Consider the following 53,688-nt stretch of genomic DNA (forward strand, 5'->3'; position numbering starts at 1 on the left):
GCCATCCAGAACACGTTCATCACACCGACGGCAAACATTACCAGCATCAGCGCCCAGCAGCATCCAAGGCACCACAGGCCCTGCTCTATACCGAGCCGGAAAATGCGAATGGGCCTGGCGCTCCAGTTGGCGAACAGGACCGAGAACGGATTTCTGCACTTCTCCAGACAGGCTTCCTTCAGCCAGCTGAACTGATAGAGACCAGCGATCGACAGCGCGGCTGCTCCGGCAATTCCAAGCAGCGGATCGAGCATCTGCCCGGATGACACGAATGCATGGACTGCGAGCGTCAGGGCAGCGAATATTGCCGAGGCGGCAAGCCAGACGCTCAAATATCCAGCGACAAGGATCAGCGGATGGGCAACGGGTTCCCCCTTGATCCGGGCGGTATCTGCGATCTCGCAATAAGTGCGGATCATCGGCGCCGCGGAGGGCAGCATGGTCGCGATGGCCATCAACAGCCACATCGCGGTGAGTGCCCCGCCTTGCGCGCCTACGCTTGCGCGAAGCGGCGCCGGCGCCAGGCAAAGGGCGAAGAAACGCGCAAGGAAATCCGGCAGCGGCAGTTGCGGCAGGTATTCCAGCGCGGCGTCGCCGGGTACATCGGCGCCCGGGAGCCGGCTCACCGCCCCCCGAACTGCCATTGCGCCGAGAAGGAGCCAGGCAACGGCGATGCCCATGCCGGCAATGACGCCCACCGTCAGTCGAGGGCTGCATGCAACGCTCGCCATCGCGCGGCCGGTGCCGTCGAGGTGGCTGAAATCGTCTTGTTGGCCGGTCATGGCAACCGAATGGGCCGAATCGCCGCGTTGATCAAGCCGCATCACCTGACCTATATGGACCAGCAGGTCGGACGGGCCTCACCTCGCAATCCGGAAGCCGAATTTGAACCATCGGGAAACAGCACGGATACTGGTCGCCGGCAGCGGCCCTGCGGGGCTGATCGCGGCGCTTGGCTTTGCCGAGGCGGGTTTTCCCGTGACGCTCGTCGGACCCGATGCAGCCGGCCCCGACGGCCGGACGACAGCCTTGATGAACCCTGCCCTGAAGATGTTCGAACGGCTAGGGATCTTCGACGGAATCAGGCCGCACGCAGCGCCGCTCAAGGTGATGCGTATCGTTGACGCAACCAACCGGCTGATCCGCAGCCCGACAGTGACCTTTCGCGCCAGCGAGATCAACGAAGAGCAATTCGGGCTGAACTTGCCCAACAGCGTTCTCAACCGCATGCTAGCCGAGGCTGTCGCGCATTCGGGCATCGAATGGCGAAAGTCGATGGTGGAGGCATGGCGCCTCGATGCCAACCATGCCCATGCCGTTCTCGCCGACGGCAGCGAGGTTGAGGCATCGTTGGCAGTTGCCGCCGATGGCCGTCAGTCGCCGGCCCGCGAGGCAGCCGGCATCCGCACCTCGATCCGATCCTATCCGCAGGCGGCGTTGGTGCTCAATTTCGGTCACCGCAGCGACCATGCCTTCACCTCGACCGAATTCCACACCGAGACCGGTCCGTTCACACAGGTTCCCCTGCCCGGCAACCGGTCCAGCCTTGTCTGGGTGCTCGAACCCGATATCGCCAAGGACCTTGCAGCACTCGACGACGCCGAGCTTTCGACGCGGGTCGAACAGCGAATGCAATCGATGTTGGGCCGCGTGTCGGTTGAGCCCGGCCGGCAGGTCTACCCACTTTCAGCGGTGAGCCCGTGGCGGTTTGCGCAGCGCCGCGTGGCACTTGTCGGTGAAGCCGCCCACGTGTTTCCCCCAATTGGCGCGCAAGGCCTCAATCTCGGCATCCGGGACATCGACGACCTGATTGGTGCCGCAAGCAGAAACCGCTCGGACCCGGGCGCCGCCAAGGCGCTTGCAGCCTATGATTTCAAGCGGCGGCCGGACATTCTGGCGCGCAGCAGCGCGGTCAACCTGCTCAACATGTCGCTGCTTTCCGACATGCTGCCGGCCCAGCTGGTGCGCAGCGCTGGCCTGGGCGCGCTTGAGGGGTTTGCGCCGTTACGGGCGTTTTTCATGCGCGAGGGTCTTCGACCCGGCAGCGGTTTTGCGGCGTTTTTTGGCGGATTGCGAAAACCGGCTGAGCGATAGCGATCTTGGCCACCGCCCTTGATCCGCATCTCGCGATGCTCAACCCGGCATCAAGGGGATCGGGATTGAATTGACGCCGCGTCTGCGCCAAATAATGACGATGTCGACCTTAAGGTCTGGGCCAATCTTTGCCGGACCGGTGCGTAAGAATCTAAAGTCTTGGAGCGTTCCTTGCGTGTTCCGAGATGCGTGGCGTTCAAGAAGTTCAAGTGGTGAGTGCGATGAAGACAGCCAAATTCTCGATCGGACAGGTGGTTCGGCACCGGCTGTTTCCGTTCCGCGGCGTCATTTTCGACGTCGATCCGCAATTCGCCAATACTGACGAATGGTACGAGGCGATCCCCGCTGACGTGCGGCCGCGCAAGGACCAGCCTTTCTATCATCTGCTCGCCGAGAATTCCGAAACGGAATACATCGCCTATGTGTCCGAGCAGAATTTACTCGAGGACCGGTCGGGCGAACCGGTCCGGCATCCGCAGATTGGTGAAATGTTCGACAAGAAGCCGGACGGGCGCTACGAGCCGAAGCACCAATTGAGACATTGACTTAGCCGGGATCTGGCTGGGCTGGGACTGGCTTGAGACTTGGCTGGACGCGACAAATGGCGGGTCCAAACGAAAAAAGCGGGGTATGAGCCCCCGCTTTTTTGTTGGTTCGAAAACCCGTCGATCAGTTGGCGGCCTTCGCCTTTTCCTGCTCTTCCTTGAGCTTCTTGGCAAAGTCCTGATTGTTCTTGGCGACGAACTCCTGGAGCTTCTTCTGCCGGTCCTCGATATCCGACTGCTGCAGCGGCGGGCCGTCGAAGGCGCCGCTGAAGCCGGTCAGCGCAATCTTGATCGGGTTCGGCTGGTTCTGGAAATTGACCGAGGTGAGCGTCAGCGCCGATCCCTTCTTGAAGGATGCGACAAGCTGATCGCTCAGCGGCACTTCCGCCACGCAGCGATCCGGAAAACAGATCACATAGTCGAGCTTCTGCGCCTTGCCGCCGTCGATCTGGAGGCCGATGCCGGGAGGAACGAGACGGCCGGTCGGAACCGTCACCTGGAACACCTTGCGGTTCACCTTGCCCTTCAATTCGATCAGGCTGACGCCGGTGATGAGCTGGCCGTTGCCGGCGGTGGTGATGTTCTGGACATTGCAGATGTCGACGTCTTCCTGTTTGGTGCAGGCCTTGAACCAGCCTTGCGGAATCTGCTGTTGCTGCTGCGCGGAAGCAGCGGGAATCCCGGCGCCCAGAATGCCGACCACGCCAGCGGCCATGACCGACAGGCGGTACGCGTTGCTGTTCAGGCTCGTCATGTCGTGCATTCCTCTCAAATGATCCCGGAACCGGCTTTTTTCATGCCGTGTGGTCCAGCTACCTGTTGCCGAAATGAGGCAACAGAATGACTTCGGACGGCGTGTTACACTGCAAGCGGTGCCGAATCCAGCCCGGGCCTCGCGAATCTTGGCCAAGGGATAGGCTCAAGGGGTTGGCCGGTGCACGACCGGCTCATGTATGCTGCGCATCGAATCGGGAAGGAGACGGTCATGGGCCGCGTTGTCGTTTGGCTGATCGCCGCAATCTTGTTTGTCGGCTTTTCCCTGCAGCCGGCCCTGTCGGAACCGGTGCACGCGCTTGCCATGCAGGGCGAGCCGGCGCTGCCGCCCGACTATGATCATTTCAACTACGTCAATCCCGACGCGCCGAAAGGCGGCAGCATTACCTATTGCGGCGTCGGCAGCTTCGACAATCTCAATCCGTTCATCCTGAGAAGCCTGCGCACCACCGCGCGCGGCATGATGGATCAAGCCTTTGGCAATCTTGTCTTCGAGCCGTTGATGCAGCGCAACTACGACGAGGCCTTCAGTCTCTACGGCCTGCTCGCCGATACCGCCGACATGGATCCCGAGCGCAAGAGCATCGAATTCCACCTCGATCCCAACGCCAAATGGTCGGACGGCGAGCCGGTGACGCCGGAAGACGTGTTGTTTACCTATGACGTCTTCACCGAGAAGGGCCGCCCACCTTACAGCCAGCGAATGAAAGCGATTGCCAAGCTCGAAAAGACCGGCGAGCGCAGTGTGCGCTTCACCTTCAACGAAAAGGCGGACCGCGAATTTCCCCTGATCACTGCGCTGACGCCGATCATCCCGAAACACGCCTTCAACAAGGACACCTTCGACAGGACGACGCTGAAGCCGGTGATCGGCAGCGGGCCTTATACCGTGGCGCAAGTCGTGCCCGGTCAGCGCATCGTGTTCAAGCGCAATCCGGACTATTGGGGCAAGGACGTGCCGTCCAAGCGCGGCTTCGACAATTACGACCAGATCACCATCGAATATTTCCTCAACGCCAACGCCAAGCAGGAAGCGTTCAAGAAAGGCATCTGCGCCATCGACGACGACAGCGACCCGGTCAAGCGCGAGCGCGATCTCGATTTTCCGGCCTTCCACAGGGGCGAGGTCATCGCCGAAAATTTCGATACCGGCATTCCGCCGGTGGTCAACGGGTTCCTGTTCAACACGCGGCTGCCGAAATTTTCCAATCCGGTCGTGCGGCGCGCGCTCGGCATGCTCTACGATTTCGAATGGGCCAACAAGAACCTGTTCGGCGGCAAATATACGCGCACGATGAGCTTTTGGCAGAATTCCGAACTGTCCGCGCTGGGCCACCCGGCCAGCGAAAAGGAAAAGGCCCTGCTGGCCCCCTACCCCGGCCGCGTGCCCGCAGATGTCATGGACGGCACCTACAGGCCGCCCGTTACCGACGGCTCCGGCCAGGATCGCAAGGTGCTGAAGGCGGCATTCGAGCTGCTGAAGAGCGCGGGCTATACGGTGCAGGACGGCGCAATGCTCGATCCCGAGGGAAAGCCGTTCGGTTTCGAGATCCTGACCGCCTCGCAGGACGAAGAGCGACTTGCCGCTATCTATCAGCGCACCCTTGAGAAGCTCGGCATCGATGTCGGCATCCGCAGCCTCGACGGTGATCAGATCCAGTCGCGCAAGCAGCGTTTCGATTTCGAGGTGCTGGTCGGCTCGACCGGTTTCAACAACTCGCTGTCGCCCGGTATCGAGCAAACCGGGCGCTGGGGATCCGCTGCCGCCAAGGCCGAAGGCTCGTTCAACCTGGCGGGTGTCGCCGACCCCGCAGTGGATGCGGCGATCGAGGCGATGCTGAGAGCTCGTTCGAAGGAGGACTATGTAGCGGCCGTCCGCGTTCTCGACCGGCTGCTGATCTCCGGCAATTACATGGTGCCGACGCAGCACAACAACCAGCAATGGCTCGCTTATTGGAACTATCTGGAACATCCGCAAAAGACGCCCATATACGGTTATCAGTTGCCGACCTGGTGGCGCAAACCGAAGTGACCTCTTCACAACAGGAGATCAAGGTGAACGACGAGAGCTCGATTACCGTCGATGTGGTCTCCGACGTCGTGTGTCCCTGGTGCTTTATCGGCCAGAAACGGCTCGACAAGGCGATTGCCGCCGTCGATATCGACGTTCACATACGCTGGCGGCCCTTCCAACTCGACCCAACAATCCCGCCCGAAGGCAAGAACCGCCGCGACTATATGGTGGCGAAATTCGGCAGCGAGCAACGCATCCGCGAAATCCATGCCCGGATCGAACCGCTGGGCGAGGCTGAAGGCATCTCCTTCGCATTCGACGCCATCAAGGTCGCGCCCAATACGCTGGATGCGCACCGTCTCATTCGCTGGGCCGGCACGGCCGGCGAGGCCATTCAGAACCGGCTGGTGCGCCGGCTGTTCCAGCTGAATTTCGAGGAAGGCGCCAATCTCGGCGATCATGCCGTGCTGATCGAAGCCGCCCGCGAGGCCGGCATGGATGCGTCCGTGGTCGAAACGCTTCTGCCGACCGACGCCGATGTAGAGGCCGTGCGCACCGAAATCGCCACCGCTTCGCGCATGGGCATATCGGGTGTGCCGTGCTTTCTGCTTGAAGGCAAATATGCGGTGATGGGTGCCCAGGACGCCGATACGCTCGCCGATGCACTCCGCCAGGTCGCCGCGGCCCACGCCCGCGGCGATCTGGTAACAGCGAACTGAGTCGGACTATTTCACGGTCACCTTGGCCTTGCTGACGAAAAAGCCATGGCCATGCTTGCCGGTGCAGGTCAATCCCTTGGTGGATGACTGGCAGGAAAATGGCCCCTTGCTCCAGCTGTTGCCGTAGGCCAGCCTGGTGACGCCGCCGCAGCAGCCTTGCTCGCCCGGATTCTTGATCAGCGTCGCCGGGCCTTTCGGGCCGAGGATGATCGTGACGTAGCTGGGCTCGACGCGCGAACAACTCAGTTCCGGTCCGCCATCCTGTGGCTCGTAGGTGCTGGTGCCGCCGTTCGGCGTGTAGATGCAGCCGATATTGCCGGACGGCGTGTTGAACTCGATCTGTCCCTCGGCATTTGCGGGAACGGTCTGGCTGCCGGCATATGTTTGCGGCAGCCAGAAAAATGTTGCGAGCGTCGCGACAAAAAATGTCCGTGCAAGCATGGCGAACTTCCCCCCGGTTCAAACCTGGATGCGTCCGGCAGGTTCAATCCGAAGCGCGTGTTTGTCAAACGCGGTTTGTGCGCGCTCTTAAAAAGGCACGGGCCAATTGATAGATCTTCATCCCGGACTGTGTCGGCAAAGTCATTGCTTGGCCGACTACGGGTCCTGACAAGGCGGCTTCAACCACGAATCATACGTCACGTTCTGGCCGCCGACGAGGCCGGACTGGCCGTGAAGGCGGTTCAGGCTGTGAAGATCGGCCGCTGGAAGGCGCTTCTATGTTCACAAAGCTGTGTGAAGACCTTCCCTTGGGGAAGATCTCTACTTGCTCGGGCGCAGGCAAGTAACTATTTGAAATTGCGTTGGTATTCCCCCCTCGAAACGTGACGGCACAGCGCCGTGATCATTCATTCTGTTGCTCCACTGCAACGGCCGGCAAGCTAAGCCACCTGCGACTGGTGAAAAGCTAATGGAAAATGATCAATTGGTGTTACTGTCCGTAACAAAAGAAAAATCGTTTGGGCGGGATAGTGATTCGGGTCGATAGACCAACGCGACATTCAATATCGGAAAAATGGCTCCGCGGTGCCGCAAGGCAGTCGCCCCTGACGCCCGTATCGTCGATGCGCAGCTTCTGGGGGCTGATGCGGGTCTACTGGTTCTCGGACCGCTGGAGGGAAGCCTGGACGCTGACGCTGGTGATCGCGCTGATCATCGCGCTGTCCAGCAAAGCCGACGTCTGGTTTACGGTAGCTGGGGCTGAGCTGGCGACTTCGATCGCTTTTTTCCACGATGCCGCGAACACGACGCCACTCAAGACAATACTGACCAACGCCGGTTGGCTGGTGCTGCTGGTCCTGCTCAAGGACTTGGTTATTGCCGGCATTCACAACCTGGTTTCCAAGACATTGCATCGCAAATGGCGTGGCTGGCTGGACAGCCGATTCAACGAGGCCCTGCTCGACTCTAACCATACGCATTTCCATGCCCAGCATGGCTCTTCCGGGAATGCAGCTCCCGACAATATCGACCAGCGCGTGCAGGAATCCATCAAGGCCATGACTGGCGGAGCCATCGGGCTTGCTTCGGGTGTGCTAAGCGTCTTCGCTTCGTTCTACTTTCTCGGTGGCGAATTGCTGAAAAACTCTGTCGAGGTGAAGGGCCTGGAGTTTCTCGGCAGCTACGGCAGCGCCGTCCTTGCTCTCCTGGCAATCGCTGTGTATGTGCCGTTCAACACCTGGATCGCATTGAAACTCGGCCGAATGCTGGAGTGGCTAAACGTCAGAATGCAGCAGGCCGAAGGCAGTTACCGCAGCGAGTTGATCACATTCCTGCGCCGCAGTTTTCATGTCGCCGCATCGCAGGGCGAGAATGTGCAGAAGACTGTAAACAGCCAGCGTTATGCCGACATTGACCGTACCTGGGCCAGACTGAACATCGTCAATACTGGCTACGCCTCGTTCGAGCTGATCTATAATTTCATCGGTGCCAAGATTGTCGCTTTCGGGCCAGGGCTCGTGCCCTTCATCCACAACGGCCTCGACCTCAAGGGTTATCTGACAGCTTCCGGCCAGGTCGATAAGCTGATCAGCAACTGTTCGTGGTTCATCCATGTGATGCCGGACATCGCCACCTTGCGCGCCAACAGCCAGCGCGTCATCGAATTGGCGCAGGCAATCGAGAACGTGCAGCAGCCACAGGAATTCTATCAGCAGACCGGCCGGTCCGACTTCCGCTACGACCACCAGAACCCGGTTTTCGGACTGACCATCCAGAAGCTCGAACTGGCGCATCAGGGCGAGGACGCAACGCCCTTCCTGAGTGCCGCGAACTTGCGCTTCCGGCGTGGCGAGTGGACTTTCCTCAAGGGCGAATCCGGTTGCGGCAAGACCTCGCTCGTCAAGGCGATCAACGGCCTGTGGCCTTATGGCCGCGGCACCATCGTCTTCCCGGAAGGGGTCAGGAGTTTCTACGCCGCCCAGGAGGTGAAGCTGCAGCAGGTTTCGTTGAAGCAACTGGTCTGCCTGCCTGGTTCCGAGCATGATTACGCCGACATGCAGGTCGCATCCGCCCTGCACAAGGCCGGCCTCGGCGATTTCATCGAGCATTTGGCCGATGAGAGCCGTGAAGGAAAGATCTGGGATCAGGTTCTCTCGGGTGGGCAGAAACAGAAGCTGGTTGTCGCCCGCATCGTGCTGCAGCAGCCGGGATTGCTGTTCCTCGATGAAGCCACCGGCGCGCTCGACCCCGATGGACGGATCGCCTTCCACCAGGCGATCAAGGACAATTGCCCTGATGCAACCGTGATCTCGATCATGCATGAGGCGACGCCGCCGAGATCGCTCGCGGGCACCGAATTCTACCACAGCGTGGTTGCGATCGCCGACGGCGTCGCTACCAAGAAGCCGCTGGTTCCGAGCTTGCCGGTAGAGCTCACCACCATCCTCACGCAGCCGACACGGCCGGCCGAGGACAAGTGGCTGCGCTTTCCCCGCCGGCTGAAGCAGAGATAGCCGCGGCACCACTGCCGGCATCCAGCCACTGCCACGTAGCCCGATCACAGTCTCGCGATCCGCCGGTTTGCCGCCGTTTTAACCCGCTCTCGCGATTGACTCGGCAAGGCGCGCTCCTATGTTGCGCCGGCTTGCAGAATCTCAACTCGAACCCGCGAGCAGAAAGGTCACCGCGCCATGCCTGGCGACAGTCACAGTCGAACGCAACCGCCGTCCGCTTGACGTGACCTGACAGGCTCACGTCCTGCCGGACGGCAAGGAGTGAGCCATGAACGAGTTTTCCCCTGTCGCGGGCGGCGATGCCATCGCCATCGCTCGCGTACTTGCCAACGAACACGTCGCCGACATCGTCGAGGCCTTGAACCAGGAGCCCCGCGAGACGGCATCGGAGCTGCTTTGCGAAGTGCCGTTCGGGCGGCTGGTGGAGATCTTCGACCAGCCTGAACTCGACGGCGCATCCGAACTGGTCGAGGCGCTGCCCCGCATCAAGGCAGGCAGACTGCTTGCCGCCATGTCGGTCGATCGCGCCGCCGACATACTGCGCGATCTGAACGAGCCGGCTCGTTCCGAACTGCTTGGTGGCCTGGCGCCACCGCTGCGCGCGACGCTGCTTGCCATTCTCGGCTATCCCGAAGGCAGCGCCGCCTCGCTCATGACGACCGAATATGTCAGCGTGCCGCCGGACTGGAGCGTGGCCCGCACGCTGGATTATATCCGCAAGGTGGAGCGGACGCGCGAAACCGTCTACGCGATCTACATCGTCGATCCGCAAACGCATGTCCTGTTGCGCTCGACCAGCCTGCGTCGACTGATCGCTGGCGGGCCCGACGAGCTGATCATGGCAATCGCGCCGGATCGTGCGCCTGTCACCGTTTCACCGCTGACCGACAGTGAAAAGGTTGCTCAGCTGATCTCGAAATATGATCTGCTCGCCGTTCCGGTCGTGGACAACGGCAAACTGCTCGGCATCGTTACCATCGACGATATTATCGACACGATGATCGAGGAAACGACGGAGGATGTGCATCGTTTCGGCGGCATGGAGGCTCTCGACGAGCCGTATATGAAGATGGGCTTTCTGGCGATGATCCAGAAACGCGCCGGCTGGCTGTGCGCGCTGTTTATCAGCGAGATGCTGACCGCCAACGCGATGCAAAGTTACGAGGGCGAGATGGAAAAGGCGATCGTGCTGACGCTATTTATTCCATTGATCATGAGCTCCGGCGGCAATTCCGGCTCGCAGGCGACCTCGCTCGTCATCCGGGCGCTGGCACTGCGCGAGATCGGCCTTGGCGACTGGTGGCGGGTGGCATTGCGCGAGCTGCCCACCGGCCTGGTGCTTGGCTCGATTCTTGGCGTGGTCGGCGTCTGCCGCATCGCGCTCTGGCAGTATCTCGGCTTCTACGACTACGGCCCGCACTGGCCGCTGATCGCAATGACGATCGGCGCCACGCTGGTTGGCATCGTCACCTTCGGCTCGCTGTCTGGATCGATGCTGCCGTTCGCCCTGAAGCGCATGGGCTTCGACCCGGCCAGCGCATCGGCCCCGTTCGTCGCCACGCTGGTCGACGTCACCGGGCTGGTGATCTATTTTTCTGTGGCGCTGGTGATCCTGGGCGGAACGTTGCTGTAAGAAAACTCACGCTCTTCCATCGCGGCAATTTCGTTGCCGCGATGGGTTGTCGTCGCGTCAGACGCGCTCACCATCTCTCACCCGGTAAGTCGGCTTGTACATGGTGACGAGTTCTTCCGCGGCGGTCGGATGCACCGCCATGGTGCGATCGAAATCATCCTTGGTCAGGCCGGCCTTCAGCGGTATGCCGAGAAGCTGCGCCATTTCGCCGGCATCCGGCCCGAGAATGTGGGCGCCGAGGACCTTTTTCGAGGCGCCGTCGACGACCAGCTTCATCAGCATCTTTTCGTCGCGGCCGGAAAGTGTGTGCCGCATCGGCCGGAAGGTGGCGCGGTAGATTTCAACATCCGGAAAGCGCTTTGCCGCCTCATCCTCCGACAGACCGACCGTACCGATCTCGGGCTGCGAAAAGACTGCGGTAGCGATCGTGTCATGGTCGGGCGCCGTCGGCTTGTCCTTGAAGGCGGTCTCGACGAAGCACATCGCCTCGTGGATTGCCACCGGCGTCAATTGCACGCGATGGGTGACGTCACCGATTGCCCAGACGTTGTCGATGTTGGTGCGGGAGTATTCGTCGACGTGGATTGCCCCGGTTTTGGTCATCTCGATGCCGACGCCTTCCAGGCCCATGTTCTCGGTATTGGGAATGCGGCCGATGGCGAGCATGACCTGGTCGACCGTCAGCACCGTGCCACCGGTGACAAGCGCGTCGAGCCGGCCGTCAGGCCGCTTCCTGACCCACTCGGACACGGCGTGGCAGAGGATTTTTATCCCTTTCTTTTCCATCGTGTCGTGCAGCATGCGTCTGAGGTCCATGTCGAAACGGCTGAGGATCTCCTTGCCGCGGTAGACCAGCGTCGTGTCGACGCCGAGGCCGTGAAAGATGTTGGCGAATTCGACGGCGATATAGCCGCCGCCCTCGATCATGATTGCCTTCGGCAGTTCCTTGAGGTCGAAGGCCTCGTTGGAAAAGATGCAGTGCTCATGGCCGGGCAATGCCGGATGCGGTGCCGGTCGCCCGCCGGTAGCGATCAGGATCTGGTCGGCGGTAACGGTGCGATCCTCACCGAGAAGATGCACCACATGCCGATCGACCAGGGTGGCGCGCGAATGAAAGACCTCGCCGCCGGCGCCCTGCACGTTCTTCTTGTAGATGGCCTCCAGCCGGCTGATTTCGCGGTCCTTGTTGGCGACCAGCGTCTGCCAGTCGAAACGCGCCTCAGGCACCGTCCAGCCATAGCCGGCGGCATCGGCGAAATGCTCGGGGAATTGCGAGGCGTAGACGTAGAGCTTCTTCGGCACGCAGCCACGGATCACGCATGTGCCGCCATAGCGGTATTCCTCGGCAATGCCGACACGCTTGCCGAGTGCGGCCGCGACGCGCGCCGCCCTCACCCCGCCGGAGCCGCCGCCGATGACGAAAAGATCGTAGTCGTAACCGGCCATGGCTGAACTCCTTGCCCCTCAAACCCCGAGACAGGTAGGCTGCCGACTATCAAAAGAAAAGCCCGGACTTGCCGGGCTTTTGGTCCAGTGGCGGTCAGGCGGCTCGGAAGTCCGCAATCAATTCGGTGTAGCGTCCGCGGGAGCTGCGCCATCGGCCGGAGCGGTACCGTCGGCAGGTGCAGCCGGCGCCTTGGCATTCGCCGCTGCACCCAGGGTCTCGCCGACCTGCTGGGCGAGATCGCGAGCCAGGCCGTTCTGCCAGATCTCGGCAGCCTTCACCAGTTCGCGCGTCACGATCGGGCCGTTGTCGAGCAGCTTCTTGCCGGAATCGGAATTGTAGAACGCGGCGATTTCATTGAGTTCCTTTTCCGAGAATACCTTTGCATAGGCGAGCGCCGCTTCCTTTTCCAGGTCGGCGCGGCGCGATGCCAAGGCCATCGCCTTCTCGTTGATGGTCTTGGCGATCAGTTCCTGCATGTCCGGGTTCTTCTGGATCAGTTGCTGCTCCAGTGCCGCGGCCGCTTGCGGCAGGATGCTGTCGAACGTATCCGTCGCATGGATTGCCGCGACGGCGGCGCGCGCCGCCTTCAAATGCGCGTCGGTGACGTCCTGCGAGAATGCCGGCGACGAAAACGCGAAAACGGCCGAGGCCGCCAGAATGGCAAAAAAGCGGCCAACCCGGTTATGCAACATCATGATCGGTAAAACTCCCTGATTTTCGGGCGGCATGGACGGTTTGGATGCCGTCGCCGCCGGCTATGATGGCCGTTGATGCCAGCCCGATGAAAAGACCATGCTCGACCACGCCCGGAATGGCGTGGAGAGCATTCGAAAGCGCTCTTGTATCCGGAATGCGGCCAAAAGATGCATCGAGGATAAAATGGCCGCCGTCTGTAACAAATGGCTGGCTCCCCGTCATCCTCAATGTAACAGGGCCGGAAAGGCCAAGGTTTGCAGCTGCCGCGCCGACCGCAATTTCGGTGGCGCGCAGGCCAAACCGGTTGACTTCGATGGGCAGCGGAAAACGGCCGATCATCTCGACCATCTTGGAGCTGTCGGCGATGACGATCATGCGGGCGGAGGCCGCCGCGACGATCTTTTCGCGCAGCAGCGCACCGCCGCCGCCCTTGACCAACGTCAGCGCCGGATCGATCTCGTCGGCGCCGTCGATGGTGAGGTCGAGCTCGGGGGTTTGCTCGAGGGTGGACAGCGGCACACCAAGCTCGGTGCAAAGGACGGCGGTGCGCTCCGAGGTCGGCACGCCGATGACAGTCAGGCCGGTGGCGACCTTGTCTGCGAGCAGCCGCACGAACTCGTCCGCCGTCGTGCCGGTGCCGATGCCGAGCCGCATGCCATCCGTGACATGGGCAAGCGCTGCCCGCGCGGCCTCAACCTTCAATTGCCTCGCATCCATGCCGGGTCCCGAGATTTGTTTCGGCGCTCGTAGCATTTTTGCCGGGCTGGTCAAAGGACCTTGCCCGCGGTGGATAAGCCGTCTTGCCTGAACGGGCCGCAGCGGTTATCGCCTGCCGGCAATCAAATCGTCACAGGACAGGCCATGACCCGACCGATCATCGTGTTCGACCTCGACGGGACGCTGATCGACACGGCGCCGGACCTGCTCGACAGTCTCAACCACAGCCTTGCCGCCAGCCAGCTCGCGGCCGTCGACGAAGCCGGCTTCAAGCGCTTCGTCGGCCATGGCGGCCGGGTGATGATCGAGCGCGCTCACGCAGCGCAGCACAGGTCGCTGGCAGTGGAGGAGCACGACCGCCTGCTCAAGCTGTTTCTGGACCATTACACCGTTAACATCCCCGGCAAATCGCGCCCCTACCCTGGCGTCCCCGAGGCGATCGCACGGTTCGAGGCAGCCGGTTACCTGCTGGCCATTTGCACCAATAAATACGAGGCCAATTCGGTGGCGCTGATCGAGGCGCTCGGTATGACCAGGCATTTCGCGGCGATCTGCGGTCAGGATAGTTTTCCGTACCGCAAGCCCGACCCGCGCCATCTCACGCAGACCATCGCGCGCGCCGGCGGCGATCCGCACCGTGCACTGATGGTCGGTGATTCGCAGACCGACATCGACACGGCGAAAGCCGCCGGGATTCCGGTGGTGGCAGTCGATTTCGGCTACACCGATCGTCATGTGCGAGAGTTCGAACCGTCGGCGGTGATCTCGCATTTCGATTCGCTGACGCTCGATCTGGTACAAGGGCTGATGGCCGCGGCAGAGGGCTGAAGCCGGCCATAGTCCAGACCGCCAGATGACGGCTGACAAGTGGTTGACTTCACAGGCCGGCCTCCCTTATATCGCGGCGCGCTTGGCCTTCGGGCAACGAGCGGGCGATTAGCTCAGCGGGAGAGCACACCCTTCACACGGGTGGGGTCGCAGGTTCAATCCCTGCATCGCCCACCATTCTGTTTAAAGTCACTAGGTTAGCCTGCACGATCCTTTGGTGGGACATCCAAGGGGTACATCCCAGTGTTAAATCCTACGTACCTCGCACTTTCGCGAAACCAAATTTTCTATTTCCGTTGGCCGATCCCGAGACACACTCACCCCGCACGGAAGCCGTCCACCATCAAGGTTTCGCTCCGAACCCGCGACCCGAGGGAAGCCTTGCGCCTCGCCCGCTATCTCGGTTATGCCGCCCATGGTGTCGTTGTCCATGGAACAATGCACGGAATGCAGTACCAAGACATTAGAAACACCCTGCACCAGCACATGCATGGCTTGCATTCGGCTTGTACTGGTTCTTCCGACATAAGGTCCGACTACCAAGTGTACAGCCATGGCGGGGCATTATGATCGGTGCATTGTTTGTTGCGGCAGCCTGCTCAGTGATAGTCTCAGGCGCGGTACTAGCTAGCCTGAAAGGCGGCTATTGAGTCGGCTCTGGGAAGTTCAGGAGGGGCCGGTCGGTGCTGGGATCGGGCACGGGAGGAAAGCTCGATTTTACAGCCTTCTGAATGACGCTGGCGGCTCGACTGAGATAGGGAGCCTGCCGTCCTTCGAAGGCCTTTAGCGGCCTTCCCTGCCCCCGTGCAAGCGCATAGCCACCCGGAGCTAGTGGTGAAAGCCTAACGCTTGGTATCGGCAATGAACGGCAAGATCCGACCCTGTGCTGCCCTTAGATGCTTCTGCTGGAAGGTCGTGATTGAGCCCGAAGCCGACAATCAGAAGCGGAATTGCCTTTCAATAAGTTGTCCATGCCGGCAGCCGAAATTTCCGCAGCCATCAGGAACCTATCGTGTAATCATCTTCCCATTTCCGTCCGCGCAAGTTCGATGCTTCGGCGGTGCGGATGTGTTATCTAGTTGCTTGTAGGAGTGGGGAGCGCCGATGGAACAGAAACTCTCCGTCATCATGGCCACTGACGTAGTCGGCTACAGCCGGCTGATGGAAATTGACGAGAAAGGTACTTTGTCGGCCCTGAAGAAGCATCGTCAGGAACTATTGGACGTCAAGGTCGCATTGCGTCATGGCCGCATCATCAAGCTCATGGGCGATGGCATGTTGGTGGAGTTCCGCGCCGTCGAGGAAGCGGTTCTCTGCGCGGTCGAAATCCAACGGGAGATGCGGACGAGGAACACGAACGTCCATCGCGATCGGCAAATAGAATTTCGCATCGGCATTAATATCGGCGACATCCTGTTCGAAGACGAAGACGTCTATGGTGACGGCGTAAACGTGGCGGCGCGCATCGAGAGCATCGCCAGGCCTGGGGGCGTCGCGGTCTCGGCATCGGTGCGCGATACTGTGGGCAACCGCCTGTATATCAGCTTCGAAGATGCGGGCGAGCAGGCGTTGAAGAACATTGAACGTCCGCTCCGGATTTTCAATGTCATCATCGATGATGACACGCCATCCAAGCACACGCCCACCGCCCTCATGGCACCGCCGTCGCTCAACGTTCAGGATAATCCTGCTATCGCCTCGAACAGAACGCTTCTCTATGTCTCGAGGTTTGTGAATTTGAGCGGCGATCCCGACCAGGAGTATTTCGCCGCCGGCATAACCGAGGATATCGTTGCCGCATTGTCGCGCTTCTCCGGGTTAAACGTGATCGTTCGCTTGCCTCGTTCAGAGCCGCAACAGAATGCTCCGGCCACGCATTACACTCTTGAGGGCAGCGTGAGGCGGCTCGGCAAGCGCGTCCGGGTCAATGCCAATCTGACCAATGCGTTACACGAACACATCTGGGCGGAGAAATACGATTTCGACCTTGTCGATGTGTTCTACATCCAAGACGAGCTGTCCCAATCCATTCCGGCCGCCCTTAACATCAAGATCGAGGAGGCCGAGCGCCACCGTGTTCTCGGCAAACCGCTAACCGCACTGAGGGCATACGACTTTTACCTGCGCGGCAGGCATCTTGAGATGAGCTTGAATCCGGATGACGTCAGACTTGCCAGAGAGATGTTCGTCGCCGCGATCAACGACGATCCGGGCTACGCGCGCGGCTACCTGGGACTCGCCTGGCTCGAGATACACAGGCTGAAATGGAATGAGCGCGTCGATCTGGAAACCACGCTGGCAAGTGCATTCGCTTCGGCGAGCAAAGCCCTTGAACTCAGTCCCTACGACGCCAACGTCCACTGGGCGCTGGGCGTCGTTTACCTCTGGCGGGGGGAAGCTGAAAGAGCAATAGGCTGTTATGAACGCGGCCGCGAGCTTGCGCCCAACAATTGCGATCTCCTCGCCGAATATTGCGATGCCTTGGGCTATCTCGGGCGTCTCGAGGACGCGACCAGAATCGGAGAACTGGCTTTACGGCTCAATCCCAGCCGACCCGACTGGTACCTTTGGAACATTGCGGCCAGCAAATACCTTTCCGGAAACTACCTCGAAGCCCTGTCCCTTTTGGAAAAGATGGCGGACCTTGGTTCCGCCTACCGCTTGCTGGCGGCAACATATGCCCAACTTGGTCGCTTGGAGGACGCCCGTCGCGCCGCTAGCGAACTTCTCAAGCTCAATCCGGAATTCTCGATCGAGCGATACAGCTCCCGCGCGCCATATCGGGATAAGGCTCTCCTTGCCCGATACGTCGAAGGGTTGCGGCTCGCTGGCCTGCCGGAATGAAACGCTGGGCATTCGTAGGTAAATCACCGATTTTAAGCAGTCGTCTTGTTCTTTCGGCGGCCATAAATCAGGCATGGCCGGCGCCTCCTTGTAGCGCAACGCCCGGCGCTCCGGGAACAAACCTGCATGGAAACGAGTTTCTGCTCATCGAGATGTGAGGGAAAGCCATGTCCAGACTTTTTTTGGCGGCCGCCGTGCTGCTTGTCGGCGGATCGGCCTTTGCCGCGGACGAAAATCCGGTGCCGCCGCAGAATGCCAAGAAGCTGTCGGAAATCATCGCCAAGGTCGAGCAGCGGGACGACTTCCGCTACATCAAGGAAATCGATTGGGACAGCGATGGCTACACCGTCATTTATTACACGAGCGACAAGGCCAAAGTTGAAATCACCTATGATCCGGTGACAGCCGCGCCGAAATGAAGCTGGCCGCCAACGGTTCAGATTCTAATAATGGCGCGCCTCGAAGGCCCCCGGCCTTCGGCAGACGCCTGCGTAGATATGACTTTGATGGCGGACTGGGTGCTATCATTGCGCGCGGGGGTGGGCATGGCGACGGTAAAGCACGTATTGAAACGCTTTCTGATGATGCTCGCGGGTTATTTCATAGCGGTACTGGTTGGGCTGATCGCGGTGGCGGCGATCTATGGCGGGCTGAGTTCGCTGCCAAATGCGCCGAATTATTTCGACGTCATGGGTGTCACCCCCATTGCGGTGCTTCTGTTGCCGCCGCTCGGTATGTTCATCTATTTTCTGACGATCGTGCTGACCGGCCTGCAGACGCTGATCTTCGCACTGATTGCCGAGTTTTTCTCGCTGCGCAGTTTTTGGCTGCACATGGTCTTCGGCGCGGCGGCCGCGGTTGGCGGCTTCGCCTTGATCTGGCCCAGTGTACCGGATGACACGAACCCGGAGCGCTGGGCCGATATCGGCATCATTGCCGCCGCAGGCGTTGTCGCGGGCTTGGTCTATTGGCTCATCGCCGGACGCGATGCCGGTTTCCGGCGTCCACTGTTTCAGCGCTAGAACCGCATTCGTCAGCTTGCCGGCGAACGCACCGCTTCCGTGCTGTCGAGCGCCTGCTGCAGCCTTGTATCGCGGCCGTAGACGTCGTTGAAGTATTCGACCTTGCCGGACAGGTCCGGCCATGCGGTGAAATAGGCGACATAGACCGGGATCTTGCGTGTCACGTCCTCGGTCGAATGTCCGTGTTTCAGTTTGTCCTCGATGTAGTCGACCGAGGTGCCGAGCACGGCAGCGGCCATGCCGCGCGGATCCTGCAAGCGAACGCAGCCATGGCTGAGCGCACGCATGTCGCGCTGGAAAAACGACTTCTGCGGCGTATCGTGCATGTAGATTGCATGCTTGTTGGGGAACAGTATCTTCAGCTCGCCCAGCGCATTGGCCTCGCTTGGCAGCTGGCGCACGCCGTAGGGTATCTTTGCGCCGTAGGCGCCCCAATTGACCGAGGACGAGGGAATGCGCTTGCCGCGGGCATCGACCACCTCGTAGCCGGCGCGGTCGAGATAGCCAGGATCCCGGCGCAGCCGCGGCAGCATCTCGTTGACCAGGATCGACTGCGGCACGCCCCAATAGGGATGGAAGTCGACCTGCTCTATCTGGTCATAGAAGAAAGCAGTCTGGTTGGTGGGCCTGCCAACCACGGCGCGGGTCTTCAGCTTCTCCTCGCCATCATCGATATAGCTCGCGGTGAAAGCCGGCTGGTTGATGAAGACGCGCGGGCTGCCAAGGTCGGAAGGCAACCAGCGCAACTCTTCGAGCGCAACCCGAACCTTCTGAACTTTGTCGGCCTTGGACGTTCCGGCCAACGATGCAACGGTACGCGGGCCGATGACGCCGTCGCCTTTCATGCCGGCCCGTTTCTGCACCGCCTGGATCACCGGCACCAGCTCCGGATCGTAGACCTCGCTGGTAGCGAGCCTCGCCAGGACCTCGCCATAGGCGCCGCCCATCTCGTCATCGAGATTGCGCGCGATCTTTGTCAAAAGCTTCGGCAGCTCGGGGCTGGTCTGCCCCGGCTTCAACAGCAGATCGGGATCGATGGTGATTTCGTCTTCGGCGCTGGCCTGGAGCGCTTCCAGTTCGACGCGCAGCGCCTGATACTCGGAATTCTGTGGATGCCGTGACTCGAGATAAGTGCGCACTTGCTGGGTATGGGCCAGCGTCTTCAGCACCCCTTCCATGTCGAGCGGCTTCGGCGGAAAATCGTAGTAGCCGGTCATGCGGTTGGGATCGACGCGGCCGCTTTGTGCGTCACGGGCGTAGCGCAGGACACGCGCCGACAGCGCCATCTCGAAGCGGACCAGCTCTTTCAGGCGTTCATCGACATTGCCCGCCAATGTGCCTGCTGCCGGAACTTCGACGGTGTAGTCGGCGGGCGTCAGGCCGTAGCTCGCGGCCTCGCCCAGCACCCGCACGGCATCCTGGGCACGGCTGCTGGGACTGGTTCCCGTCACCCAGATGAAATCCGGATTGGCCGAGTAATAGGCGATCAGCGCCTTGGCGATGTCCTTCTCGGCGTAGAGGTCATAGCCGTCGAGGCCGGCAATGGCTTCGCGGAATGCAGCCCCAGTGGCCGCCGGCTCGAAAGCAGCGTCCTGAGGCGTTGCCGGTTCAGGCGCTGCCGACAGTGCCGAAAAATCGACGCGCACCAGCGGATCGCTCTTGTAGGTATAATAGGACGGGCCGCTGATTTGCGCACCACCACCGGAAGCGGCCGGCGCCTTGGGCTTCGGCTTGTATTTTGACGGTGGCGGCGGAAAGTCACCTTTCGGCGGTGCGTGTTTGACGCCGCCGCCGAAAAGCATGTCGAAGAACCCTTGCGCTTCAGCCTTCGGCGCCCCGAAGGCCAGCATTGCCGCGGCCACCGCAAACGGCAGCACGGTTGCTTTGTTTCCAAGGACTTTCATGGATCACCCGCTCCGGTTGAACCGGATCCCGTTCCGCACCGCTTTCACGGTCTCGCCCACCGCATGGCGGATGTAAGGCGTGACTACACTGATTCATACTGATTTCGTTAAGCTTTCATAAATTTCGGAACGTCTGTTGCAGAACGGTTTCACAAGATCGTGACGGGTCGAGTCAATCCGTCATCGCCCCCGATAATGATAGTGCCCGTGAGCCAAGCCTCAAGCGTTGGCGCCACCGTCGATGGTCAATGCCGTGCCTGTCACGAAGCGCCCTTCGGGACCGGCAAGCCAGGCGACCATGCCGGCGATCTCGTCGGCCGTGCCGAAGCGAGGCATCGCCATCTTCTGGCGCTGATGCTCGGCGTGCGGGCCGGCTGCCGGATTCATGTCGGTATCGGTCGACCCCGGATGGACGACATTGGCGGTGATGCCGCGCGGACCGAGATCGCGTGCAAAGGCCTTGGTCAGGCCAACCAAGGCAGCCTTGCTGGCCGAGTAGGCGCTCAGGCCGGCGTCCGTGGCACGCTCGGCCAGATTGCTGCCGATCGAGATGATCCGGCCACCCTCGCCCATATGCGCTGCTGCCGCCTTGGCGGCGACGAACGGGGCTCTGAGGTTGACCTCCATCGTCTCGTCGAAATCGGCAAGCGACAGGGCATCGATCGGCGCAGCGCGCCAGATGCCGGCGCTATTGACCAGGATGTCGAGCCGTCCGAAGGCTGTTGCTGCCTCATCGACTGCCGCCTCGATCGCCCCAGCATCGCGATTGTCGGCCTTGATGGCAAAGGCCCGGCCGCCGGCCGCCTCGATTTCCCTGACCACCGCACGCGCCCCTTCCGCGCCATTCACATAGGTGATCGCCACGCCTGCGCCGTCGGCCGCGAGCCTTCTTGCGATCGCCGCACCAATGCCGCGGCTGCCGCCGGTGACGAGGGCGGCCTTGCCGTTCAAGCTTCTGGATGACATCTGCTTCTCCATTTTGTAGTGATTGATACATAAATATCTGCCAGCCTTGCTGAACCACGTCAACCGAATTATGTATCGATCAATACAGAAAGAATGCCATGCCGGAACGAGGCCGCCCCCGCACCTTCGATCGAGCCGCCGCCTTGCGGCGCGCAATGGAAGTGTTTTGGGCCAAGGGTTATGAGGGCGCGTCGATAAGTGACCTGACCGCTGCAATGGGCATCAACTCACCCAGCCTCTATGCCGCCTTCGCCAGCAAGGAAGCGCTGTTTCTCGAGGCAACCGAGCTTTACACGCGGGTCGAGGGAACCGAGATCTGGTCCGCGCTGGAAAAGGCGCCGACCGCGCGCGAGGCCGTCGAACGGTTCCTGCGGCAGACTGCCAGGGCCTATTCACAGACCGGTCGTCCGCAAGGCTGCCTTATCACGCTCGGCGCATTGCACCAGGATTCAAGCCGCGGCGCCATCTGCGATGATCTGCGCCGTCGCCGCGCCGAAAACCGCGAAGCCTTGCTGAGACGCCTCGAGCGTGGCGTCGCCGAGGGAGAGTTGCCGGCCGATTTCGACTGCGGTACGGCCGCGACCTTCTACGCGACCGTGCAGCACGGCATGTCGATCCAGGCGCGCGACGGCGCGTCGCGCTCGGCTCTTCTGGCGACGGTGGCCGGGGCAATGGCGGCTTGGATAGCGATGGCCAGCACCGGGGCAGCGTGACGTCGAACCCGGCTGACAAGAACGATATTCAGGTCACTGCAGAGACGGCTCGAGCCTGCCGGCAACGAAGCCAACGGCACGCTCCGCCACACCCCTGTCGGCGAGAATGCGGCGGTGGCCGAGCCCGTCGGCCCAGTAAAGCCGCACATGGTCGCCGGCGCGCGTGTAGAGCCTTGCATGCTCGGCGGACACTTCGCGGTCGTCCGGCGCGTGGATCACCAGCGTCGGCAGCGGCGTGCTTGCGAGCTGGCGGTCACCGGTGAACTCGTGCAACGGCCGGCCGGCGATGCGCTCGACCCGGTCGGCCATGGCGGCCTGCGAGCGCGAGCCGACATTCAGCATGCGGCTGAAATCAGCGAAGATCGCCGGCAGCGAGCTCGGCGCGGCGATAAGCACCAGCCGCCCGGCCGCCAATCGCGGGATGTTCCTGATCGAACCGGCGACGGCGTTGGCGGCAACGGCCCCACCGAAGGAATGGCCGACAATGGCCGCAAACGGCCCGAACCATTCGCCGGCAACCCGTGCCGCATCGACCGCGCTGACCAGGGTAAGCCGGCGGCCCTGCGACCGGCCGTGGCCCGGCAGGTCGAGCGAGACCACCTTGTAGCCGGCATCGCGATAGGCTTCGATCAGCGTGCGCATGTATTCGGTGCGCGAACGCCAACCATGGATGACGAGCACGGTGCCGGCAGCCGCCCTGCCCGGCTCGGGCCGGAATTCATGCACCATGACGCAGCCGGTTCTGGTCTTTAGCCGATGATGGCGTGCCTGGGTCATGAAATCGGCGGCGCGGTCGATTGCGCGGCGTTCGCCTTCGCTCAGGTTCTTCTCGTGCGGCGTGCGGCAGAACAGCTCGAATGCAGCACGCCCGGTGAGTCGCGGTGCCACATGCTCAGCCACGCCGAACGTGCCGCGGATGACCTTCAGTCCAAATGATGCCATAGTGGCGATCCATTCATTGGTTCAAGCATGAACATAATAGTTCAAACATGAACATTAAGCAAGACCTGCCCTGGGACAACCCGCGTTTTCGCAACTGGGTCGCGGTGGCGCGCGCCTGCCATGTGCTGGAACGCACCCTGGCGGTGAAGCTTGCGCCGCTCGACCTGAAGCCGGCGCAGCTCGACGTGCTGATGAACCTCTACCGTCATCCCGGCATGTCGCAGCACGACCTCGCTCGCCGGCTGCTGGTCGGCCGCTCCAACATCACCATGCTTTTGCCGCAGCTGGAGACGCGCGGCCTGCTGCGCCGCGAGGGCGATGAGAAGGACAAGCGCGTGCTGCGGCTGACGTTGACCGAGGCCGGCGAGGCACTGCTGATGCAGGCGCTGAAGGTCCATATGGCGCTGATCGAGAAGGCGATGAGCCAGTCGACACCGGAACAATGCGACATGATCGGCGAACAGATGCGTAGGGTTGCCGAGGTTTTGAAGACCGCCTGACAGCCCAGTGCTCCACCACCAAATGCTTCACCACATCGATTTTTTCGCGCGCTCGGGCCATTCCTTGTCGTAGACCTCGCCGTCAATGTTCTTGCGGCTGGTGATTTCCAGGATTTGGCCGGGAGTCGGCAGCGATCTCGGGTCGACATGCCTTGCCGGGTTCCACAGTTCCGATCGGTGGATGGCGCGGGCGCACTGGAAATAAACCGCATCGATCTCGATGATCGTCACCGAGCGCGCCGGCTTGCCCTCGACGGCGAACGAGGCGCAGAGCCCGGTATCGGTGGTGATGTGGGCGCGGCCATTGACGCGCAGCGTCGTGCCGGAACCCGGCACCAGGAACAGGAGCGCGACGCGCGGATCGCGAAGGATGTTCCTTAGCGAATCGGCACGGTTGTTGCCGCGCCGGTCCGGCATCATCAGCGTTTTCGGATCATGGATGCGGACGAAGCCGGCGAGATCGCCGCGCGGCGAGCAGTCCAGCCCTTCTGGCCCGCAGGTTGCGAGCGCGGCAAACGGCGAAGCCTCGATGATAGCTGCGTATTCGCGAATCAGCTGGTCGAGTTCCTTGACCACTGACGCTTCACCAGGCAGGCCATAGAGCGCTTCGAGCTGTTCGACGCTGGTGATTATCGACATGTGTTCGTCTCCAAAGCTTTGCCGGCGCTACTCCAGATGCATGACGTTTTCACGACAAATGCCCGTTTGCCGGTCATCAGGAAACGGGTGTCGAGGCAACGCAAACAAGGGCAAACCGCTTTACCTGCATGATCGTGCCAAGGGATACGGAGGTCAAAAATGGATAAACCGCTCGACCGGCGACGCACCGCCATGGAACTTATTGAAAACATGTTCAATGTTGAAATGCGTTTCCTGCAATCAGGGTCGGAGAGCCTCGATGTGCTTGCCTGCGCATTTCATGCCGAGATTGTCGTGCATGAGCCGCGCTCCCTGCCCTATGCCGGTGACTGGAACGGCCTCGACGGCGTTGGCGCCCTTTTCCGCAAAATGCGGGAAATCTGGAGCGACGTGGCGGTGGAGGACCTTCAGGTCGCCCAAAACGATGACACGGTGTTCATGAGCTGCTCGCTTTCGCTTTCATCGCGGGCCAATGGCGCAACCATCAAACAGCCGTTTGCCGAAGTGTTGCGCTTCAAGGATGACCGGCTGATCGAAGGCACGCCGTTTTATTACGACACCAGCGAGATACTGGCGATCTTGCGTTGACCTGAGAGTCCTGCGGGATCCATTTCAGCGGTCGCGGCTCAGCCCCTTCTCTTCCAGCTCGGCGAGATAGGCGGCCCAGCGTGCATCCTTCTCATGACCCAGCGTATGCAGGTAATTCCAGGTGAAGATACCGGTGTCGTGGAAATCATCGAAGGTGATGCGCACGGCATAATTGCCGACTGGCTCGATCTTCAGGATCGCCACGTTGCGCTTGCCGGGAACGGTGACGCGCTGTTCGGGCGAATGGCCCTGCACCTCGGCCGATGGCGAGGCGACGCGCAGCAGCTCGGCCGGCAATTCGAACGGCTGATGGCCAGGAAAGGTGACGGAAAGCAGCTTGCGGTCCTTCGAGACCCTGAGTTCCTTGGGCGCTGTCATGGTGGTGGATCCTGCGGAGAACCGCCCTTCCCTACGCCGCTTCGCGTCGAGGGAAAAGGCCGCATGGAAAGTTCCGACATGATCTGTCGGCGTCGGAATGTTACCGATGATCGCGAGCTTCTATCTTGAATGGCAAGTTGGCTCGTATCACATAGCCATATATAACGAAGCCGTTCACGGCCACGGAAAGCGCATACGCATGGATATGATCGATCCTTTCGGTCGCACGATTACCTACCTGCGCGTGTCGGTCACCGACCGCTGCGATTTCCGCTGCACCTATTGCATGGCCGAGGACATGACGTTCCTGCCCAAGAAGGACCTGCTGTCGCTGGAAGAGCTCGACCGGCTCTGCACGGTCTTCATCGAAAAGGGCGTGCGCAAGCTCCGCCTCACCGGCGGTGAGCCGCTTGTGCGCAAGAACATCATGCACCTGGTACGCCAGCTTTCGCGGCATCTCGAGAGTGGTGCACTGGAAGAGCTGACGCTGACCACCAACGGATCGCAGCTTTCCCGCTTTGCCGCCGAGCTCGCCGACTGCGGCGTCAAGCGCATTAACGTCTCGCTCGATACCCTCGATGCCGACAAATTCCGCCAGATCACCCGCTGGGGCAATCTGGACAAGGTCATGGACGGCATCGACGCCGCGCAGGCGGCCGGGCTAAAGGTAAAGCTCAATGCCGTGGCGTTGAAGGACTTCAATGACGCCGAATTGCCTGAAATGCTGCGCTGGGCGCATGGCCGCGGCATGGATCTGACGGTCATCGAAACCATGCCGATGGGCGAGATCGATGCCGACCGCACCGACCAGTATTTGCCGCTGTCGCTGCTGCGCGCGGCTCTCGAACGCCAGTTCACGCTAAGCGACATTCCCTACAAGACCGGTGGCCCGGCCCGCTATGTCCAAGTCGCCGAGACCGGCGGGCGGCTGGGCTTCATCACACCGATGACGCATAATTTCTGCGAAAGCTGCAACCGGGTCCGGCTGACCTGCACCGGCACCCTTTACATGTGCCTCGGCCAGGAAGATGCGGCCGACCTGCGCGCGCCGCTGCGTGCGTCGGAAGGCAACGAGCTGGTCGCCGACGCCATCGACGAAGCAATCGGCCGCAAGCCCAAAGGCCACGACTTCATCATCGATCGCCGCACCAACCGTCCGTCGGTGTCGCGGCATATGAGCGTCACCGGCGGCTGATTTTTCGCCGATTTCGTGCAAGAATAATCGCCTTGGTATCGGCGCGAGGCAAGGCGTGCAGCGGTTTTTTGCAGTCCTGACGTTTTTCGGAGTGATGGCGGGGACCACGGCAGTTGCCGCGCCATTTACCTATACGAACGAGCGCTTCGGTACCATCTGCACCTTTCCGGATGAAATCTTCACTCTTCGCCAGTCTGAGCCGGACAATGGCGATGGACAACAATGGCTCACTGCCGATGGCGCCAGCCTGATCTGTTCGGGTATCCTCAACATCGATGATGACACCCCGACAGCCTTGGTCTCCGCCGAGAGGGCCGGCAAGGAACCTGGCTACAGGATCACCTACAGCAAGACCGGCAAGGACTGGGCGGTGCTGTCGGGCATCAAAGGCGAGAACATCTTCTACGAACGCCGCCTGTTCGGAAAAGACGGTGTCATCCGCACGGTCTGGATCGACTACCCGCCAGCCCTGAAATCGAAATACGACCCGCTCGTCGATGCGATCGCCGGCAGCCTCAGGGGACCGTGAGCATCCGGCGACGTCAGAACTTATTGGCAGCCTATTGTTTTTGCTAGCGAGTCACGGTTGTTGGCGCGTGTAGTCATATCGTACGGCAAGCCATTTTTTGCCGCTGCCATTGGCCTGGAGGAAATGTTGCTCGGCCACTTCGTGATTGTCGCCGTCCCTGGAAATGACGAAATCGGAGGCCGTGAACCGCCCTTCGACCTCGGGGCCGAAGCCGACGAAACCAAGCGGCTGGAACAGGAGTGAAATCTTGCCGTCCTCCTCACCACCAAAACTCCAGGCGGGCATGATCCCTGCCGGGAAACGGGTGTCCATGGAGACATACTTCCAGCGGCCCTCCACCCGGTCATAGCTCAAATAGGCTATCCGCTGGAAGTCCGGCATTTTCGACCCGGGCGCCGGGCGCATCACCTCCTGCATGAAGGGACCGATCATCGTGCGCTCGGCCACCAGCCCGGTCATGACGATCGGCTGCGCACCGGGCGTTGGCCAGATCGTGTTGACGACGGATCATTTCCCGACGCGGCGAGCGAGCTCATCCGCTTCGTGACCCGGCGTGGACATCCGTTCGACTGCCGACGCCGAAGCGCCGTTCTCGGCGAACGCAGGCGCTATCGCCATGAGGATGACGGCCAGGGCAGAAGAGAACCGGAAAGCCGACGAAACATGCCGCCTGCTGCCTGTGCCAAGCCAGTCCGCATTGCCTCGTGCATTCATCATGGACCATCTCCCCAACACGATCAGAAGCTTACAATGACCAATTTGGTGAATCTTGCCGAGCAAATTTGATCTCGTCGAAATATTTCCTCGAGCCGCAATGTGATAAATTTGCCCTCCGGACCTATCCTTTAGAACGGCACCTTTTTTGGGTCACACCCAGAAAAGGTCTCGTCCGCAAACGGTCACCGGATTTACCGCAAGCCCATTCGGGCCTAGCCTCTGCTCTGGAGCGGTTCTTCGCCCAGTGGGGGAATACGATATGCGCAAACTCATTCTTTCTCTTGCATTGCTCAGCCTCGCGGCCCTGCCCGCGGCGGCTCAGTCGATCGGCGGCACCTATGCCGTGGCCGGCACCAATTTCGATGGGTCGTCCTATGGTGGCGACGCGACGATCACTCTGACCAGCGAGACGACCTGCACGATCCATTGGGAGACAGGCGGCTCGTCCTCGGACGGTATCTGCATGCGCAATGATGATGCCTTCTCCGCCGGTTATGTCATGGGCAAGGCGGTCGGTCTTGTCGTCTACAAGGTGCAGGACGACGGCTCGCTGCGTGGCCTGTGGACGATTGCCGGCAAGGAAGGCAACGGCACCGAGGTACTGACGCCCAAATAAGCCCTGCCGCTCTTGCGCGACAGACGTTACGGGCCATAGAAAGGCTGTGGCCCAGCCCTTTGACGTTGCTGTTTTGCGGGTGCCTGCTAGACGCTTGCTGCAGGACTCACCCGGTAATCGCCTTGCCTCTTTCGCCAAACCTGCGCGGCGCGTTGTTCATGATGGTGGCCATGGCTGGTTTCACCCTCAACGACGCTATCACCAAATTCTCGTCGGAATCGATGAACATGGCGCAGGTCATGCTGATCCGCGGCGCCTTTGCTTCGCTTTTCGTTGGCCTGCTTGCGTGGCAACGCGGCGCGCTTGCCCGGCCAGGTTCGATGCTGCAGCCGACCGTTGCGCTGCGCGTCGCCGGCGAGGCCGGCGCCACGGTGTCCTTCCTGGTTGCTCTGGCGCATCTTCCGATCGCCAATGTCTCCGCCGTGCTGCAGGCGCTGCCGCTGGCGGTGACGATGGGCGCAGCGCTTGTGTTCAACGAGGGCGTCGGCTGGCGGCGCTGGCTGGCTATTGCCGTCGGTTTTGCCGGCGTGCTGATCATCGTACGGCCGGGCTTCGAAGGGTTCAGCGTCTTTTCTCTGCTGGCGCTGGCCAGCGTGGCATGCTGTGCAGTGCGCGATCTCGCCACGAAGCGGATACCGCAGGCAATTCCGACATTGCTGGTGTCGAGCGCCACCGCCCTTGCCATGACGTTTCTGGGCGCGGCATTGCTTTCACCGATGGGCGGTTGGACACCGATGACAGGACAAAGCACGGCGTTCCTGGCGCTGGCGGCGGTGCTCGTGCTCATCGGCTACCACTTCATCATCACGGCGATGCGGGTGGGCGATATCTCCTTCATCGCGCCGTTCCGCTACACCGCCCTGCTCTGGTCGATCCTGCTTGGCTTCACGATCTTCGGCGATGTCCCGGATCTGCCGATGATCCTCGGTGCCACGATCATCATCGGCTCAGGCCTCTATGCACTCTACCGCGAACGGATCGTCGGCCGGCGAAAAACAGCCGCCGAAAGCACTGGACCGGACATGGCGCCGGACGGCATATAGAGTGACTGTCGACGACTGTCTGATTTGAAAACTGGATTTTGGGTCTGGGCAGCAAACGATGGGCCGACATATCGCAGGGATCATTCTGGCCGGCGGCCGGTCGAGCCGGATGGGCGGCGGCGACAAGACGCTGCTTGCGCTTGGCGACGGTACCCTGCTCGACCGTGTCGTTTCGCGCCTTGGCCCGCAGGTCGGTCCGCTTGCGCTAAACGCCAATGGCGATCCGACACGGTTTGCCGCGACGGGGCTTCCGGTGCTTGCCGACACCGTCAAAGGTTATGCCGGGCCGCTTGCCGGGATACTGACCGGCCTCGAATGGGCTTCCGACACGACTTGTCAGGCGCTGGTCACGGCTGCCGGCGATACGCCTTTCCTGCCCAAGGATATGGTCGAGCGGCTGCTCGCGGCAGCCTATGCGCGCCCGGGCTCTATCGCGGTCTCCTGTTCCGGCGGCAAACGGCATCCGACCTTTGCACTCTGGCCGCCAGGGTTAGATCAGGCCTTGCGACAATTTCTCGTCGAGGAAGACAACCGGCGCGTTGCGGCGTTCATCGACCGGCACGGTTTTGTCGAGGTAGAATTTCCCATCCTGAAATCCGGCGGGGCCGAGATCGATCCGTTCTTCAACATCAACACCCCCGACGACCTTGCCCAGGCCGCGCATCTGTTGCGGAGCATCGAGCCATGAAAAGACGTGTCTTCGGCATCACCGGCTGGAAGAACTCCGGCAAGACGACATTGACCGAAAAGCTGGTGGCCGAGTTCGTCCGGCGCGGCTGGAAAGTGTCGACGGTAAAACACGCCCATCATGATTTCGACATCGACAAACCCGGAGCGGACAGCTTTCGCCACCGGCAGGCGGGAGCAGTGGAGGTCGCGGTCGTGTCGGGCAGGCGCTGGGCGCTGATGCACGAATTGCGCGGCGAGGACGAGCCGACGCTGGACGCGATCCTGTCACGGCTGGCACCCTCCGATATCGTGCTGGTCGAGGGTTACAAGCGCGAGGCGCACAAGAAAATCGAGACGCGACGGCTCGAGGCCAAGGACCGGACACCGCTCTCGGCAGGCGATCCACACATTGTCGCCATCGCGTCCGACTTCCACATTGTCGGCGAAGACCTGCCGGCCTTCGATCTCGACGACACGAATTCGATAGCTGACTTCATCGAGCGCGCCACCGGCCTGACGCGCTGAGATCGCGGCCGCAGGGGGCTTCCGGCCACTTTCTCTCCATTCAGGCGTTTGACCCAGCGTCACCGTTTTCTGAACATGACCTTCCCTCAAGCGACGGTTTTGCAGTTGCTTTTTCTTGGGAAAGAATGGGAGTATCGCGCCAGCGGGCGGTCAAAAGCACCGCCCACAGAGCCGTTCGGGAACGACGGCCGGGACCAACAGAGAGGACCATTATGCGTATTGCACTGCGTATCGCGCTCGCCGCTTCGGCTGCGCTGCTGACGCTTGGCGTTGCCCAGGCGCAGGAAAAAACCTTGAGGATCGGCACCGAGGGAGCGTATCCGCCATTCAACAACCTCACCGCCGACGGCCAACTCGTGGGCTTCGATATCGACATCGCCAAGGCGCTTTGCGACGAGATGAAGGTGAAGTGCACCTTCGTCGCGCAGGACTGGGACGGCATCATTCCAGCCCTTCAGGCAGGCAAGTTCGACGCCATCGTCGCGTCGATGTCGATCACGCCGGAACGCGCCGAGAAGGTCGACTTCACCCACAAATATTACAATACGCCGCCGGCGATCGCCGCGCCCAAGGACACCGACATCAAGGGTGTCACCAAGGAAGATTTGGCCGGCAAGACGATCGGCGTGCAGGCGTCCACCACGCATTTCAACTATTCGACCAAGACTTATACCGACAGCACCGTCAAGCCGTACCCGACCGCACAGGAATACCAGCTCGATCTGGCCAATGGCCGGCTCGATGCCGCCAACGACGACGTCGTCGTGCTGCAGCAATGGCTGGATTCGCCGGACGGCGCCTGCTGCAAGCTGGTCGGCACAATCAAGCCGGTTATCGAAATCCACGGTCCGGGCGCCGGCATTGCCGTGCGCAAGGGCGAGACCGATCTGGTCAACCAGTTCAATGCGGCGATCGACGCCATCCGCGCAAACGGAAAGTACAAGGAAATCAACGACAAATACTTCAAATATGACGTTTATGGCGGCGAGTCCTGATCGACCGACATAGGAGGACGTGAACGGCGGGAGATTCCCGCCGTTCTTATAAGGACGCCGCGCACGAGGGGTGATGCGGTACGGGTCTCGAAGAGCCTCAAGGAGAACAGGCAGGCGGATGCAGAGCGCACTGACGCTTCTCAGTTGGGGACCCGAAGGCTGGCTCGACGACATCGCCGCGGGTGTATTTGTCACGGTATGTCTTGCGCTGGCCACTCTGCCCTTCGGGCTGACGCTCGGCTTTTTCGTGGCGCTGGCCAAACAATCGGAAGAGCCGTCGCTGAGACTGGCCGGGAACATCTACACCACGATTTTTCGCGGAATACCCGAGCTGCTCACCCTATTTCTCATCTTCTTCGGCATCCCATTGATCCTGCAGTACATTGTCCGGCTGGTGAGCCCTGGCACCTCCGCCGACGTCAACAGCTTCGTCGCCGGCATGATCGCGCTGTGCTTCATTTTCTCCTCTTATTCCAGCGAGGTGTTTTTATCCGCCTTCCGCGCCATTCCAAAAGGGCAATATGAGGGAGGCTATTCGGTTGGCCTGTCCAGCGGCCAGACGATGCGGCTGATCGTGTTGCCGCAGTTGATCCGCATCGCGTTGCCCGGACTTGCCAATCTCTGGCTTATCCTGCTCAAGGACACCGCGCTCGTCTCGGCCGTCGGGCTCAACGAGATCCTCCGGCAGAGCGGGGTTGCCGCTCGCGTCACCAAGCATGCCTTCCTGTTTTACGGTTTTGCCGGCCTGATCTATCTCCTGCTGGCGATCGTCTCCTCCTTCGGCATCAATGCGATCGAACGAGCGGTCGGCAGCAGCGAGGTCAAAAGATGAGCCTGGCCACCGACACGCTGAAGGTCGACCGGCCGCCGCCGCCCGCACGCGGCTGGTCGCGCCAACGCATCCTCGGCCATGTCCTGGTCGGCCTGTGGATCGCTCTCGGCATCGGCATGGTCGTCTACCTGGTCGCTGCGTGGAACCCGGAGTTCTTCCAGAAATATGCACCCGGCTACATATCCGGCCTCGGCATCACCCTGTTGCTGGTTGCCATCTCGATTGTGCTTGGCGCGATCCTGTCGGTGCCGATCGCCTATGCACGTATGTCGAAGAACCCGATCCTCTCGGGGTTTGCCTATGCCTATGTCTATTTTTTTCGCGGCACGCCGCTGTTGGCGCAGACCTTCCTGGTCTACTACGGATTGGGCTCCTTCCGGCCGGAACTCGAGATGGTCGGCCTGTGGGGTTTCTTCCGCGAGGCGTTCAACTGCGCGATCTTCGCCTTTTCGCTGAATACGGCCGCGTACCAGGCCGAGATTTTGCGTGGCGCGATCGAGAGCGTACCGAGGGGTCAATGGGAAGGTGCCGCCTCGCTCGGCCTGCACAAAGTGCAAATCCTACGGAAAATTATCCTGCCGCAGGCGCTGATCGTGGCGCTCCGCCCGTATGGCAACGAGATCATCCTGATGATCAAGGGCTCGGCGATCGTCGCCATCATCACCGTCTATGATCTGATGGGCATCACGAAGCTCACCTATGCGCGCACTTTCGACTTCCAGTCCTTTATATGGGCGGCGATCATCTATCTGATCATTGTCGAGATCCTGCGTCACGCGGTCGAATGGATCGAACGGCGCATCACCATCCACCTGCACCGCTGACTCCCATCGCCTTGCCTGATCCGGTAAGAAGACCGCAAAGCAGGCTTCTAGGGGATTCGAAAACATGGCTTCGGTGGCATTTCTTGGTCTTGGCGTCATGGGTTATCCGATGGCCGGACATCTCAAGAACAAGGGCGGTTACGATGTCACCGTCTACAATCGTACCAGCGCCAAGGCCGAGCAGTGGGTTGCCCAGCACGGCGGCAGCTTCGCTGCGACGCCAGCGGAGGCGGCGGAGGGCAAGGACTTCGTCTTTTCCTGCGTCGGCAATGACGACGATCTGCGCTCGGTGACGACCGGTGCCGAGGGCGCCTTCAATTCCATGAAGAAAGGCGCGATCTTCATCGACAACACAACGGCATCGGCCGAGGTCGCGCGCGAACTGGCGCAGCACGCGCAAGCGCTCGGGTTTGCGTTCCTCGACGCCCCGGTCTCCGGCGGTCAGGCAGGCGCCGAGAACGGCATGCTGACCGTGATGGTCGGCGGCGAGCCTGACGCCTTCGACAGGGCCAAGCCAGTCATAGATGCTTATGCCCGCATGGTCGGGTTGATGGGACCGGCAGGGGCTGGCCAGCTCACCAAGATGATCAACCAGATCTGCATCGCCGGCCTCGTTCAGGGACTGGCCGAAGGTATCCACTTCGGCAAGCAGGCCGGGCTCGACATCGAAAAGGTAATCGAGGTTATCTCCAAGGGCGCCGCCGGTTCCTGGCAGATGGAGAACCGCCACAAGACGATGAATGCCGGCAAATATGATTTCGGCTTCGCCGTCGACTGGATGCGCAAGGATCTTGGCATCTGCCTCGCCGAGGCCGACCGCAACGGCGCCAAACTGCCGGTGACGGCACTTGTCGACCAGTTCTACAAGGACGTGCAGGCGATGGGCGGCAAGCGCTGGGACACGTCCTCGCTGCTGGCGCGGCTGGAGAAATAGGATTTCACCGTGGCCGAGCTTTCGCCTCAATCCAGCGCCGATGAAATCGTCGCTCATCTGCGCTCGATCGCCTCAGAGGAAAATCGGCTTGGCATGCTGCGCTACGGCATCAAGATCGAACGTGCGCTCGGTATCTCGCATGGCGTGCAGCGGCATATTGCCAAGAAAATCAAGCGCAACCATGAGCGTGCCTTCGAGCTTTGGCAGACAGGCATCATGGAGGCGCAGTTCATCGCTTCCGTGACAGCCGATCCGGAGCGGTTCTCCGCCGCGGATGCAAGACGATGGGCGGCGACTTTCGATTCCTGGGATATTGTCGACGGGGTCTCCGATCTCTTTGTCGATACGGATTGCTGGAGGGAATTGATCGCCGAATTCGCGGTCGACGAACGGGAATTCGTTCGACGCACGGCTTTTGCGATGATGGCCTGGTCGGTGGTCCACCGAAAGAAGGAACCCGAGACGACCTTCCTCGAATTTCTGCCGATCATCGAAGCGCATGCGACCGACGCCCGCAATTTTGTGAAGAAGGCCGTGAACTGGGCGCTTCGTTCGATCGGCAAGCGATCGATGAATTTGCACGGCCCTGCCCTTGCCGTGGCGCTAAAACTGGCGGCCTCGACAGACAGGACCGCACGCTGGATCGGCAAGGACGCCGTGAAGGAACTTTCCGATGCCAAGACGCTCGAGCGGCTCGCCGCCAGAAAAGCTTGACCTGAGCGAAGTGCGCTTCACGGAGGTGAAGCAATCGACGCGCGCCGATTTCGAAAACCTGTTCGAGCAACCCGGCGGGCCGAAATACTGCTGGTGTATGGCTTGGCGCAATCTCGACCGCCGCGAGCTTGTCGAGAACGACGAGAAGAAACGCGCGATGATGACGCTGATCGATGCCGGCACGCCGGTCGGCATTGTCGCCCAGATCGATGGCCGGACCGTCGGCTGGTGCTCGATTGCGCCGCGCGAGACCTACCGCAAGCTGTCACGGCAGCAGGACGATAGCGAGATGGGCATCTGGTCGATCGTCTGCTTCTTTGTGCCGAGAGCGTTGCGCGGCGGCGGGCTGGCAAGCGCATTGCTCGACGCGGTCATCGATCACGCCTTTGCCAAAGGCGCCAGGACGATCGAAGCCTATCCCGTCGACCAGGCTTCGCCGAGCTACAGCTTCATGGGTTTTCGCGACATGTTCGTCGCCCGCGGCTTTCGCGAGATCGGCATGACCGGCTCACGCCGGCATGTGATGCGGCTTGAGCGTTGACCTGTGAGGCAGCGGCAGCTTTACTTGATGTCCGCAGATCAAGGCTCAACGGCGGAGCAGCGATGAGCAACCGTTTTAAATCAGGCACGATCATGGCAACTGCCTTGTTGGCGTCCGCGATCGCGGCAAGCGCTTCCACTGGGACCACGCACATTTTCTGGAAGGATCTGCGCCCGGCTACCCAGGCAGCCGCCGAAGGCGTCGGACTGCCGATGATCGCGGCCAAAATGCCGGATCGTGGCGAGACGCTCTCACTCGACTTGCAGGACAAGACCGTGCAACTCGCAGGCTATGCGCTGCCGGTCGACCGCGATGGTGATCTCGTCTACCAATTCCTGCTGGTGCCGTGGACGGGAGCCTGCAGCCACATGCCGACGCCGCCGCCCAACCAGATCGTCCTCGTCACGCCTGCACAGCCTTACAGGATGTCCGAGGCCTACCAGCCGGTTTCGGTGACCGGCGCATTACGGCCGGGCATGGAGAAGAGCCAGCTTTTCATCCTCGACGGCGTCAGTGTCATCCAGTCGGGCTACACCGTGCGCAAGGCCGAGGTGGTTAACGTCGACGCCGTGCCGGACACGATCACGCTGCCGGTCAACTCGCCCTGGAGTTTCCTCAACAAAAAGAAGAACTAAACGGGGCTAACTCAAGGAATGGACGGAACTGGGATAAGCATGGAGTTCGTGCAATCCGTTCCATCGATGGATACCATCGCGCGGCACCCCTCCCAAAGCCATATCACAAACGTGCCCTGAGTATGCTGGCTGTCTATCCTGCCTGGCCTCGTGAAAAATATCGATATTTCAGCTGCAGATTCTCTTGGGATGTCAAATTCTTCCGCCCACGGCTCGACTATCAAACGAACACTGTCGGTGCCGTCGTTGCGAAAACCGAATATTAGAGTTTGCTCCGTCAACCGTCGTCTCTGCAGCAGGCTGGGTGGCTCTAGATCCGGTTGCGCCCGACCTCACAAATCGATAGGGCTTCAGGCGGCGTTGGCGCCGGACTCCTTGTCGAGCATCATGTAATCCAGCGGCATCTCGGTCGTGTATTTGATCTGCTCCATGGCGAAGGAAGACGACACGTCGCGGATCTCGATCTTGGCGATCAGCCGCTTGTAGAAGGCGTCGTAGGCGGCGATATCGGGCACCACGACGCGCAAGAGATAGTCGACGTCGCCGCTCATGCGATAGAATTCGACCACTTCCGGGAATTCCTGGATGACCTCCGAAAAGCGCCGCAGCCATTCATGGCTGTGCGAATTGGTGCGGATCGAGACGAACACCGTTACCCGCACATTGACCTTTTCATGGTCGAGGATGGCGACGCGCCGCTTGATGACGCCCTCTTCCTCGAGCTTCTGGATGCGCCGCCAGCACGGCGTCGTCGACAGGCCGACCTTCTTGGCGACGTCGGCGACTGCAAGCGTCGCATCCTCCTGTAGGAGGCGGAGAATTTTTCTATCAAGGCGGTCCATTGGGTGCTCCCCTGATGCAAGTCGTCCAAGTGCGCAGCGGCCTTGGCACAACGACATGCATAAAAACAAGAATTTAACGCGCGTCCCCTCATGCGCGACGCGCTTCGAGGAATGGATTACCATAATCCCTCTTGCTCGAGCCTATTACAAGAAAGAAATTCTGCCGCATAGTGCGAAAGCGAGTGATTTCTTGCTGAATGCCTAGCCGAGGCGATAGCGGATTTCCGATCTCAGAAAGGGCAGCAAATCCATTTCAAACCATGGATTGCGCTTCAGCCAGCCGGTGTTGCGCCAGGACGGGTGCGGCAGCGGCAGGACTTTCGGGTCGGTTGCCGCCGCCCAGATGGCACGCCAATCCATGACCGTTTCCGTCAGCGAGGGACGGCGCGCTGCGCCCATATGCCAGCTTTGCGCGTAGATGCCGATCGTCAGCACCATATCGACTTGCGGCATCAGCGCCATCAGCGATGTGCGCCAGGCCGGCGCACATTCGCGGCGCGGCGGCAGGTCGGCGCCCCCGGCGTCCTGACCGGGAAAGCAAAAGCCCATCGGCACGATGGCGAATTTGTCCGTGTCGTAAAATTCCTCGCTGCCGACGCCCAGCCAGCTTCGCAGCCGGTCGCCGGAGGCGTCGGTGAACGGCATCCCTGTAATGTGAACCTTGGTACCCGGCGCCTGGCTGGCGATCAGGATACGCGCACTCGACGATGGCCTGAGCACCGGACGCGGCTGGTGCGGCAACGGCCTGCCGGCCGGGTTATCGACGCAGGTGCGGCAGGCGCGTACCCTCGCCGCCAAGGCTTCCAGCTCTTCGCTCATTCGGAACTCGTTGTCAGGCGGCGGCACTCGGCCGGCTGGAGATTTCCCGATGCCAGCGCAGCACGTTCGTGCACTCTTCGGGTACCTTGATGCGAGCCGGCTTCATGAAGTCGATGGCGACCAGCCCGGTGATGTCGGCGATCGAATAGGCATCGCCGGCGACGAATTCCCTGCCGGCGAGCTCAGTGTCCAGAAATCTCAGGAATTCGATCGCCTTCGGCTTGTTGGCCTCGCCCCATTCGGGGATTTGCGGGATCTCCCATTCCCTCATTGCGGGGTGGATGTGCCGGAACGCCGCGGCGACGCAGCCGAACAGATTGAACTCCACACGTCTTTGCCACATCTCGACGATCGCCTTGCCGAGCGCGCCACGCCCGAACAAAGCCGGCTCGGGGTGCAGTTCCTCGAAGTAACGACAGATTGCGACGGATTCGGTGATGACTGTGCCGTCGTCGAGCTCGAGCACCGGCAGACGCTTCAGCGGATTGCGCGAGCTGACCGGCTGCTCTTTGTGCTCCAGCGCGCCCATGTCGACGGGCACCAGCGGAACCTGAAGTCCCTTTTCGGCCAGAAAAATCCGAACCCGGCGTGGATTGGGCGCGCGCCCGCCGTCGAACAGCTTCATCTCTATCCTCCTCGTCCGTCTCGACGAACTATAGGCACAGCTCACCAGAAGCGAAAAATTTCGCGCAAGGCGTCGCCGATCGACGCCAAGGTACCGTGCTTTCTTTCAACCAGCTCATGGCCGTGGCTCTCGCGCCAGTTCTTCGGCTCGTCGAAAGTTCCGGCCCAGATGCCGGCTTTGCCCGCGCGCGCAGCAGCTTCCTCGGTCTCGAAATCGCCAAAGGCGACCGCCCAGCCGGCCTCGACCTGCGCGCGGTTGAGATCCTTGCCGCCGGCCTTGCAGTCGCCGAGCAGCCTGCCGTAGCGGTCGCGCTGCCAGCCGCTGCAGGAGACGGCTTTGCCGGCGATCAACCGCACCAGGGACTGCCGCGCGAGCTTGCCGCAAGGATAGTCGGCACCGTCCTTGCGGCAGATTTGCGAATATTCCGGCGCGTCGATGCCACGCATGCGGATGCGCTCGCCGCCGAGCGTGATGCTATCGCCGTCATTGACGGTGGCCGCGCCCTCCGTCTTGCGCGTCTCGATCCGGTCGAGGCGCGCCGCCAGGAGGATCGCCAGGCCGAGCACGATGAGTGTCAGCCCATAGTCCATTAGTCGGCGCCACAGGCTTCGCGGACGTGGCGCATAGTATCGCTGGCGAGGCCATTGCGACCACGAACGGCTCATATGGCAAACCGTTGGTTAATCATTCGAACGTAGCTTAACGATTTGAAATTGCTGCCCGCGTAAATTGAAGACTTCATGCCCCTGCAACGCTCGACCATGGCAGACAAGTTTATTGTGGACCGCAGGAAACGCCATCGCAACAGCGATGTCGCGCGCGCGGTGCGCAAGACGCGCGACCGTCTTTCGCAGCAAGCCGGAAATCCCGACTTCGACCGCGAGCTGTTGAAGCTCCACGCGCTTTCGATGACCGGCGGCGTGATCGTCATTCCGCTGCTCATCCTGGCAACGGCCGCGGCAGGCTTGTTCGCGGGCATCGGCAAGGAGATCGGCGTCTGGGCGCTGTTCACATTCATCTGCTATACCATCGTTGCATTCATGGCCAGACGCGTCACTCAAGCGTCCGAGCTCAACCCGCTGGAAACGCATAGGGATTTCCTGATCGGCCATTTTCTGTGCGGGCTTGGCTGGGCCTGGTTCGCATGGCTCGGCTGCGAAGCTTGCCAAATGGATCAGTTCCAGGTCGCCAAGGCGGTGGTGCTGCTGCTCGCCATGTCGGCAACCGCGATCCTGGCCTCGTCCCTGCGCGGTGCGCTGTTGGCGACCTTCGCCCTCCCGGTCGCCATCTATGCTTATGCCAGTGCGAAATTATGGATGCCGGTCGAAGCGATCATGGCAGGCTTGCTGATCTCCTCGTTGCCTTTCTTCGCCTATGTAGCGCGCCAGCTCAACCGTTCCTCGCTGATGCTGCTGTCGTTCCGCTCCGAAAAGGATGCGCTGATCGCCGAACTGGAGACGGCGAAATCGATGTCGGACGAGGCACGGCGGCGGGCGGAAGACGCCAATCTGGCGAAATCGCGTTTCCTGGCCTCGATGAGCCACGAACTGCGCACACCGCTCAACGCCATTCTCGGCTTTTCCGAAGTGATGGCCAACGAGGTGCTCGGCCCGATGAGCAACCCGACCTATCGCGACTATGCCCGTGACGTGCACGACTCCGGACAGCATCTGCTCGACCTGATCAACGAAATCCTCGATTTGTCGCGCATCGAAGCGGGCCGCTACCAGCTCAACGAGGAGCCGATGATGCTGCTCTCCGTCGTCGAGGATTGCTGCCACATGATGGAGCTGAAGGCGCGCAACAAGGACATCCGCATCGTCCAGGATTTCGAAAACGCCTTGCCGCGCTTGTACGCCGACCCACGCGCGGTGCGGCAGATTGCGCTCAACCTGTTGTCCAATGCCATAAAGTTCACCGCCACCGGCGGCGAAATCCGTGTGCGCGTCGGCTGGACGGCGGGCGGCGGGCAATATCTCTCCGTCAAGGACAATGGGCCGGGCATACCGGAAGACGAGATTCCGATCGTGCTTTCGGCCTTCGGCCAGGGCTCGATCGCCATCAAGAGCGCCGAACAGGGCACCGGGCTTGGCCTGCCGATCGTGCAAGGCTTGCTGGCCATGCATGGCGGCGAATTCCAGCTCCATTCCAGGCTGCGCGAAGGCACCGAGGCGATCGCCATCTTCCCGCTGAGCCGGGTGATGGAGGAACTGCCGGCGCTGCCGACCAAGGCGGTTGCCTCGCGCCGGCGCTGAATGCTTAACCGCGGACCGCCGCTGCCATGCCGGAGCTGGTCAGCGCGGCCGCCTTGACCAGGCCGGCGGCAAGAGCCGCCCCTACCGCCTCGCCTTGACTGACGCCCAGATCGAGCAGCGGGCGAAGGCCGAGGCGCTCGGCGGCCTTGGCGTGACCAGGCTCCGGCGACAGGCTTGCGAGGAGACAATGATCGAGCGCGGCGGGGTTGGCGGCATGTAGGACACCAGCGGCGGCAGTCACCGCAAACCCATCGAGCAGCACCGGGATCTTCTGCATCCGCGCCGCCAGAATGGCGCCGCAGATCGCGGCGAATTCCCGCCCGCCGACCCGGCGCAGCGCTTCCAGCGGGTCCTTGAGGCTCGCGCCGTGAAACGCGACCGCGGCATCGACCACCTCCGCCTTGCGCCTCTGCATCGCCGCGTCTGCCCCTGATCCAGGGCCGATCCAGTCGGCGCCGGTGCCGCCGAACAGTGCCGTGCAAAGGGCCGCGGCGACAGTCGAATTGCCGACGCCGAGGTCGCCAAGGCAAAGCAGGTCGGTGCCGCCGGCAATCGCTTCCATGCCGAAGGCCATGGTAGCGGCACAACCGCGCTCGTCCAGTGCCGCATCCTCGGTAATGTCGGTTGTCGGGATGTGCAGAGCCAGATCGAACACCTTCAAGCCGAGATCGTTGGCGATGCAGATCTGGTTGATTGCTGCACCGCCGGCGGCGCAGAGCTCGACTGCATTTGCCGTGGCGGCAGCGGGGCGCGGCGAAATGCCGTGGCGGGTGACGCCATGATTGCCGGCAAAGATCGCCACCAATGGCCGCGTCACCGCCGGCGGCGCGCGGCCGCTCCAGCCGGCGAGCCAGGCGGCGATATCCTCGATGCGACCAAGCGAGCCTTCGGGCTTGTCTGCCTTGGCAAACAACTGGCGCACGCGGGCCTTGGCCGCCATATCTCCCGGCGGCAGGCTCACCAGGAGGTCGCGAAAATCGTCGAAAGGCAGCGCGCTGGTCATGTCAATGGCAATCGTCCGTGTGAATTGGTGAGCGGCATAGCCGCCTTGGCCAGCCGGCACAAGCTCAGGCCGGCACAAGCTCCAGGCCTGGTGCAACTTCGAGGTATTGACGCGAAAAGCACCCATTGGCGGCGTTTCCCGGAGGGCTTGCATTGACTTTGTCGTTGCACCATGTGGAGGCTAGCCAAGGAAATCCTTATGACGGCCATTGAATCCCCGTGCATCCTGGTCTGCTCGATCGATATGAAAACCGGCTTCTGTTTCGGTTGCGGGCGCACGCGCGCGGAAATCGCCGCCTGGATCGACATGACCCCGCAAACCCGCCGCAGCGTCATGGCCGAGCTGCCGGCAAGGCTGGAAACGGTCGAGCGACGCCCCCGCCGGGAAACCCGTCGCAGCCGCATGGCACGCGAACGCGACGCCCTCTCGTGAACCGGCCGCAGAGATGAACCGACTGCTGTGGATTCTGATCGTCGCGATCGGGGCAGGTGTACTCCTGCTCATGCTCAACGATTCCGTCGGCAGTACATTCGGCATTGAGAATTACGATTTCAGCCAGCTGATCTGGCTTGGCGCTTTAGCGGCGCTCGTCGGCGCCGGCCTGCTCAGATCGGGCAGGCCGTTAGGCACCATGGCCCGCAGCCTCGGCGCCTGGGGCGCAATCGTGCTGGCGCTGATCGCCGGCTATCAGTACCGCTATGAGTTGCAGGATTTCGCCAGCCGCGTCACCGCCGGCCTTGTTCCCGGCAGTCCGCTGGCGCTGGGCGTGGAAGAAGGCCATGCCACCGTCACCCTGGACAAGGCCGGCAGCGGCCATTTCGAAGCGCGCGTCACGATCAACGGCACGCCGATCCTGACGGTTGTCGATACCGGCGCGACCAGCACCGTTCTGACCGCCGAGGACGCGCTGGCGGTCGGGTTCAATTCGGCGGCTCTCCGCTTCACCATACCAATCTCTACCGCCAACGGCATGACACGCGCGGCGGCGGTGCGAACCGACGAACTGTCGATCGGCGGCATCGTGCGCAAGGACATGCCCATCATGATCGCCGCACCCGGCACGCTCGGCCAGAGCCTGCTCGGCATGAATTTCATCGGCTCGCTATCGGGCTTCGACGTACGTGGCGATCGCATGATTTTGCGGGATTGAGTTTTTCCTCAGGCCGCCTCTGCGGTCCGGCCGAAATCGACCTCTGCAAAAGCCGCCTTGAGCACCTGCGGTCCGGCACCCGGCCTTGTCGCATCGGTGGACAGGATCTGCCGATAGCGGCGTGCACCGGGCAGGCCGTGAAACAGCCCGACCATGTGCCGGGTGACATGCCCGAGGCGTCCGCCCTGCTCGATATGGCGTGACGCGTAATCCGCCATGGCATCGATCAGTGCGACAAAATCGAACGACTCAGCTGTGCTGCCGTAAAACGCGGCATCGATGCCGGTGAGTATCCCTGGCGTGTGATAGGCGGCGCGGCCGAGCATGGCGCCATCGACATGGTCGAGATGCGTCAGCGCCTCTGCGAGAGATTGAATACCGCCATTGATGCCGATGAATTTGTTTTGTTTTCTGGCTTTCAGCCGATAGACGCGGCCATAGTCGAGCGGCGGGATGTCGCGATTTTCCTTTGGGCTCAGTCCTTCCAGCCAGGCCTTGCGGGCGTGCACCCACAGCGCGTCGGCGCCGGCCGCGAAAACACCATCGGCCAACGCATCGAGTGCCGGTTCCGGATCCTGCTCATCGACGCCGATACGGCACTTGACGGTGACCGGTATTTTCACCGCCGCCTTCATTGCCGCGACGCAATCCGCGACGAGCACGGGCGTCTTCATCAGGCACGCGCCGAAGGTGCCCGACTGGACGCGGTCGGACGGGCAGCCGACATTGAGGTTGATTTCATCATAGCCGAAGGCTTCGCCGATGCGCGCCGCCTCGGCCAGCTTTCCCGGATCGGCGCCGCCGAGTTGCAGCGCCAACGGATGTTCGCTGTCGTCGAAGCCAAGCAGCCGCTCGCGTGCGCCGTGGATGACCGCATCGGCCACCACCATCTCGGTATAGAGCAGCGCCTCGCGCGTCAGCTGGCGATGGAAGAACCGGCAGTGCCGGTCCGTCCAATCCATCATCGGCGCCACGGCAACTTTGTGGCGTAACATGTTCATTTTACTACTTTTCTGTCTCAGTCCGTTCGAAAGATGCACACCTAACTGACCCGATATACGATTTTGCCGCCGCAACTGAAAGCAAATTGGCATGTCACACATGTCACTGTACGCACCAGTTAGATGCCTGCCGTGGAACGATGGACCGCCGGCGGCATACCAGTCAGCCAAGGCGAAGCGTGTTGCGGGCGATCTGCCACGCGGATTCGACATGCCGCCGCGCCGCCTCCTCCGCCTCGTCCGGCTTGCGCGAGCGGATTGCATCCATGATTTCGGTCATTTCGGCGATCGCCGGCTCGCGGCGGTTCTCCGACGCGATCGTCATTGAGCGGAGCTGGTTGATGCGGACATTCAGCCCCGTCACGATTTCCCAGGCAATGCGCTTGTCCGCCGCCTCGAACAGCGTTTCGTAGAACTTGGTCGTTGCCCGCATCACCTCGACAGGCGCACCGGACGCCCACGCCTCAAGCAGGTTCGTCAAGGCGGCATCGAGCGAGGCGATCTGCGCGTCCGTGGCTGTCAGGGCGCAAGCCCGCGCCGCGATGCCCTCGAGCAGCGCCCGCAATTCATAGATTTCGTCGGTGCGGCCGAGATCCGGCTTGGCCACGGCGGGTCCGTGGCCCGGTATCATCTGCACCAGGCCTTCCGCCTCCAGCTGCCGCAGCACCTCGCGCACGACGGAACGGCTTACCCCGAGCTGATCGCATAGCGGCCGCTCGACCAGCCTTTCGCCAGGCTGGAAATGGAAGCCCATGATCGCCTCACGCATGCGCTCCAGCGCCAGCGTCCTCAGCGTCTTGGCAGAGCGGTCGATCCGCAGCGTATCGCCTGACATTTTCTCTCCCTACCCCGATCCGGCCACAAAACAGATTCCATAGCCGATTGACAAGGCTTCTGGTGCTCCATACTATGGTATACCATAAGATGATGTAAAGATTTCGGCGTTGCACAGCGCCGCGGCGACCGAGGACTTTCATGAAACCAGCCATTCGAAAGATCGTCACCTACATCGAGAACACGCTAATCGAGGGCGGCAAGGAAGCCCCAAAACCGCTGCGCCTGATCGGTGTCGCCGCTGTGCTGACAAATCCTTGGGCCGGCCGCGGTTTCACCGACGACCTGTCGCCGGAGATCCGCGCCATTGCTCCCGTCCTCGGTGAACTGCTGACCCGCGAGATTATCGCGGTTGCCGGTTCCGGCGAGGCGATAGAGGGCTACGGCAAGGCCGCGGTCTGCGGCACGGAGGGCGAGATCGAGCATGCATCGGCGCTGATCCATACGCTGCATTTCGGCAACCATTACCGTCGCGCGGTCGGCGCCAAGACCTATCTCGCCTTCACCAATCTGCGCGGAGGGCCGAACACCCCGATCATGATCCCGCTGATGGACAAGAACGACGAAGGCCGCCGCTCCCACTATCTGACCGTACATTTCCAGATCGGCGACGCGCCCGCGCCCGACGAGCTGGTGGTGGCGCTTGGCGCTTCGATTGGCGGCCGCCCGCACCATCGTATCGGCGACCGCTATCAGGACCTCAAGGAGGTCGGAGACCTGCATGGCTGACGTCGCTGCCACCGCATGGGTCCGGGACACGGCTCCGGACGGCACCGGCTTCATCCGCGCCGGCTCCGGCGCGCCGGTTCTGCTCATTCACGGTGTCGGCATGAACGCCGCAATCTGGCACGATCAGATCGTGGCGATGAAACACCATCATGACCTGATCGCCATCGACATGCTCGGCCACGGCGTTTCACCGCTGCCGCCGGAAGAAGCCAGCCTGTCGGATTTCGCCGATCAGGCGGTTCGCCTTCTCGACCATCTCGGCGTGGCGTCGGTGTCGATCGTTGGCCATTCGATGGGCGCGCTGGTCGCTCTGGAGATCGCCCTTCGCACCCCATCGCGCGTTCGCTCCATCGTCTGTCTCAATGCGGTATTCCGCCGCCCCGCGGCCTTGGCGCAGGCCGTACGCGAGCGTGCGGCCGCGCTCGGCACCCATGGCAACCCTTCCGCCATTGCGGCTACGCTTGCCCGCTGGTTCGGCGACCCGCTGCCGGCGAATCTTATCGGGGCGGCCTCTACCGCGCGCGCCGCCCTTGAAAGGGTCGACCCCGAAGGCTACGCGCGCACCTATCGCCTCTTTGCCCATGCCGATGCCGAGCATGCTGATGCTCTCCCCGGTCTTGCCGCGCCGGCCCTGTTCATGACCGGGTCGCAGGACAGCAATTCGACCCCGGCCATGTCGGCGGCGATGGCGAGGCTTGCGCCGCACGGCCAATGCCTCGTGCTCAATGGAGAAAGGCATATGATGGCAATGGCTTCACCTGAAAAAGTGACCAAACACATCATGGATTTTCTCGACACGGCAGGAGACGCTGGCGTGAAGCCGGAGACGGATGCAGTCTTTGACAGCGGCGAATTCCGGCGCGCGCTCGGCTCGTTCCTGACCGGTGTCACCATCGTCACAACGATCGGAGCGGAAGGCGAACCGCGCGGCTTCACCGCCAACTCCTTCACCTCGGTCTCGCTCGAGCCGCCGCTGGTGCTTGTCTGCATCGCCAAGAGGGCCCTGGGGCACAGTGCTTTTTCGACATCGAGAGGTTTCGCCATCAACATCCTGTCGGAGGACCAGAAGGCCCATTCCGGCATCTTCGCTTCCAAAGCAGCGGACAAGTTCGCGGCCGTGGCCTGGCAGCCGGGCCGGACCGGCAATCCGCTGATCGACGGCTCCGTTGCGGTGTTCGATTGCGGCATGGAGCAGCTGGTCGATGCTGGCGATCACTCGATCCTCATCGGCCGCGTCCACGACTTCAGCCACAACGGAGCCCAGCCCCTCGGTTATTGCAGAGGCACCTACGTCACGCCCGGCCTCAGCCAGGAGGCGCTGGCGGCGGCGCCCCCCAATACGGAGGTCGGCGCCATTCTCGAGAACGAGGGCCGTGTGCTGTTCTTCGCAACGGCCGACGGGTTTCATGAATTGCCTGCGGGGCGCGGACTGGGCACGCCCAACGATGCGCGCGGCCTCAAGGGGCGCCTTGCCGCCAGGGCCATAGACGCCCAGCTCGGCTTCCTTTTCGCGGTGTGGGACGATGCCGCCGAACCCTGGCGCACGCATGTTTATTATCGCGGAACGGCCGAGGGGTCCTATTCCGACGATCGCCAGATGCGGCTTGTCGACATCGAGCAGATCGCCGATCTGGAGATCGCCGATCCCGCGGTGCGTTCGATGCTTGCCCGCTATGCGCGCGAACGCACGGAAGATGCATTCGGCGTCTATGTCGGCAACGAGGTCGAAGGCGAAGTCCGGCCGCTCGCCAAGTCCTCGCCTTCTCAAATTTCTCTTTCCGGCCGCGGGTGAAGCCGATGAAATTTTCGCTTTTCGTCCACATGGAGCGATCGGATCCGGCCAAGCCGCATTCCGAGCTTGTCGGCGAGCTGGAGGACCTGGTTGTCCAGGCCGAAGAGGCAGGGTTCGAGACTGCCTGGATCGGCGAGCATCACGGGATGGAATTCACCATCTCGCCGAACCCGTTCATCAACATCGCCTGGCTCGCCGCCAAAACCAGGCGCATCCGGCTCGGAACAGGAACCATCGTCGCGCCGTTCTGGCACCCGATCAAGCTTGCCGGCGAAGCAGCGATGGCCGACGTCGTCACCGGCGGCCGTCTCGACATCGGCATTGCGCGCGGCGCCTACGCTTACGAATACCAGCGACTTTTCCCAGGCCTCGAGGCCTGGGTCGCCGGGCAGCGTATGCGCGAGATGGTGCCGGCGATCCGGGGCCTTTGGGATGGTGATTTCGAACTCGCCGGCGAGTTCTGGTCGTTTCCTTCAACCACCTCGTCGCCCAAGCCGCTGCAAAAGCCTTATCCGCCGATCTGGGTGGCCGCACGCGATCCGAACTCGCACGACTTTGCGGTTTCCAGCAAATGCAACGTCCAGGTGACGCCGCTTGCCTCCGGCGATGGCGAAGTGGCCAGCCTGATGGAGCGTTTCAACGCGGCGTGCAATGCCCACCCTGACGTACCAAGGCCGGAGATTATGCTGCTGATGCATACTTTCGTCGCCGAGGATGCAGCGGAGGCTGACCGGCTCGCGCAGGATCTGTCGCAGTTCTACTGCCAGTTCGGCGCCTGGTTCCAGAACAAGAAGCCGGTGCACCAGGGCATAATGGAAGCGCTGACCGAAGACGAGATCGCGGCCATGCCGCAATATGCGCCTGACAAGATCAGGCAGAACCTGGTCATTGGCGAAGCCGACGAGGTGATCGCCAGGCTGAAGGCCTACGAAGCGCTCGGCTACGATCACTATTCGATCTGGATCGACAGCGGCCTTTCCCATCGGCGCAAGAAGAAATCGCTGCAGCTCTTCATCGACAGGGTGATGCCGGCCTTTTCCGAACCGAAAGCCGGATTGCGATGAGCACCACTCAATTCAGGAACTATATTGACGGCAGCTTCGTCGAAGTGGCGGCGACCTTCGACAGCATCGATCCCTCGACGGGCGCGCCATGGGCGAAGATGCCCGCTGCATCGTCTGATGACGTCGACCGCGCCGTCGAAGCTGCACACCGGGCGCTTGGCTCCGGCACGTGGCCGGCAATGACGGCAACGGCACGCGGCAAGCTTCTGGTGCGGCTCGGCGATCTGGTGGTCGCCAATGCCGACCGGCTGGCGGAACTCGAGACGCGCGATACCGGCAAGATCATCCGCGAGACCCGCGCCCAGATCGCCTATGTCGGCAACTATTACCGCTATTATGGCGGGCTGGCCGACAAGCACGAGGGCTCGTTTGTTCCCATCGACAAGGCCGACATGGAAGTGACCATCCGGCCGGAGCCAATCGGCGTCGTAGCCGCCATTGTGCCGTGGAACTCGCAGCTCTTCCTGTCCGCCGTCAAGCTCGGGCCGGCGCTGGCGGCCGGCTGCACCATCGTTCTGAAAGCATCGGAAGACGGCCCTGCCCCGTTGCTGGCCTTCGCTGAACTCGTCCATGAGGCGGGATTTCCCGCCGGGACCGTGAACATCCTGACCGGCTTCGGCCACGATTGCGGTCACCGGCTGACCAGTCATCCGCTCGTCGCCCGCGTCGCCTTCACCGGCGGTCCCTCGACCGCTCGGCAGATCGTCAGGAATACGGCGGAAAACCTCGCCTTCACGACACTCGAGCTCGGCGGCAAAAGCCCGGTCGTGGTGTTTGCCGATGCCGATCTGGACAGCGCCGCCAACGCGGTCGTTGCCGGCATCTTCGCTGCCACCGGCCAGAGCTGCGTCGCCGGCTCGCGGCTGCTGGTCCAGCGCTCCGTGAAGGACGAATTCCTCGACCGGCTCAAGCGCAAGGCCGAGGCGATCAGGATTGGCGATCCGCAGGATCCCGCGATCGAAATGGGACCGCTCGCCACCTCGCGCCAGCGCGAATGGATAGAGAAGATCATTGCTGAAAGCCTGGCCGCGGGCGGGCAACTGGTCACCGGCGGCATCCGCCCCGCGGGCATGGCGGACGGCTTCTATTACGCGCCGACGATTATCGACGCGCCTGATCAGACGCTTGCCTGCGTGCGCGAAGAGCTCTTCGGCCCGGTGCTCTGTGTGCTAGCCTTCGACAGCGAAGCTGAAGCGCTTTCGCTCGCCAACGACACGAAGTTCGGCCTGGCGTCCGGCGTGTTCACCACCAATCTGGCAAAAGCCCACCGCATGGCGCGCGGCATCCATGCCGGCGTGGTCTGGATCAACACCTATCGGGCGGTCTCGCCGCTGGTTCCGTTTGGCGGCTACGGCCAATCCGGGCTCGGCCGCGAGGGCGGCCTCGATGCGATCCGCGACTACACGCGTTCGAAATCGGTGTGGATACGCACCTCCGACGACCCAATTCCCGATCCTTTTGTCATGCGGTAGCCGCCGCTGGCCGGAGATGCGCGATCAAGGCGAAAACGACCGATCGCGAACAGACACCAACGAAAACAACAGAGGAGAACGACATGAAACTGATCATCACCGGCTTCCTTGCCGGATTTATTGCAACGACAGTTCTGGCAACGACGGCCGCAAAGGCCGAGGACATGGTCTTCACCAGCTGGGGCGGGACGACCCAGGAAGCGCAGACCAAATCCTGGGCCGAGCCGTTCACCGCTGCATCCGGCATCAAGGTCATGCAGGACGGCCCGACCGACTACGGCAAGCTGAAGGCGATGGTCGACAGCGGCAGTGTCAACTGGGACGTCGTCGACGTCGAGATGGATTTCGCCATCAAGGCGGCCAAGGACGGTCTGCTCGAGCCGATCGACTTCAAGGCCGTGCCGAAGGCCGACCTCGATCCGCGCTTCACCACCGATCATGCCGTCGGCAGTTTCTACTATTCCTTCGTGCTCGCCTGGAACAAGGGCGCCGTTTCGGGTGAACCGGCCGGCTGGGCCGACATGTTCGACCTGACGAAGTTCCCGGGCAAGCGGACCTTCTACAAATGGTCGGCGCCCGGTGTCATCGAGATCGCGCTGCTGGCCGATGGTGTTCCGGCGGACAAGCTCTATCCGCTGGATCTCGATCGCGCCTTCAAGAAACTCGACACCATCAAGTCGGACATCGTCTGGTGGGGCGGCGGGGCGGAGTCGCAGCAATTGATCGCATCCGGCGAAGCAACGTTCGGCCAGCTGTGGAACGGCCGCGTCTTCGCACTGGACAAGGAAGGCGCCGATGTCGGCGTCTCCTGGAACCAGAACCTGACCGCAGCCGACGTTCTGGTGGTACCGAAGGGTGCCAAGAACAAGGATACGGCGATGAAATTCCTCGCCGCGGCGAGCAGCCCCGCCGGCCAGGCCAAATTTGCCGAAGCCAGCGGCTATGCGCCGATCAACACCAAGGCCAAGGCAGAGATGCCGGCCGATGCCGTGAAATCGCTGCCGGACGCTCATGTCGACGGACAGATCAATCTCGACATGAACTACTGGGCCGCCAATCGCGACACCATCGCCGCGCGCTGGTATGCCTGGCAGGCGAAATAAGCCCGCCCCTGAACCGCAATGGACGAGACGGTTCGCGCCGTCTCGTCCCGTAGCCGGGTCGCTGTCATGTCGGTCGAAACACGCCGGAACTTTGGAACGGTGCGGGTGCCGGCAGGTCTCAATGGCCTGCTGCCGGCCCTGATTCTGATTATGCTGTTCTTCGTCGTCCCCGTGCTGGCGCTGCTTTTGCGCAGTGTCACGGAGCCCGAGCCAGGCTTGCAGAACTATGCTGCCCTGCTTGGTGACGGCACCTATGCGCGGGTGTTCTTCAACACATTCTTGGTCGCGGCGTTGGTCACCATCGTCACGGTCCTTGTCGCCTTTCCGGTCGCCTGGATGCTGGCGATCATGCCTTCGGGACTGGCCTCGATCATCTTCGGCATCATCATTCTGTCGATGTGGACGAACCTGCTCACCCGCACCTATGCCTGGATGGTGCTCCTGCAGCGTACCGGCGTGATCAACCGGACGCTGATGACCATCGGCGTCATCGACCAGCCGCTGCCGCTCATCAACAATCTCACCGGCGTCACTATCGGCATGGTCTATATCATGCTGCCCTTCATGATTCTGCCGCTGGTCGGCACGTTACGGGCGATCGATCCGATGACGCTGCGTGCGGCGTCGCTGTGCGGCGCAAGCCCTTTCCAGGCGTTCCGCCGCATCCTCGTGCCGCTGTCGCTGCCCGGTGTCGCGGCCGGCGGCCTGATGGTCTTCGTCATGTCGCTCGGCTACTTCGTAACGCCGGCACTGCTCGGCGGCACGTCGAACATGATGCTTGCCGAAATGATCGCGCAGATGGTCCAGTCGCTGCTCAACTGGGGGCTCGGCAGCGCCGCTGCCTTCATCCTGCTTGTCGTCACCATGGTTCTCTACGCGCTGCAACTCCGCCTTGTCGGTGCCAGGCGCATGAGCGGAGGCATCTGAGATGCTGCTCGACTATGACCGCATAGGTTGGCTACGGGTTGCCCTGCTCGGCTTCACCGCGCTGGTCGCTGGCTTTCTTCTGTTGCCGGTGGTCTTCATTGTCCTGCTCTCCTTCGGCTCGTCGCGCTGGCTGGCTTTTCCGCCGCCCGGCTGGACGCTCAAATGGTACCAGGAGCTTTTTGCCGATCCGGCCTGGCTCGACGCCGCGCTGACCAGCGCTCGGATCGCCACCATGACGGCGATCCTGGCAGTAGCGATCGGCCTGCTCGCCTCCTTTGCCCTGGTTCGCGGAAGGTTTGCCGGACGTGAGATCCTGCGCGGCCTGCTGCTGACGCCGATGGTGCTGCCCGTCGTTGTCTTCGCCATCGCCATCTACGCCTTCTTCCTTCGCCTTGGCCTCGGCGGCACCACCATCGGCTTCGTCATCGCCCACACCGTGCTGGCGCTGCCCTTCGCCATCATTCCGATCGCCACCGCGCTCGAAGGGTTCGACAAGTCGATCGAGGACGCGGCAATCGTCTGCGGGGCAAGCCCGCTCGAGGCCAGGCTCAGGATCACCTTGCCGTCAATCCGGATCGGCATCTTCTCCGCCGCGATCTTTTCCTTCCTCGCGTCGTGGGACGAAGTCGTGGTGGCGATCTTCATGGCCAGCCCGAGCTTGCAAACCTTGCCCGTCAAGATCTGGGGCAGTCTGCGGTCGGACCTCAGTCCGGTGATCGCCGCTGCCTCCAGCCTGCTGGTCGGGCTGACGCTTGCCCTGATGGTGATGACGGCGCTGCTGCAGCGAAAGTTCCGGACATGACCCACCCTTTCCTCTCCATCTGCAATCTGCGCAAGGCGTTCGGGGCGATCGTCGCCGTGCACGACGTCACGCTGGACATTCCCAGGGGCGAGTTCCTGACCTTCCTCGGGCCCTCCGGTTCGGGAAAATCGACGACGCTCTACGCGATCGCCGGCTTTCAGGACCCGACTTCCGGCGATGTCTTGCTGGAAGGAAAGTCGCTGCTTGCGGTGCCCCCGCACAAGCGCAACATCGGCATGGTCTTCCAGCGCTACACGCTGTTTCCGCATCTGACGGTGGCCGAAAACGTCGCTTTTCCGCTGCGGGTTCGCCGCCGGCCGGACGCCGAGGTGAAGAAAAAGGTCGCCGACATGCTGGCCCTGGTGCGGCTCGAAAGCTTTGCCGGACGCTTACCCGGTGCGCTGTCGGGCGGCCAGCAGCAGCGGGTCGCGCTGGCGCGGGCGCTGGCCTACGATCCTCCGATCCTTTTGATGGACGAGCCATTGTCGGCGCTCGACAAGAAGCTGCGCGAGGAAATCCAGGGCGAAATCCGCCGCATCCATCGCCAGACCGGCGTCACCATTCTCTACGTCACCCACGATCAGGAAGAGGCGCTGCATCTGTCGGACCGAATCGCCCTGTTCAAGGATGGCCGCATCGAGCAGACCGGCACCGGCGAGGATCTCTATCTCAGGCCGGCGACCGATTTCGTCGCCGGCTTCATCGGCAATTCGAATTTCCTCGCCGCCGAACATCTCGGCACCACCAACGGCACGACAACGATCCGCATGACAGACGGTTCGGTCATATCCGGAGTCAGGGCCAACGGCACGTTCGGCAAAGGCCAGAAGACCAGGCTGATGATCCGGCCCGAAGCCTTTAGCATGGAGCGGAGCCCGGCGAGCGCGGAACTGAATGTCGAGATCGTCGACATCGCATTTTACGGCGAGCGCCGGCGGATCGTCGCGCGCATCGCCGCTGGACAGGAGGTTGACATCAGGCCGACCTCCGCCGCCATGCAATCGCAGGATGTGTGGCCCTGCAGCCGGCAGGTTTTTTTCGATCCCGCTGCTGCATTCCTGTTTCCGGCCTGACTAAGCCGCGGTGGATCGCCGCCCTTCAACGCTTCGCAGCTGATTGGATGGCGGGCGCAACTCCCGTACCCATTGACAGTCGTCATGCTCGGTTGGAAGATGAAGAAGGTCCGCGGCGATAGCCATATGGGAAGGCAATGGTCCAACCGCCAGATACCGGACACCATCCTGGCAGCGTCGTCGCGGTCATCGTCATTTGTTTGATCATCGTTGCTTTGTTCTTCATAGGCTTCAGATACTCAAGGCCAGGCCAGGGTACCCTCGTAATTCCCGGCGGTACGCTGCAGCAACCGTGAATCCGACCCCTTGGCGCTGACGCGAAGCCGTTCTCAAGTTGTGTGCGTCAAGTTCTGCAAAATGGCGTGGCATCGCGGTGACGGCGGCGTGTCCGCCGCGCAGCCCCCGTGTTTAGCGGAGCGGCGGACACATGACGGTGCTCAGGCGGCCAGGGCCCTCAGGCTCTCCTTCTTGTGCTCGCGCAGATGATCCATGTTGAGGTAGCGGGTCGCCT

57 protein-coding genes, 1 tRNA gene and 1 pseudogene (1 of these 59 only partly in view) are annotated in these 53,688 nt (G+C 61.8%); 39 read left to right on the forward strand and 20 right to left on the reverse strand.

Annotation, left to right across the window (positions count from 1 at the left end; all coding sequences use genetic code 11):
• Positions 1-782: the 5' portion of a DUF2182 domain-containing protein gene (locus tag NKI72_RS13430; RefSeq protein ID WP_352834944.1), read on the reverse strand. It extends 115 nt beyond the left edge of the window; the window shows 782 of its 897 coding nt (coding positions 1-782); its start codon is at positions 780-782; its stop codon lies off the left edge, out of view.
• A gap of 103 nt (positions 783-885) precedes the next feature.
• Here NKI72_RS13430 and NKI72_RS13435 point away from each other — a divergent pair, with 103 nt between their 5' ends.
• Both NKI72_RS13435 and hspQ read left to right on the forward strand, forming a co-directional pair.
• Entirely contained in the window at positions 886-2,094 is a 1,209-nt protein-coding gene (locus tag NKI72_RS13435; RefSeq protein ID WP_352834942.1) for a UbiH/UbiF family hydroxylase, read from the forward strand.
• Between the two features lie 221 nt (positions 2,095-2,315).
• Positions 2,316-2,639 (forward strand): heat shock protein HspQ, encoded by a 324-nt coding sequence (hspQ, locus tag NKI72_RS13440; protein WP_023675043.1) that lies wholly within the window; start codon positions 2,316-2,318, stop codon positions 2,637-2,639.
• Between the two features lie 124 nt (positions 2,640-2,763).
• Here hspQ and NKI72_RS13445 read toward each other — a convergent pair whose 3' ends face one another.
• Positions 2,764-3,393 (reverse strand): invasion associated locus B family protein, encoded by a 630-nt coding sequence (locus NKI72_RS13445; protein WP_352448908.1) that lies wholly within the window; start codon positions 3,391-3,393, stop codon positions 2,764-2,766.
• Between the two features lie 231 nt (positions 3,394-3,624).
• Between NKI72_RS13445 and NKI72_RS13450 the strand changes: the two genes are divergently transcribed.
• Positions 3,625-5,445, forward strand: coding sequence for an extracellular solute-binding protein (locus NKI72_RS13450; protein WP_352850213.1), 1,821 nt, complete (start codon positions 3,625-3,627; stop codon positions 5,443-5,445).
• A 23-nt stretch (positions 5,446-5,468) separates the two neighbouring features.
• On the forward strand, positions 5,469-6,146 hold the full coding sequence (locus NKI72_RS13455) for a DsbA family oxidoreductase (RefSeq protein ID WP_352850214.1): 678 nt from the start codon (positions 5,469-5,471) through the stop codon (positions 6,144-6,146).
• 6 nt (positions 6,147-6,152) lie between these two features.
• Here NKI72_RS13455 and NKI72_RS13460 read toward each other — a convergent pair whose 3' ends face one another.
• Positions 6,153-6,587 (reverse strand): hypothetical protein, encoded by a 435-nt coding sequence (locus tag NKI72_RS13460; RefSeq protein WP_352613631.1) that lies wholly within the window; start codon positions 6,585-6,587, stop codon positions 6,153-6,155.
• Between the two features lie 623 nt (positions 6,588-7,210).
• Between NKI72_RS13460 and NKI72_RS13465 the strand changes: the two genes are divergently transcribed.
• Entirely contained in the window at positions 7,211-9,100 is a 1,890-nt protein-coding gene (locus tag NKI72_RS13465; RefSeq protein WP_352682747.1) for an ABC transporter ATP-binding protein/permease, read from the forward strand.
• Positions 9,101-9,368: 268 nt separating this feature from the next.
• Complete coding sequence (gene mgtE, locus NKI72_RS13470; RefSeq protein ID WP_352682750.1) at positions 9,369-10,733, forward strand: magnesium transporter; 1,365 nt, start codon at positions 9,369-9,371, stop codon at positions 10,731-10,733.
• 57 nt (positions 10,734-10,790) lie between these two features.
• Here the strand turns inward: mgtE and gor are convergent, their stop codons facing one another.
• The 3 genes from gor to rpiA form a co-directional block, all read right to left on the reverse strand.
• Positions 10,791-12,179 (reverse strand): glutathione-disulfide reductase, encoded by a 1,389-nt coding sequence (gor, locus tag NKI72_RS13475; protein ID WP_352682751.1) that lies wholly within the window; start codon positions 12,177-12,179, stop codon positions 10,791-10,793.
• Positions 12,180-12,296: 117 nt separating this feature from the next.
• On the reverse strand, positions 12,297-12,875 hold the full coding sequence (locus NKI72_RS13480) for a DUF2059 domain-containing protein (protein ID WP_352448901.1): 579 nt from the start codon (positions 12,873-12,875) through the stop codon (positions 12,297-12,299).
• Positions 12,862-13,593: a ribose-5-phosphate isomerase RpiA gene (gene rpiA / locus NKI72_RS13485; protein WP_023675034.1), complete on the reverse strand. Its 732-nt coding sequence runs from the start codon at positions 13,591-13,593 to the stop codon at positions 12,862-12,864. Before rpiA ends, NKI72_RS13480 begins: the two co-directional genes overlap by 14 nt.
• Positions 13,594-13,737: 144 nt before the next feature.
• On the opposite strand from rpiA, the gene NKI72_RS13490 reads away from it, so the two are divergent.
• From NKI72_RS13490 to NKI72_RS13515, 6 genes are all read left to right on the forward strand, one after another.
• Positions 13,738-14,421 carry a phosphoglycolate phosphatase gene (locus tag NKI72_RS13490; protein ID WP_352834936.1) on the forward strand — a complete coding sequence of 228 codons (684 nt, stop codon included), beginning with the start codon at positions 13,738-13,740 and terminating at the stop codon, positions 14,419-14,421.
• Between the two features lie 102 nt (positions 14,422-14,523).
• Positions 14,524-14,598: transfer RNA gene (locus NKI72_RS13495), tRNA-Val, on the forward strand.
• Between the two features lie 66 nt (positions 14,599-14,664).
• Positions 14,665-14,991, forward strand: a complete 327-nt coding sequence (locus NKI72_RS13500; RefSeq protein WP_352766595.1) for a DUF6538 domain-containing protein — start codon at positions 14,665-14,667, stop codon at positions 14,989-14,991.
• Positions 14,992-15,525: 534 nt separating this feature from the next.
• Positions 15,526-17,265 carry an adenylate/guanylate cyclase domain-containing protein gene (locus NKI72_RS13505; RefSeq protein ID WP_352834933.1) on the forward strand — a complete coding sequence of 580 codons (1,740 nt, stop codon included), beginning with the start codon at positions 15,526-15,528 and terminating at the stop codon, positions 17,263-17,265.
• A gap of 167 nt (positions 17,266-17,432) precedes the next feature.
• Positions 17,433-17,684 carry a PepSY domain-containing protein gene (locus NKI72_RS13510; protein ID WP_352834930.1) on the forward strand — a complete coding sequence of 84 codons (252 nt, stop codon included), beginning with the start codon at positions 17,433-17,435 and terminating at the stop codon, positions 17,682-17,684.
• 126 nt (positions 17,685-17,810) lie between these two features.
• Positions 17,811-18,287: a hypothetical protein gene (locus NKI72_RS13515; RefSeq protein ID WP_352724802.1), complete on the forward strand. Its 477-nt coding sequence runs from the start codon at positions 17,811-17,813 to the stop codon at positions 18,285-18,287.
• Between the two features lie 11 nt (positions 18,288-18,298).
• Here NKI72_RS13515 and NKI72_RS13520 read toward each other — a convergent pair whose 3' ends face one another.
• The gene (locus NKI72_RS13520; RefSeq protein WP_352834928.1) at positions 18,299-20,191 is read right to left on the reverse strand and encodes a L,D-transpeptidase family protein; all 1,893 of its coding nucleotides are present in this window, start codon (positions 20,189-20,191) and stop codon (positions 18,299-18,301) included.
• 219 nt (positions 20,192-20,410) lie between these two features.
• Positions 20,411-21,157, reverse strand: a complete 747-nt coding sequence (locus NKI72_RS13525; protein ID WP_352834926.1) for a 3-oxoacyl-ACP reductase family protein — start codon at positions 21,155-21,157, stop codon at positions 20,411-20,413.
• Between the two features lie 98 nt (positions 21,158-21,255).
• On the opposite strand from NKI72_RS13525, the gene NKI72_RS13530 reads away from it, so the two are divergent.
• Positions 21,256-21,870 (forward strand): TetR/AcrR family transcriptional regulator, encoded by a 615-nt coding sequence (locus NKI72_RS13530; RefSeq protein ID WP_352471884.1) that lies wholly within the window; start codon positions 21,256-21,258, stop codon positions 21,868-21,870.
• A gap of 33 nt (positions 21,871-21,903) precedes the next feature.
• Here NKI72_RS13530 and NKI72_RS13535 read toward each other — a convergent pair whose 3' ends face one another.
• Entirely contained in the window at positions 21,904-22,812 is a 909-nt protein-coding gene (locus tag NKI72_RS13535; protein ID WP_352766589.1) for an alpha/beta hydrolase, read from the reverse strand.
• Positions 22,813-22,859: 47 nt separating this feature from the next.
• Between NKI72_RS13535 and NKI72_RS13540 the strand changes: the two genes are divergently transcribed.
• Positions 22,860-23,312 (forward strand): MarR family winged helix-turn-helix transcriptional regulator, encoded by a 453-nt coding sequence (locus NKI72_RS13540; RefSeq protein ID WP_254817243.1) that lies wholly within the window; start codon positions 22,860-22,862, stop codon positions 23,310-23,312.
• 27 nt (positions 23,313-23,339) lie between these two features.
• Here NKI72_RS13540 and NKI72_RS13545 read toward each other — a convergent pair whose 3' ends face one another.
• Positions 23,340-23,951 carry a pyridoxamine 5'-phosphate oxidase family protein gene (locus tag NKI72_RS13545; RefSeq protein ID WP_352766587.1) on the reverse strand — a complete coding sequence of 204 codons (612 nt, stop codon included), beginning with the start codon at positions 23,949-23,951 and terminating at the stop codon, positions 23,340-23,342.
• Between the two features lie 159 nt (positions 23,952-24,110).
• Here NKI72_RS13545 and NKI72_RS13550 point away from each other — a divergent pair, with 159 nt between their 5' ends.
• A complete protein-coding gene (locus NKI72_RS13550; protein ID WP_352766586.1) occupies positions 24,111-24,539 on the forward strand; it encodes a nuclear transport factor 2 family protein in 429 nt (142 codons plus the stop codon).
• A 24-nt stretch (positions 24,540-24,563) separates the two neighbouring features.
• Here NKI72_RS13550 and NKI72_RS13555 read toward each other — a convergent pair whose 3' ends face one another.
• Complete coding sequence (locus NKI72_RS13555) at positions 24,564-24,917, reverse strand: gamma-butyrobetaine hydroxylase family protein (RefSeq protein ID WP_023717628.1); 354 nt, start codon at positions 24,915-24,917, stop codon at positions 24,564-24,566.
• Between the two features lie 199 nt (positions 24,918-25,116).
• Here NKI72_RS13555 and moaA point away from each other — a divergent pair, with 199 nt between their 5' ends.
• Positions 25,117-26,112, forward strand: coding sequence for a GTP 3',8-cyclase MoaA (gene moaA, locus NKI72_RS13560; protein WP_352568644.1), 996 nt, complete (start codon positions 25,117-25,119; stop codon positions 26,110-26,112).
• Positions 26,113-26,167: 55 nt separating this feature from the next.
• Positions 26,168-26,641, forward strand: a complete 474-nt coding sequence (locus NKI72_RS13565; RefSeq protein WP_352834924.1) for a hypothetical protein — start codon at positions 26,168-26,170, stop codon at positions 26,639-26,641.
• Between the two features lie 51 nt (positions 26,642-26,692).
• Here the strand turns inward: NKI72_RS13565 and NKI72_RS13570 are convergent, their stop codons facing one another.
• On the reverse strand, positions 26,693-27,100 hold the full coding sequence (locus NKI72_RS13570) for a hypothetical protein (protein WP_352834921.1): 408 nt from the start codon (positions 27,098-27,100) through the stop codon (positions 26,693-26,695).
• 48 nt (positions 27,101-27,148) lie between these two features.
• On the reverse strand, positions 27,149-27,421 hold the full coding sequence (locus NKI72_RS13575) for a hypothetical protein (RefSeq protein ID WP_352834918.1): 273 nt from the start codon (positions 27,419-27,421) through the stop codon (positions 27,149-27,151).
• 196 nt (positions 27,422-27,617) lie between these two features.
• On the opposite strand from NKI72_RS13575, the gene NKI72_RS13580 reads away from it, so the two are divergent.
• The 11 genes from NKI72_RS13580 (at position 27,618) to NKI72_RS13630 (ending at position 35,686) form a co-directional block, all read left to right on the forward strand.
• Entirely contained in the window at positions 27,618-27,974 is a 357-nt protein-coding gene (locus NKI72_RS13580; RefSeq protein ID WP_352448884.1) for a hypothetical protein, read from the forward strand.
• A gap of 122 nt (positions 27,975-28,096) precedes the next feature.
• On the forward strand, positions 28,097-29,017 hold the full coding sequence (locus tag NKI72_RS13585; RefSeq protein WP_352613655.1) for a DMT family transporter: 921 nt from the start codon (positions 28,097-28,099) through the stop codon (positions 29,015-29,017).
• Between the two features lie 58 nt (positions 29,018-29,075).
• A complete protein-coding gene (gene mobA / locus NKI72_RS13590; RefSeq protein WP_352834916.1) occupies positions 29,076-29,705 on the forward strand; it encodes a molybdenum cofactor guanylyltransferase MobA in 630 nt (209 codons plus the stop codon).
• Positions 29,702-30,211 carry a molybdopterin-guanine dinucleotide biosynthesis protein B gene (gene mobB, locus NKI72_RS13595; RefSeq protein ID WP_352471893.1) on the forward strand — a complete coding sequence of 170 codons (510 nt, stop codon included), beginning with the start codon at positions 29,702-29,704 and terminating at the stop codon, positions 30,209-30,211. Before mobA ends, mobB begins: the two co-directional genes overlap by 4 nt.
• A 212-nt stretch (positions 30,212-30,423) precedes the next feature.
• Positions 30,424-31,206: an ABC transporter substrate-binding protein gene (locus NKI72_RS13600; protein WP_352471894.1), complete on the forward strand. Its 783-nt coding sequence runs from the start codon at positions 30,424-30,426 to the stop codon at positions 31,204-31,206.
• Positions 31,207-31,324: 118 nt separating this feature from the next.
• Positions 31,325-32,038, forward strand: a complete 714-nt coding sequence (locus NKI72_RS13605; protein WP_352471895.1) for an ABC transporter permease — start codon at positions 31,325-31,327, stop codon at positions 32,036-32,038.
• Positions 32,035-32,862, forward strand: a complete 828-nt coding sequence (locus tag NKI72_RS13610; protein ID WP_352471897.1) for an ABC transporter permease — start codon at positions 32,035-32,037, stop codon at positions 32,860-32,862. The genes NKI72_RS13605 and NKI72_RS13610 overlap by 4 nt, the downstream gene beginning before the upstream one ends.
• A 64-nt stretch (positions 32,863-32,926) precedes the next feature.
• Entirely contained in the window at positions 32,927-33,796 is an 870-nt protein-coding gene (locus NKI72_RS13615) for an NAD(P)-dependent oxidoreductase (RefSeq protein ID WP_352834913.1), read from the forward strand.
• 9 nt (positions 33,797-33,805) lie between these two features.
• A complete protein-coding gene (locus NKI72_RS13620; RefSeq protein WP_352502420.1) occupies positions 33,806-34,510 on the forward strand; it encodes a DNA alkylation repair protein in 705 nt (234 codons plus the stop codon).
• The gene (locus NKI72_RS13625) at positions 34,470-35,051 is read left to right on the forward strand and encodes a GNAT family N-acetyltransferase (RefSeq protein ID WP_352834911.1); all 582 of its coding nucleotides are present in this window, start codon (positions 34,470-34,472) and stop codon (positions 35,049-35,051) included. The genes NKI72_RS13620 and NKI72_RS13625 overlap by 41 nt, the downstream gene beginning before the upstream one ends.
• 62 nt (positions 35,052-35,113) lie before the next feature.
• Positions 35,114-35,686, forward strand: coding sequence for a DUF3299 domain-containing protein (locus NKI72_RS13630; protein WP_352834908.1), 573 nt, complete (start codon positions 35,114-35,116; stop codon positions 35,684-35,686).
• 350 nt (positions 35,687-36,036) lie between these two features.
• Here the strand turns inward: NKI72_RS13630 and NKI72_RS13635 are convergent, their stop codons facing one another.
• From NKI72_RS13635 to NKI72_RS13650, 4 genes and pseudogenes are all read right to left on the reverse strand, one after another.
• Positions 36,037-36,528: an Lrp/AsnC family transcriptional regulator gene (locus tag NKI72_RS13635; protein ID WP_023675006.1), complete on the reverse strand. Its 492-nt coding sequence runs from the start codon at positions 36,526-36,528 to the stop codon at positions 36,037-36,039.
• Positions 36,529-36,729: 201 nt separating this feature from the next.
• Positions 36,730-37,347: pseudogene (locus NKI72_RS13640) on the reverse strand (uracil-DNA glycosylase family protein); the annotation flags it as partial.
• A gap of 13 nt (positions 37,348-37,360) precedes the next feature.
• Positions 37,361-37,972: a glutathione S-transferase gene (locus tag NKI72_RS13645; protein ID WP_352540524.1), complete on the reverse strand. Its 612-nt coding sequence runs from the start codon at positions 37,970-37,972 to the stop codon at positions 37,361-37,363.
• 41 nt (positions 37,973-38,013) lie between these two features.
• Complete coding sequence (locus tag NKI72_RS13650) at positions 38,014-38,637, reverse strand: thermonuclease family protein (protein ID WP_352834905.1); 624 nt, start codon at positions 38,635-38,637, stop codon at positions 38,014-38,016.
• 75 nt (positions 38,638-38,712) lie between these two features.
• Here NKI72_RS13650 and NKI72_RS13655 point away from each other — a divergent pair, with 75 nt between their 5' ends.
• Positions 38,713-40,227: a sensor histidine kinase gene (locus tag NKI72_RS13655; RefSeq protein WP_352850217.1), complete on the forward strand. Its 1,515-nt coding sequence runs from the start codon at positions 38,713-38,715 to the stop codon at positions 40,225-40,227.
• 4 nt (positions 40,228-40,231) lie between these two features.
• Here NKI72_RS13655 and NKI72_RS13660 read toward each other — a convergent pair whose 3' ends face one another.
• The gene (locus NKI72_RS13660; protein ID WP_352834958.1) at positions 40,232-41,230 is read right to left on the reverse strand and encodes a nicotinate-nucleotide--dimethylbenzimidazole phosphoribosyltransferase; all 999 of its coding nucleotides are present in this window, start codon (positions 41,228-41,230) and stop codon (positions 40,232-40,234) included.
• A gap of 198 nt (positions 41,231-41,428) precedes the next feature.
• Here NKI72_RS13660 and NKI72_RS13665 point away from each other — a divergent pair, with 198 nt between their 5' ends.
• Together NKI72_RS13665 and NKI72_RS13670 are read left to right on the forward strand one after the other, a co-directional pair.
• Positions 41,429-41,662 carry a DUF1289 domain-containing protein gene (locus NKI72_RS13665; RefSeq protein WP_352471906.1) on the forward strand — a complete coding sequence of 78 codons (234 nt, stop codon included), beginning with the start codon at positions 41,429-41,431 and terminating at the stop codon, positions 41,660-41,662.
• 13 nt (positions 41,663-41,675) lie between these two features.
• Positions 41,676-42,380 carry a TIGR02281 family clan AA aspartic protease gene (locus NKI72_RS13670; protein WP_352834903.1) on the forward strand — a complete coding sequence of 235 codons (705 nt, stop codon included), beginning with the start codon at positions 41,676-41,678 and terminating at the stop codon, positions 42,378-42,380.
• A gap of 8 nt (positions 42,381-42,388) precedes the next feature.
• Here NKI72_RS13670 and dusA read toward each other — a convergent pair whose 3' ends face one another.
• The gene (gene dusA / locus NKI72_RS13675) at positions 42,389-43,381 is read right to left on the reverse strand and encodes a tRNA dihydrouridine(20/20a) synthase DusA (protein WP_352471908.1); all 993 of its coding nucleotides are present in this window, start codon (positions 43,379-43,381) and stop codon (positions 42,389-42,391) included.
• A gap of 163 nt (positions 43,382-43,544) precedes the next feature.
• Entirely contained in the window at positions 43,545-44,216 is a 672-nt protein-coding gene (locus tag NKI72_RS13680; protein WP_023674997.1) for a GntR family transcriptional regulator, read from the reverse strand.
• Between the two features lie 140 nt (positions 44,217-44,356).
• Here NKI72_RS13680 and NKI72_RS13685 point away from each other — a divergent pair, with 140 nt between their 5' ends.
• The 8 genes from NKI72_RS13685 (at position 44,357) to NKI72_RS13720 (ending at position 53,177) form a co-directional block, all read left to right on the forward strand.
• A complete protein-coding gene (locus tag NKI72_RS13685) occupies positions 44,357-44,944 on the forward strand; it encodes an amino acid synthesis family protein (protein ID WP_352766565.1) in 588 nt (195 codons plus the stop codon).
• Positions 44,937-46,736, forward strand: coding sequence for an alpha/beta fold hydrolase (locus NKI72_RS13690; protein WP_352774134.1), 1,800 nt, complete (start codon positions 44,937-44,939; stop codon positions 46,734-46,736). Before NKI72_RS13685 ends, NKI72_RS13690 begins: the two co-directional genes overlap by 8 nt.
• A gap of 5 nt (positions 46,737-46,741) precedes the next feature.
• On the forward strand, positions 46,742-47,800 hold the full coding sequence (locus tag NKI72_RS13695; RefSeq protein ID WP_352834899.1) for an LLM class flavin-dependent oxidoreductase: 1,059 nt from the start codon (positions 46,742-46,744) through the stop codon (positions 47,798-47,800).
• Positions 47,797-49,272: an aldehyde dehydrogenase gene (locus NKI72_RS13700; RefSeq protein WP_352834897.1), complete on the forward strand. Its 1,476-nt coding sequence runs from the start codon at positions 47,797-47,799 to the stop codon at positions 49,270-49,272. Before NKI72_RS13695 ends, NKI72_RS13700 begins: the two co-directional genes overlap by 4 nt.
• 83 nt (positions 49,273-49,355) lie before the next feature.
• Positions 49,356-50,375 (forward strand): ABC transporter substrate-binding protein, encoded by a 1,020-nt coding sequence (locus tag NKI72_RS13705; RefSeq protein ID WP_352471913.1) that lies wholly within the window; start codon positions 49,356-49,358, stop codon positions 50,373-50,375.
• Positions 50,376-50,441: 66 nt separating this feature from the next.
• Positions 50,442-51,302 (forward strand): ABC transporter permease, encoded by an 861-nt coding sequence (locus NKI72_RS13710; protein ID WP_502899676.1) that lies wholly within the window; start codon positions 50,442-50,444, stop codon positions 51,300-51,302.
• A gap of 1 nt (position 51,303) precedes the next feature.
• Positions 51,304-52,104, forward strand: a complete 801-nt coding sequence (locus NKI72_RS13715) for an ABC transporter permease (protein ID WP_352774140.1) — start codon at positions 51,304-51,306, stop codon at positions 52,102-52,104.
• Positions 52,101-53,177, forward strand: a complete 1,077-nt coding sequence (locus NKI72_RS13720; protein WP_352774142.1) for an ABC transporter ATP-binding protein — start codon at positions 52,101-52,103, stop codon at positions 53,175-53,177. The genes NKI72_RS13715 and NKI72_RS13720 overlap by 4 nt, the downstream gene beginning before the upstream one ends.
• Positions 53,178-53,688 lie beyond the last annotated feature (511 nt).

The sequence above is a fragment of the Mesorhizobium sp. M0437 genome (assembly GCF_040321335.1).
GTDB lineage: Bacteria > Pseudomonadota > Alphaproteobacteria > Rhizobiales > Rhizobiaceae > Mesorhizobium.

Excerpts from the sequence above, each read along its gene's own strand:
- NKI72_RS13615 (WP_352834913.1), top strand. The coding sequence starts at position 32,927 with ATGGCTTCGGTGGCATTTCTTGGTCTTGGCGTCATGGGTTATCCGATG.
- NKI72_RS13460 (WP_352613631.1), bottom strand. The coding sequence starts at position 6,587 with ATGCTTGCACGGACATTTTTTGTCGCGACGCTCGCAACATTTTTCTGG.
- NKI72_RS13550 (WP_352766586.1), top strand. The coding sequence starts at position 24,111 with ATGGATAAACCGCTCGACCGGCGACGCACCGCCATGGAACTTATTGAA.
- mobB (WP_352471893.1), top strand. The coding sequence starts at position 29,702 with ATGAAAAGACGTGTCTTCGGCATCACCGGCTGGAAGAACTCCGGCAAG.
- NKI72_RS13655 (WP_352850217.1), top strand. The coding sequence starts at position 38,713 with ATGCCCCTGCAACGCTCGACCATGGCAGACAAGTTTATTGTGGACCGC.
- NKI72_RS13670 (WP_352834903.1), top strand. The coding sequence starts at position 41,676 with ATGAACCGACTGCTGTGGATTCTGATCGTCGCGATCGGGGCAGGTGTA.
- NKI72_RS13630 (WP_352834908.1), top strand. The coding sequence starts at position 35,114 with ATGAGCAACCGTTTTAAATCAGGCACGATCATGGCAACTGCCTTGTTG.
- NKI72_RS13690 (WP_352774134.1), top strand. The coding sequence starts at position 44,937 with ATGGCTGACGTCGCTGCCACCGCATGGGTCCGGGACACGGCTCCGGAC.
- NKI72_RS13510 (WP_352834930.1), top strand. The coding sequence starts at position 17,433 with ATGTCCAGACTTTTTTTGGCGGCCGCCGTGCTGCTTGTCGGCGGATCG.
- NKI72_RS13490 (WP_352834936.1), top strand. The coding sequence starts at position 13,738 with ATGACCCGACCGATCATCGTGTTCGACCTCGACGGGACGCTGATCGAC.
- NKI72_RS13535 (WP_352766589.1), bottom strand. The coding sequence starts at position 22,812 with ATGGCATCATTTGGACTGAAGGTCATCCGCGGCACGTTCGGCGTGGCT.
- NKI72_RS13515 (WP_352724802.1), top strand. The coding sequence starts at position 17,811 with ATGGCGACGGTAAAGCACGTATTGAAACGCTTTCTGATGATGCTCGCG.
- NKI72_RS13645 (WP_352540524.1), bottom strand. The coding sequence starts at position 37,972 with ATGAAGCTGTTCGACGGCGGGCGCGCGCCCAATCCACGCCGGGTTCGG.
- NKI72_RS13685 (WP_352766565.1), top strand. The coding sequence starts at position 44,357 with ATGAAACCAGCCATTCGAAAGATCGTCACCTACATCGAGAACACGCTA.
- NKI72_RS13555 (WP_023717628.1), bottom strand. The coding sequence starts at position 24,917 with ATGACAGCGCCCAAGGAACTCAGGGTCTCGAAGGACCGCAAGCTGCTT.
- moaA (WP_352568644.1), top strand. The coding sequence starts at position 25,117 with ATGGATATGATCGATCCTTTCGGTCGCACGATTACCTACCTGCGCGTG.
- NKI72_RS13650 (WP_352834905.1), bottom strand. The coding sequence starts at position 38,637 with ATGAGCCGTTCGTGGTCGCAATGGCCTCGCCAGCGATACTATGCGCCA.
- NKI72_RS13680 (WP_023674997.1), bottom strand. The coding sequence starts at position 44,216 with ATGTCAGGCGATACGCTGCGGATCGACCGCTCTGCCAAGACGCTGAGG.
- NKI72_RS13610 (WP_352471897.1), top strand. The coding sequence starts at position 32,035 with ATGAGCCTGGCCACCGACACGCTGAAGGTCGACCGGCCGCCGCCGCCC.
- NKI72_RS13705 (WP_352471913.1), top strand. The coding sequence starts at position 49,356 with ATGAAACTGATCATCACCGGCTTCCTTGCCGGATTTATTGCAACGACA.
- NKI72_RS13695 (WP_352834899.1), top strand. The coding sequence starts at position 46,742 with ATGAAATTTTCGCTTTTCGTCCACATGGAGCGATCGGATCCGGCCAAG.
- NKI72_RS13715 (WP_352774140.1), top strand. The coding sequence starts at position 51,304 with ATGCTGCTCGACTATGACCGCATAGGTTGGCTACGGGTTGCCCTGCTC.
- NKI72_RS13605 (WP_352471895.1), top strand. The coding sequence starts at position 31,325 with ATGCAGAGCGCACTGACGCTTCTCAGTTGGGGACCCGAAGGCTGGCTC.
- NKI72_RS13660 (WP_352834958.1), bottom strand. The coding sequence starts at position 41,230 with ATGACCAGCGCGCTGCCTTTCGACGATTTTCGCGACCTCCTGGTGAGC.
- NKI72_RS13520 (WP_352834928.1), bottom strand. The coding sequence starts at position 20,191 with ATGAAAGTCCTTGGAAACAAAGCAACCGTGCTGCCGTTTGCGGTGGCC.
- NKI72_RS13600 (WP_352471894.1), top strand. The coding sequence starts at position 30,424 with ATGCGTATTGCACTGCGTATCGCGCTCGCCGCTTCGGCTGCGCTGCTG.
- NKI72_RS13480 (WP_352448901.1), bottom strand. The coding sequence starts at position 12,875 with ATGATGTTGCATAACCGGGTTGGCCGCTTTTTTGCCATTCTGGCGGCC.
- NKI72_RS13540 (WP_254817243.1), top strand. The coding sequence starts at position 22,860 with ATGAACATTAAGCAAGACCTGCCCTGGGACAACCCGCGTTTTCGCAAC.
- NKI72_RS13710 (WP_502899676.1), top strand. The coding sequence starts at position 50,442 with ATGTCGGTCGAAACACGCCGGAACTTTGGAACGGTGCGGGTGCCGGCA.
- dusA (WP_352471908.1), bottom strand. The coding sequence starts at position 43,381 with ATGAACATGTTACGCCACAAAGTTGCCGTGGCGCCGATGATGGATTGG.
- NKI72_RS13635 (WP_023675006.1), bottom strand. The coding sequence starts at position 36,528 with ATGGACCGCCTTGATAGAAAAATTCTCCGCCTCCTACAGGAGGATGCG.
- hspQ (WP_023675043.1), top strand. The coding sequence starts at position 2,316 with ATGAAGACAGCCAAATTCTCGATCGGACAGGTGGTTCGGCACCGGCTG.
- NKI72_RS13700 (WP_352834897.1), top strand. The coding sequence starts at position 47,797 with ATGAGCACCACTCAATTCAGGAACTATATTGACGGCAGCTTCGTCGAA.
- rpiA (WP_023675034.1), bottom strand. The coding sequence starts at position 13,593 with ATGGATGCGAGGCAATTGAAGGTTGAGGCCGCGCGGGCAGCGCTTGCC.
- NKI72_RS13525 (WP_352834926.1), bottom strand. The coding sequence starts at position 21,157 with ATGTCATCCAGAAGCTTGAACGGCAAGGCCGCCCTCGTCACCGGCGGC.
- NKI72_RS13570 (WP_352834921.1), bottom strand. The coding sequence starts at position 27,100 with ATGACCGGGCTGGTGGCCGAGCGCACGATGATCGGTCCCTTCATGCAG.
- NKI72_RS13530 (WP_352471884.1), top strand. The coding sequence starts at position 21,256 with ATGCCGGAACGAGGCCGCCCCCGCACCTTCGATCGAGCCGCCGCCTTG.
- NKI72_RS13465 (WP_352682747.1), top strand. The coding sequence starts at position 7,211 with ATGCGCAGCTTCTGGGGGCTGATGCGGGTCTACTGGTTCTCGGACCGC.
- NKI72_RS13720 (WP_352774142.1), top strand. The coding sequence starts at position 52,101 with ATGACCCACCCTTTCCTCTCCATCTGCAATCTGCGCAAGGCGTTCGGG.
- NKI72_RS13580 (WP_352448884.1), top strand. The coding sequence starts at position 27,618 with ATGCGCAAACTCATTCTTTCTCTTGCATTGCTCAGCCTCGCGGCCCTG.
- NKI72_RS13445 (WP_352448908.1), bottom strand. The coding sequence starts at position 3,393 with ATGACGAGCCTGAACAGCAACGCGTACCGCCTGTCGGTCATGGCCGCT.
- NKI72_RS13665 (WP_352471906.1), top strand. The coding sequence starts at position 41,429 with ATGACGGCCATTGAATCCCCGTGCATCCTGGTCTGCTCGATCGATATG.
- mobA (WP_352834916.1), top strand. The coding sequence starts at position 29,076 with ATGGGCCGACATATCGCAGGGATCATTCTGGCCGGCGGCCGGTCGAGC.
- gor (WP_352682751.1), bottom strand. The coding sequence starts at position 12,179 with ATGGCCGGTTACGACTACGATCTTTTCGTCATCGGCGGCGGCTCCGGC.
- NKI72_RS13625 (WP_352834911.1), top strand. The coding sequence starts at position 34,470 with ATGCCAAGACGCTCGAGCGGCTCGCCGCCAGAAAAGCTTGACCTGAGC.
- NKI72_RS13450 (WP_352850213.1), top strand. The coding sequence starts at position 3,625 with ATGGGCCGCGTTGTCGTTTGGCTGATCGCCGCAATCTTGTTTGTCGGC.
- NKI72_RS13505 (WP_352834933.1), top strand. The coding sequence starts at position 15,526 with ATGGAACAGAAACTCTCCGTCATCATGGCCACTGACGTAGTCGGCTAC.
- NKI72_RS13545 (WP_352766587.1), bottom strand. The coding sequence starts at position 23,951 with ATGTCGATAATCACCAGCGTCGAACAGCTCGAAGCGCTCTATGGCCTG.
- mgtE (WP_352682750.1), top strand. The coding sequence starts at position 9,369 with ATGAACGAGTTTTCCCCTGTCGCGGGCGGCGATGCCATCGCCATCGCT.